Source organism: Paenibacillus sp. BR1-192 (assembly GCF_029542445.1).
Lineage (GTDB): Bacteria > Bacillota > Bacilli > Paenibacillales > Paenibacillaceae > Paenibacillus_AQ > Paenibacillus_AQ lautus_A.
Map to the genome: position 1 here is coordinate 767,055 of NZ_CP120718.1, position 57,671 is coordinate 824,725.

49 protein-coding genes, 1 pseudogene and 1 riboswitch (2 of these 51 cut by a window edge) are annotated in these 57,671 nt (G+C 53.4%); of the genes and pseudogenes, 38 read left to right on the top strand and 12 right to left on the bottom strand.

What is annotated here, in order from left to right:
- A protein-coding gene (locus P0X86_RS03380) for a sensor histidine kinase (RefSeq protein WP_277747782.1) crosses the window boundary here: on the bottom strand, positions 1 to 1,571 show its 5' portion. 214 nt of this gene lie to the left of the window's left edge; only the first 1,571 of its 1,785 coding nucleotides appear in the window; it begins with the start codon at positions 1,569 to 1,571; its stop codon lies beyond the left edge, outside the window.
- Positions 1,572 to 1,724: 153 nt separating this feature from the next.
- Here P0X86_RS03380 and P0X86_RS03385 point away from each other — a divergent pair, with 153 nt between their 5' ends.
- The 3 genes from P0X86_RS03385 to P0X86_RS03395 all read left to right on the top strand — a co-directional run bounded on the left by P0X86_RS03385 (position 1,725) and on the right by P0X86_RS03395 (position 4,871).
- Positions 1,725 to 2,606 (top strand): carbohydrate ABC transporter permease, encoded by an 882-nt coding sequence (locus P0X86_RS03385; RefSeq protein ID WP_009593034.1) that lies wholly within the window; start codon positions 1,725 to 1,727, stop codon positions 2,604 to 2,606.
- A complete protein-coding gene (locus P0X86_RS03390) occupies positions 2,606 to 3,442 on the top strand; it encodes a carbohydrate ABC transporter permease (protein ID WP_012818896.1) in 837 nt (278 codons plus the stop codon). The genes P0X86_RS03385 and P0X86_RS03390 overlap by 1 nt, the downstream gene beginning before the upstream one ends.
- Before the next feature lie 139 nt (positions 3,443 to 3,581).
- Positions 3,582 to 4,871, top strand: a complete 1,290-nt coding sequence (locus P0X86_RS03395) for an ABC transporter substrate-binding protein (protein ID WP_145039895.1) — start codon at positions 3,582 to 3,584, stop codon at positions 4,869 to 4,871.
- A 91-nt stretch (positions 4,872 to 4,962) separates the two neighbouring features.
- Here the strand turns inward: P0X86_RS03395 and P0X86_RS03400 are convergent, their stop codons facing one another.
- Positions 4,963 to 5,175 (bottom strand): PLDc N-terminal domain-containing protein, encoded by a 213-nt coding sequence (locus tag P0X86_RS03400; protein ID WP_096777103.1) that lies wholly within the window; start codon positions 5,173 to 5,175, stop codon positions 4,963 to 4,965.
- A gap of 321 nt (positions 5,176 to 5,496) precedes the next feature.
- Between P0X86_RS03400 and P0X86_RS03405 the strand changes: the two genes are divergently transcribed.
- From P0X86_RS03405 to P0X86_RS03415, 3 genes are all read left to right on the top strand, one after another.
- Positions 5,497 to 8,598 carry a DEAD/DEAH box helicase gene (locus P0X86_RS03405; RefSeq protein ID WP_277747783.1) on the top strand — a complete coding sequence of 1,034 codons (3,102 nt, stop codon included), beginning with the start codon at positions 5,497 to 5,499 and terminating at the stop codon, positions 8,596 to 8,598.
- A gap of 79 nt (positions 8,599 to 8,677) precedes the next feature.
- Complete coding sequence (locus tag P0X86_RS03410; RefSeq protein WP_277747784.1) at positions 8,678 to 9,421, top strand: hypothetical protein; 744 nt, start codon at positions 8,678 to 8,680, stop codon at positions 9,419 to 9,421.
- Between the two features lie 186 nt (positions 9,422 to 9,607).
- Positions 9,608 to 10,486 carry a M15 family metallopeptidase gene (locus P0X86_RS03415; protein ID WP_096777100.1) on the top strand — a complete coding sequence of 293 codons (879 nt, stop codon included), beginning with the start codon at positions 9,608 to 9,610 and terminating at the stop codon, positions 10,484 to 10,486.
- A gap of 171 nt (positions 10,487 to 10,657) precedes the next feature.
- On the opposite strand, the gene P0X86_RS03420 is transcribed toward P0X86_RS03415, so the two are convergent.
- Positions 10,658 to 11,026 carry a hypothetical protein gene (locus P0X86_RS03420; RefSeq protein WP_012818902.1) on the bottom strand — a complete coding sequence of 123 codons (369 nt, stop codon included), beginning with the start codon at positions 11,024 to 11,026 and terminating at the stop codon, positions 10,658 to 10,660.
- Positions 11,027 to 11,402: 376 nt separating this feature from the next.
- Here P0X86_RS03420 and P0X86_RS03425 point away from each other — a divergent pair, with 376 nt between their 5' ends.
- The 7 genes from P0X86_RS03425 (at position 11,403) to P0X86_RS03455 (ending at position 21,379) form a co-directional block, all read left to right on the top strand.
- Positions 11,403 to 12,233, top strand: a complete 831-nt coding sequence (locus P0X86_RS03425; RefSeq protein WP_277747785.1) for a zinc ribbon domain-containing protein — start codon at positions 11,403 to 11,405, stop codon at positions 12,231 to 12,233.
- A 97-nt stretch (positions 12,234 to 12,330) separates the two neighbouring features.
- On the top strand, positions 12,331 to 13,263 hold the full coding sequence (locus P0X86_RS03430; protein WP_277747786.1) for a TrmB family transcriptional regulator: 933 nt from the start codon (positions 12,331 to 12,333) through the stop codon (positions 13,261 to 13,263).
- Between the two features lie 223 nt (positions 13,264 to 13,486).
- On the top strand, positions 13,487 to 13,798 hold the full coding sequence (locus tag P0X86_RS03435; RefSeq protein WP_009593441.1) for a hypothetical protein: 312 nt from the start codon (positions 13,487 to 13,489) through the stop codon (positions 13,796 to 13,798).
- 117 nt (positions 13,799 to 13,915) lie between these two features.
- Positions 13,916 to 15,013, top strand: coding sequence for a metallophosphoesterase (locus P0X86_RS03440; RefSeq protein ID WP_277747787.1), 1,098 nt, complete (start codon positions 13,916 to 13,918; stop codon positions 15,011 to 15,013).
- Positions 15,014 to 15,241: 228 nt separating this feature from the next.
- Positions 15,242 to 18,997, top strand: coding sequence for a stalk domain-containing protein (locus P0X86_RS03445; RefSeq protein ID WP_277747788.1), 3,756 nt, complete (start codon positions 15,242 to 15,244; stop codon positions 18,995 to 18,997).
- A 164-nt stretch (positions 18,998 to 19,161) separates the two neighbouring features.
- Positions 19,162 to 19,262: riboswitch (purine riboswitch) on the top strand.
- Between the two features lie 146 nt (positions 19,263 to 19,408).
- On the top strand, positions 19,409 to 19,978 hold the full coding sequence (locus P0X86_RS03450; RefSeq protein WP_009593434.1) for a xanthine phosphoribosyltransferase: 570 nt from the start codon (positions 19,409 to 19,411) through the stop codon (positions 19,976 to 19,978).
- Positions 19,979 to 20,017: 39 nt separating this feature from the next.
- Positions 20,018 to 21,379 carry a nucleobase:cation symporter-2 family protein gene (locus P0X86_RS03455; protein WP_277747789.1) on the top strand — a complete coding sequence of 454 codons (1,362 nt, stop codon included), beginning with the start codon at positions 20,018 to 20,020 and terminating at the stop codon, positions 21,377 to 21,379.
- A gap of 125 nt (positions 21,380 to 21,504) precedes the next feature.
- Here the strand turns inward: P0X86_RS03455 and P0X86_RS03460 are convergent, their stop codons facing one another.
- From P0X86_RS03460 to P0X86_RS03475, 4 genes are all read right to left on the bottom strand, one after another.
- Entirely contained in the window at positions 21,505 to 21,843 is a 339-nt protein-coding gene (locus tag P0X86_RS03460) for a DUF4870 domain-containing protein (RefSeq protein WP_009593435.1), read from the bottom strand.
- Positions 21,844 to 21,942: 99 nt separating this feature from the next.
- On the bottom strand, positions 21,943 to 23,907 hold the full coding sequence (locus P0X86_RS03465) for an electron transport protein (RefSeq protein WP_277747790.1): 1,965 nt from the start codon (positions 23,905 to 23,907) through the stop codon (positions 21,943 to 21,945).
- A gap of 63 nt (positions 23,908 to 23,970) precedes the next feature.
- A complete protein-coding gene (locus P0X86_RS03470) occupies positions 23,971 to 24,249 on the bottom strand; it encodes a hypothetical protein (RefSeq protein ID WP_009590511.1) in 279 nt (92 codons plus the stop codon).
- 165 nt (positions 24,250 to 24,414) lie between these two features.
- Positions 24,415 to 25,452, bottom strand: coding sequence for a serine hydrolase domain-containing protein (locus tag P0X86_RS03475; RefSeq protein WP_277747791.1), 1,038 nt, complete (start codon positions 25,450 to 25,452; stop codon positions 24,415 to 24,417).
- Between the two features lie 376 nt (positions 25,453 to 25,828).
- On the opposite strand from P0X86_RS03475, the gene P0X86_RS03480 reads away from it, so the two are divergent.
- From P0X86_RS03480 to P0X86_RS03545, 14 genes are all read left to right on the top strand, one after another.
- Positions 25,829 to 26,017, top strand: coding sequence for a hypothetical protein (locus P0X86_RS03480; protein WP_006208082.1), 189 nt, complete (start codon positions 25,829 to 25,831; stop codon positions 26,015 to 26,017).
- 268 nt (positions 26,018 to 26,285) lie between these two features.
- The gene (gene map / locus P0X86_RS03485) at positions 26,286 to 27,035 is read left to right on the top strand and encodes a type I methionyl aminopeptidase (RefSeq protein WP_192569797.1); all 750 of its coding nucleotides are present in this window, start codon (positions 26,286 to 26,288) and stop codon (positions 27,033 to 27,035) included.
- Between the two features lie 434 nt (positions 27,036 to 27,469).
- Positions 27,470 to 28,519 carry a cytochrome c oxidase subunit II gene (gene coxB / locus P0X86_RS03490; protein WP_009590534.1) on the top strand — a complete coding sequence of 350 codons (1,050 nt, stop codon included), beginning with the start codon at positions 27,470 to 27,472 and terminating at the stop codon, positions 28,517 to 28,519.
- An 83-nt stretch (positions 28,520 to 28,602) separates the two neighbouring features.
- Positions 28,603 to 30,450, top strand: a complete 1,848-nt coding sequence (gene ctaD / locus P0X86_RS03495; protein ID WP_374705894.1) for a cytochrome c oxidase subunit I — start codon at positions 28,603 to 28,605, stop codon at positions 30,448 to 30,450.
- Complete coding sequence (locus P0X86_RS03500; protein WP_009590523.1) at positions 30,447 to 31,067, top strand: cytochrome (ubi)quinol oxidase subunit III; 621 nt, start codon at positions 30,447 to 30,449, stop codon at positions 31,065 to 31,067. The genes ctaD and P0X86_RS03500 overlap by 4 nt, the downstream gene beginning before the upstream one ends.
- A gap of 3 nt (positions 31,068 to 31,070) precedes the next feature.
- A complete protein-coding gene (locus P0X86_RS03505; RefSeq protein ID WP_012818913.1) occupies positions 31,071 to 31,394 on the top strand; it encodes a cytochrome C oxidase subunit IV family protein in 324 nt (107 codons plus the stop codon).
- A 100-nt stretch (positions 31,395 to 31,494) separates the two neighbouring features.
- Positions 31,495 to 32,403, top strand: coding sequence for a cytochrome c oxidase assembly factor CtaG (gene ctaG, locus P0X86_RS03510; RefSeq protein WP_277747792.1), 909 nt, complete (start codon positions 31,495 to 31,497; stop codon positions 32,401 to 32,403).
- Positions 32,404 to 32,427: 24 nt separating this feature from the next.
- On the top strand, positions 32,428 to 32,892 hold the full coding sequence (locus P0X86_RS03515) for a DUF420 domain-containing protein (protein WP_096777089.1): 465 nt from the start codon (positions 32,428 to 32,430) through the stop codon (positions 32,890 to 32,892).
- Between the two features lie 1,095 nt (positions 32,893 to 33,987).
- Positions 33,988 to 34,713, top strand: a complete 726-nt coding sequence (locus P0X86_RS03520; protein ID WP_096777087.1) for a hypothetical protein — start codon at positions 33,988 to 33,990, stop codon at positions 34,711 to 34,713.
- 74 nt (positions 34,714 to 34,787) lie between these two features.
- Positions 34,788 to 35,189 (top strand): GntR family transcriptional regulator, encoded by a 402-nt coding sequence (locus P0X86_RS03525; RefSeq protein WP_036664513.1) that lies wholly within the window; start codon positions 34,788 to 34,790, stop codon positions 35,187 to 35,189.
- A gap of 6 nt (positions 35,190 to 35,195) precedes the next feature.
- Positions 35,196 to 36,098: an ABC transporter ATP-binding protein gene (locus P0X86_RS03530; protein ID WP_277747793.1), complete on the top strand. Its 903-nt coding sequence runs from the start codon at positions 35,196 to 35,198 to the stop codon at positions 36,096 to 36,098.
- A gap of 22 nt (positions 36,099 to 36,120) precedes the next feature.
- Complete coding sequence (locus P0X86_RS03535; RefSeq protein WP_041621923.1) at positions 36,121 to 37,023, top strand: ABC transporter ATP-binding protein; 903 nt, start codon at positions 36,121 to 36,123, stop codon at positions 37,021 to 37,023.
- Positions 37,016 to 38,320 (top strand): ABC transporter permease, encoded by a 1,305-nt coding sequence (locus P0X86_RS03540; RefSeq protein WP_096777086.1) that lies wholly within the window; start codon positions 37,016 to 37,018, stop codon positions 38,318 to 38,320. The genes P0X86_RS03535 and P0X86_RS03540 overlap by 8 nt, the downstream gene beginning before the upstream one ends.
- A gap of 162 nt (positions 38,321 to 38,482) precedes the next feature.
- Positions 38,483 to 39,697, top strand: a complete 1,215-nt coding sequence (locus P0X86_RS03545) for a TraB/GumN family protein (protein WP_213580164.1) — start codon at positions 38,483 to 38,485, stop codon at positions 39,695 to 39,697.
- A gap of 144 nt (positions 39,698 to 39,841) precedes the next feature.
- On the opposite strand, the gene P0X86_RS03550 is transcribed toward P0X86_RS03545, so the two are convergent.
- On the bottom strand, positions 39,842 to 40,609 hold the full coding sequence (locus tag P0X86_RS03550) for a sulfite exporter TauE/SafE family protein (RefSeq protein ID WP_277747794.1): 768 nt from the start codon (positions 40,607 to 40,609) through the stop codon (positions 39,842 to 39,844).
- Entirely contained in the window at positions 40,609 to 42,081 is a 1,473-nt protein-coding gene (locus P0X86_RS03555) for a carboxylesterase/lipase family protein (RefSeq protein ID WP_277748988.1), read from the bottom strand. Before P0X86_RS03555 ends, P0X86_RS03550 begins: the two co-directional genes overlap by 1 nt.
- A 130-nt stretch (positions 42,082 to 42,211) precedes the next feature.
- On the opposite strand from P0X86_RS03555, the gene P0X86_RS03560 reads away from it, so the two are divergent.
- From P0X86_RS03560 to P0X86_RS03575, 4 genes are all read left to right on the top strand, one after another.
- The gene (locus tag P0X86_RS03560) at positions 42,212 to 43,120 is read left to right on the top strand and encodes a LysR family transcriptional regulator (RefSeq protein ID WP_096777083.1); all 909 of its coding nucleotides are present in this window, start codon (positions 42,212 to 42,214) and stop codon (positions 43,118 to 43,120) included.
- Between the two features lie 68 nt (positions 43,121 to 43,188).
- The gene (locus P0X86_RS03565; protein ID WP_213580166.1) at positions 43,189 to 44,067 is read left to right on the top strand and encodes an AraC family transcriptional regulator; all 879 of its coding nucleotides are present in this window, start codon (positions 43,189 to 43,191) and stop codon (positions 44,065 to 44,067) included.
- Positions 44,068 to 44,144: 77 nt separating this feature from the next.
- Positions 44,145 to 44,891 (top strand): phytanoyl-CoA dioxygenase family protein, encoded by a 747-nt coding sequence (locus P0X86_RS03570; protein WP_012818926.1) that lies wholly within the window; start codon positions 44,145 to 44,147, stop codon positions 44,889 to 44,891.
- Between the two features lie 87 nt (positions 44,892 to 44,978).
- Entirely contained in the window at positions 44,979 to 45,716 is a 738-nt protein-coding gene (locus tag P0X86_RS03575) for a sugar phosphate isomerase/epimerase family protein (protein ID WP_277747795.1), read from the top strand.
- A gap of 226 nt (positions 45,717 to 45,942) precedes the next feature.
- On the opposite strand, the gene P0X86_RS03580 is transcribed toward P0X86_RS03575, so the two are convergent.
- From P0X86_RS03580 to P0X86_RS03590, 3 genes are read right to left on the bottom strand one after another with little or no spacing between them, the layout of a single operon-like run.
- A complete protein-coding gene (locus tag P0X86_RS03580; protein ID WP_096777081.1) occupies positions 45,943 to 46,473 on the bottom strand; it encodes a chromate transporter in 531 nt (176 codons plus the stop codon).
- A gap of 24 nt (positions 46,474 to 46,497) precedes the next feature.
- Positions 46,498 to 47,145 carry a chromate transporter gene (locus P0X86_RS03585; protein WP_277747796.1) on the bottom strand — a complete coding sequence of 216 codons (648 nt, stop codon included), beginning with the start codon at positions 47,143 to 47,145 and terminating at the stop codon, positions 46,498 to 46,500.
- Positions 47,145 to 48,683, bottom strand: coding sequence for a sulfatase family protein (locus P0X86_RS03590; protein WP_277747797.1), 1,539 nt, complete (start codon positions 48,681 to 48,683; stop codon positions 47,145 to 47,147). Before P0X86_RS03590 ends, P0X86_RS03585 begins: the two co-directional genes overlap by 1 nt.
- Positions 48,684 to 48,806: 123 nt before the next feature.
- Between P0X86_RS03590 and P0X86_RS03595 the strand changes: the two genes are divergently transcribed.
- The 7 genes and pseudogenes from P0X86_RS03595 to P0X86_RS03625 form a co-directional block, all read left to right on the top strand.
- Entirely contained in the window at positions 48,807 to 49,661 is an 855-nt protein-coding gene (locus P0X86_RS03595) for an AraC family transcriptional regulator (RefSeq protein ID WP_277747798.1), read from the top strand.
- A gap of 75 nt (positions 49,662 to 49,736) precedes the next feature.
- Positions 49,737 to 51,536, top strand: a complete 1,800-nt coding sequence (locus tag P0X86_RS03600) for a sensor histidine kinase (RefSeq protein ID WP_213580169.1) — start codon at positions 49,737 to 49,739, stop codon at positions 51,534 to 51,536.
- 4 nt (positions 51,537 to 51,540) lie between these two features.
- Positions 51,541 to 53,184 carry a response regulator gene (locus tag P0X86_RS03605; protein WP_277747799.1) on the top strand — a complete coding sequence of 548 codons (1,644 nt, stop codon included), beginning with the start codon at positions 51,541 to 51,543 and terminating at the stop codon, positions 53,182 to 53,184.
- A 197-nt stretch (positions 53,185 to 53,381) separates the two neighbouring features.
- Positions 53,382 to 54,952, top strand: a pseudogene (locus tag P0X86_RS03610) (extracellular solute-binding protein).
- Positions 54,953 to 54,985: 33 nt separating this feature from the next.
- Entirely contained in the window at positions 54,986 to 55,948 is a 963-nt protein-coding gene (locus tag P0X86_RS03615) for an ABC transporter permease (RefSeq protein ID WP_192569786.1), read from the top strand.
- A 13-nt stretch (positions 55,949 to 55,961) separates the two neighbouring features.
- Positions 55,962 to 56,855, top strand: a complete 894-nt coding sequence (locus P0X86_RS03620; RefSeq protein WP_096777073.1) for a carbohydrate ABC transporter permease — start codon at positions 55,962 to 55,964, stop codon at positions 56,853 to 56,855.
- 51 nt (positions 56,856 to 56,906) lie between these two features.
- Positions 56,907 to 57,671: the start of an alpha-L-arabinofuranosidase C-terminal domain-containing protein gene (locus tag P0X86_RS03625; RefSeq protein WP_277747800.1), read on the top strand. The gene runs 1,251 nt beyond the window's last position; only the first 765 of its 2,016 coding nucleotides appear in the window; the start codon lies at positions 56,907 to 56,909; the stop codon falls past the right edge of the window.

Below are 57,671 nucleotides of genomic sequence, written 5' to 3' on the forward strand. Positions count from 1 at the left end.
TCGATGGAAGCCCCGTTATTCTCAATGACAACGATCAAGCGGCCATCCTCCGCGATGCGGGTGGAGATGGAGATGCGGCCGACGCCGGCGTGCGTGTTCATGCCATGCTTGAAATAATTCTCAACGATCGGCTGCAGGATCATCTTCGGAACCGGGGTCGTGAGGCTTTCCGGATCCACATCCCAGATGATTTCCAGCTGATCGCGGAACCGCTGTTTCTGCAGCTCAAGGTACAGCCGCACATGGTTGATCTCATCCTGAAGCGTCACTTTGCCCTCGCTGTTGCGCATATTGTAGCGCATCATATTCGCCAGCGAAGAGAGCAGGGAATAGATCCTCGGCACGTTGTGCTGCAGGGCCAAGGTGCCGATGGACTGGAGCGTATTGTATAGAAAATGCGGATCGATCTGGGCCTGTAGCGCCTTCAGCTGGTTGGTTTTATTGGTGATTTCCAGCCGGTACTCGCGCAGGATCAGGTTGTTGATGGTATCCATCATCGTTCGGAAGCGTCGGGACAGAATTCCGATCTCATCCGGGCTTGTCACGTCAATATTCACGTCGAGCCGCCCGGTTTTCACCTGATTCATATAGGTTGTGAGCTGTTTAATGGGTTTTGTGATTCGAATCGATATCCATAATGTGCCGAATATAACAATGAATAGCGCTAAAATCGCAATAATCGCGTTAATGCTCGTTAATTCCGTCGAATGTTTGTACAGCGTTTGGTGCGGAATTTGCTTGACGAGCGTCCAGGGTGCGTAAGGCAAATCGAGCTTCTCATAGACAATCATCGCATCCTCGCCGTCATAATATCCTCTTTCCGCTTGAGCGATGACGTCCATAAGCTCAGGATCGTCCAGTGCTTGACCTCTCTGCTGCGGATCCGGACCGTATATGATGCTGCCGCTGCTATCAATCAAGTATAGCGCCTCTTCCCCTTTAGCATACAACTGATCGCATATGGCCAAGATACTGTCGAGTTTCACGTCAATGGCCATGAGGGCATATTGGTCCGGCGCAGGCACGTTGGTGATGGATCGGTAGAAAGTGATCACCTCAAAATCCAGGATGTCCGCGGGCCGCGGAGGGAACCCGTAACTATGCACCTGATGGACGGGCTCGATGGCTGTATTGCCTTCGCCGAACTCTTCTATTTTGCGGTACGGAGCCTGCCGGAATTCCCTTCTTGGCAGATTGCTGGATATCTGGGTGGATTGTCCCGTCAATTGATTGTGCAGATAAATCTGATGAACGTCCTGCGTGCCCGTTTGGATGGCCTGCAAGGTTGCATACAGCTCGGCTACGACCCGGTGGTTATCGGGATCCAGGGCAAGGTTGCGCAAAAAATGGGGATCCGAATAAACGGACAGCGACGCGCGGTCGATGCCGCGCAGATAGTTCATCAGATTGGTCGCTCCTTGATAGATCAGCCGCACATTTTCGTTCACCGTCTGCTCCTTCACGGACTCCCGCGTATGCGTAAACGTGATGATTAACGAGAGCAGGAGCGGGATGGTTGTGACGGCGAGCATGAACGTGATCAGCCGGGTCTGGATGCTGCGATATTTCATGAAGGATCACCTCGGAATTATCGAATGGGCATAAGCGCGCATGGTCAATATTTTACACCTAACGGTTCATGATTCTCCGTGTTTATTGTTTACAGGTTACCGCATAATAGCTGTACATCATACAACAACTTAACGAAAAGGGGAGATCAAGGGATGAATCGAAAAAAATCTTCGGCGCTGCTGCAGCAGTTTCTTTTCGTGGGGCCCTCCACCATATTTTTCATCCTCATCATGATCATTCCGTTCCTCCTGGGTCTTTATTATTCCTTCACGAACTGGAATGGCGTGTCAAGCAAAATCGATTTTGTCGGCTTTGATAATTTTGTTACCATCTTTACCAACGATGATAAATTCCGGGATGCTTTCTGGTTTACGACCCGGTTTACGGTGCTTGGCGTCATCCTTACGAATCTTCTAGGATTTATTCTGGCGTACTTTCTGACGAAGCCTTTGAAGACACGAAACGTGCTGCGGACGATCTTCTTCATGCCAAACGTCATCGGCGGCCTGCTGCTCGGTTTCATCTGGCAGTTTATCTTTGTCAAAGGGTTTGCGGCGATCGGCAATGCCACGAACCTCGGATTCTTTAACCTGCCTTGGCTCGGCACAAAGGGAACTGCCTTTTGGGCAATTGTAATCGTTTTCGTATGGCAGACGGCGGGGTACCTGATGGTCATCTATATCTCCTCGCTTAACAATGTGCCAAAGGATATTCTGGAGGCTGCCGAAATTGACGGGGCGAGCAGAGGACAGGTACTGCGGTCCATTATCATCCCGCTTGTGATGCCGGCGGTTACGGTTTGTTTGTTCCTGGCGATCTCCTGGTCATTCAAAATGTTCGACCTGAACCTATCCCTGACCAAAGGCGGTCCGTTCGGCTCGACCGAGTCGGTGGCCATGAATATTTACAACGAGGCCTATACGAATAACCGTCTCGGACTCGGAACGGCGAAGGCGGTCATATTCTTCATCGTGGTTGCCATCATAACAAGCCTGCAAGTCCGATTCACGAAGAGCAAGGAGGTTGAAGCCTAATGGAGACCACAAGAAAATACCGGCTGAACACCATGGCCACCGAGATCATCATGGTCATCGTGGCATTGCTCTTCCTAGTCCCGTTCTACTTCCTGTTCGTGAACTCCGTCAAAACCTTCGGCGAGCTGTTAACCGATTCGGCGGGGCTTCCGACCACGTTCGAATGGAGCAACTATTCACGGGCGTGGGACATCACGAACTTCCCGCAGGCGTTCTGGAATTCGCTGGTCGTTACGGTGGCGAGCAACCTGCTGCTGGCGATGTTAAGCGCCATGACCGCTTACCAGATGGTTCGCCGCAACACGCGTTTTAACCAGATCATGTTTGCGCTGTTTGTGGCGGCGATGGTCATTCCGTTCCAATCGATCATGATTCCGCTCGTGAAAGTGACGGCAACGCTCGGCATTAACAACAGCTTGTACGGACTGATTATCTGTTACCTGGGCTTCGGGGTTCCGCTGAGCGTATTCCTGTTCCATGGCTTCGTGAAATCGATCCCGATGGAGATCGAGGAAGCCGCGACCGTGGATGGCTCCAGCGGGTACGGCGTATTCTTCCGGGTGGTTTTCCCGCTGATGAAGCCGATGTTCGTGACGGTGATCATCCTGAACACCTTGTGGATATGGAATGACTACCTGCTGCCATCCCTGATTCTGCAGTCTGCCGAGCTTCGGACGATTCCAATTGCTACTTTTGCCTTTTTTGGGCAGTATACCAAGCAGTGGGATTTGGCCCTCCCGGCGCTGGTGCTGGGGATCATGCCGGTCATTCTGTTCTTCCTGGCCATGCAGAAGTACATCATTGAGGGAATTACGCAAGGAGCGGTGAAGGGATAACCGCCAAACGGTCAATTCCTTCCCCCTCAAAGATCAATATAATACCTGATTTAACGAAAATAGGTTGATTATACTGAAAAAGTAAACGCTATCAACGAATGCTGGACACGATGTTATAGAAAAAAAGGGAGGTTTTACAATGAAGAAATACGGTAAGCTGCTCCTGGTCATGGTTTTGGCTTTCTCCACGCTGCTTGCAGCCTGCGGCGGCAACAATGAGGACGGCCAAGGTGCTGAAGGCGGTGCCGAGGGCGGAACGAAAACGATTAAGATTTTTCAATTTAAAGTCGAAATCGCCGAGGCTTTGAACAAACTGAAGGCCGAGTACGAAAAAGAGCATCCCGGCATCAAGCTGGATATTCAAACGGTTGGCGGCGGCTCCGATTACGGTGCGGCGCTGAAGGCGAAATTCGCTTCCGGCGATGAGCCCGACATTTTCAACGTCGGCGGATACCGCGATCTGGAGACATGGTTTGAGAATGTCGAGGATCTCTCGGACCAGCCATGGGTGAAGGACGTTGTTGACGTTGCCAAAGTACCGATGACAAAAGACGGTAAACTGTACGGACAACCGATGACCATCGAAGGTTACGGATTCATTTATAACAAAGACTTGTTTGAGCAAGCGGGAATCACCGAACTCCCTAAGACGCTCACGGAGCTTGAGGAAGCTGCCAAAAAGCTGCAAGCGGCTGGGATTACGCCATTCGTGAACGGATACCAGGAAACCTGGATTTTGGCCAACCACTTGCTGAACATTCCGTTCGCCCATCAGGAAGATCCCGATGCATTCGTCAAAGGAATGAATGAAGGCACGGAGAAGCTGGTTGGCAACGCGAAGTTCGATGAATGGATGAGACTGTTCGACCTCACCGTCCAATACGGCCAGAAGAACCCGCTGACGACGGATTACAACACGGAAATCACGACCTTTGCCAGCGGTGAAGCGGCCATGACCCAGAACGGGAATTGGACGCAGGTGCAGATCGACGGGATCAACCCGGACCTGAACATCGGCCTTCTGCCGATGCCGATCAATGACAACGCCGAAGAGAACGACAAGCTTCCGGTCGGCGTGCCGAACAACTGGGTCGTGAACAACAAATCGAAGGTGAAGGACGAAGCCAAGGAATTCCTGAACTGGCTCGTCACTTCCGAGACCGGTAAACGCTACATTACGGAAGAGTTCAAATTCATCCCGGCACTGACCAGCATCGAGGCGAACAGCGAGACGCTTGGCGATCTGGGGAACGATGTCATGAAGTACAGCCAAGAGAACAAAGCGCTCAGCTGGGAATTCAACAAATTCCCGGACGGCGGCATGAATGAATTCGGCAGCCAGATGCAGGGTTATGTGGCTGGCAACGTGGACAAAACCCAATTGTTCGAAGGCATTCAGAAATCATGGGACAGCTTAAAGGCGAAGTAATCGCGAGGTCGGCACGAGTGCCATCCGAATGATTATGGACGTCAAAAAAGACGGTGCAGGACGAACCTGCACCGTCTTTTTGTTGTGGAGGCTAATAATTATTGCGAATCAGCAGGTAAATAATAAGACCTACCACAGGGAAGAACAATAAACCCAGCACAACAAGAATCGCGAACTCGGGACTGCGCCCTTTCCGCCGGGCATCGTTATAACCCCATACGCAGACGGCAATGTGAAGAAGAAAGAAGAACAATCCCAGCAATAAAGCCGCAATCCCGAAAATACCAAAGCCTATAAAACTCATAAATGCAAGACCTCCCGAACTCTTAATGTATGATCTACATACGCCGGATCAGCGGAAGGGTCGCATAAAAAATGCACGCTTCGAAAATTTGGGCGGCAAGAATCAACGGGAGACTGCATAAGAACAAGGATTTTTCATTACTCTATATAATAGAAGAATTCGCTATGCAATACATAGATCATAACGAAATAGTAAATACATGGTATGATAAAGGTTGACGTTATTTTGGCGATGGCCATAATCCGTATCGTTTTGAAATTAGGTTGCTATCGTATAAGATAGTAATAATATCTATAAAGCAGGAAAAGACGGGAGACAACGATGAATCAACCGCTCTATGGCGTATGGTTAGGTGACGTATTCTTTTGTTTTTCCGGTGAGGTTTCGGAGCCCCGAGTGGATGCATGGAGCAGAGTGGTCCGAACCTTTCGCAAACCGGATGGAACCCGTCCCTTCGCTAACGCTTCCCTCCGGCTTGCCGAGCTCAGATATCCGGCCAAAGTCCTCGGATCGAAAAGCGCGCGGCGTCCGGAACGGAAGACGCTTGGCGGACGGACGATGGAAGGGCTTGCGCTGACACCGGGAGACGCATTCTCCATGCTGGTTTCGCTGGATCCCGAGCATACCCAAGCTCAGGGTTTGGCCGTCGGCGAAGAAATGGAATATTGGGTGCAAGCGAGCAGATTCGCATTGGAGCTGTTATTGCAGGGGAGGTTTGCACCAGGGACGGCGGAGGTGCCTTCCGCCGGAAGGCGCAAAACGTCGATGCACACGATAAAAGCGGTATGGAAACCGCAGCTGAATACCGAGGATACGGCCCGTTTTCTGCAGCTGGCGGCGAATATTCCTCCTATTGCCATCGGGACGCCTGCAGCGCTTGCCGGAACCGATCCTTCCACGCGGGAGGAAGCGGGGGCGATCGTGCTGTATTCTTTCCTGTGCGGCGTGATCGACAGTCAAGCCAGGGCTGCCGTTCGCGAATCGGAGGACAAGCTGAGGGCCTATCTGGCGAACTACCGGAGGGGACAATCCCCGCTTACCGAGCTGTGGTGGAACAGTCTGTTGACGGTCAGTCGGGATATTCCCATTCAAGGAACGGCGGAGGAAGTGGGCGAGCTGGAGGAAGCCGTAGAACGGGTCGGGGGGACCGTGTTCCCTTACGCCGGCGGGGAGGATCAGCCTCCTGAGAACGGAACCCTTGCTCTTGGGCTGCGGCTCGAACCGCCGCTGGAAGAGAGCCGGAAGGACTGGAAGGTAACCTTCTGGGCACGAAGCCAGGAGGATGAAGGCTTATTGATGCCGGTCCGGAGCGTATGGGGAAGTCCGGAATCCGATCAGCTGCTGCGCGGACGGATGTATGCTGGGGCCCAGCTGCAGCTGCTCATGAGGCTGGGAGAAGCCGCGGTGCTGGCTCCCGAGCTGGCGGAAGGCTTGTACGGGCGCGCTCCGGAGAGCGTCACCCTGCCGCTGGAGCGGTTGTCGACGTTCATGAAGGAATCGGTTCCGAGATTAACGGCGAGCGGCGTTACGGTTCAAATGCCGTCCCGCTGGAGCAGGGAAGGACGCCGCCGCGTCGGCTTATCCCTCAAAATGATGCCGGATGCAAGATCGTCAGGCGAAGCACAGTCGACGCCGGTGCTCGGAATGGAGCATCTGGTCAGCTTCCAAATATCCGCCGCGATGGGCGGCCATACCCTGACGCGAGAGGAATTGAAATTTTTGGCCGAACAGAATCTGCCTTACGTCCAGTTCCGCGGGGAATGGGTTGAGGTGGATTTGAAGGAGATCAATCAGGTGCTGCGCTTCATGAAACGCCATGAGAAGGGCGAGATGGAGCTTGCCGAATGGATGCACCTGAGCGCCGAAATGGATGGAGAACGCTTGTGGAAGGGGCTCTTCATCGAAGAAGTGGAGACAACGGGCCTGCTGTCCTCCCTGCTGGACGGGGAAACGGTGCGCAAGCTTCCGTCCCGCCCGATCCCTTCCTCGCTTCACGGAGAGTTGAGGCCGTATCAGGAGCGGGGATATCAGTGGCTAAGCGTGATGCGCGATTTGGGTTTTGGCGTTTGCCTTGCCGACGATATGGGGCTTGGAAAAACGGTGCAGGTCATCACTTGCCTGCTGGAGCGCCTCAATACCGAAGCCGCGGGAGACCCGGTGCTGATCATTTGCCCGACCTCGCTTCTGGGTAACTGGCAGCGGGAGATTCAGCGATTTGCGCCGGATCTGACCTTGCATGTGCACCACGGCGTCCGCCGTCTGCGCGGAGACGATTTCCTGCAGGAGGCTGCCGATCATGATATCGTGCTGACGACGTATCACTTGGCCGGAAGAGACGGCGGGGACTTATCCGCGATCCAGTGGTCGAGCGTGGTGCTCGATGAAGCCCAGTATATTAAAAATTATCGTACGAAGCAGGCGCAGAGCGTCATGAAATTATCCGCGCCGCACCGCATTGCGATGACGGGGACGCCGGTGGAGAACCGTCTGGCGGAGCTGTGGTCGATCTTCCATTTTCTCAATCCGGGATATCTCGGATCGTTTAACAGCTTCCGTCAGCGCTATGCGCCGGGCGAAGGGCAGCAGGAGAGATTCCGGGAGCTTCACAAGCTGGTTTCTCCATTCATGCTGCGCAGACTCAAGAGCGATCCGGACATCCGCAAGGATCTGCCGGAGAAGCTGGAACTGAAATCGTATTGTCCGCTCACCGAGGTTCAAGGCGCGATGTATCAAGCCGTCGTCGACGAGATGATGGGACAGATCGAGAGCCGGACGGGCATGGCGCGCAAGGGGCTTGTGCTTTCATCCCTCACCAAGCTGAAGCAGATATGCGATCATCCGCAGCTGCTTCGACGCGACGATGGACGCGCTGTACGTCCCGAGTCCTCCGGCAAGATGGAGCGCATGCTCGAAATTCTGGACAGCATCGCGGACGTGGGAGAATCGGCGCTGATCTTTACCCAGTATGTGGGCATGGGCGAGCTGTTGGTGAGCATGCTTGGACGTAAATACGGAAAACAGCCGTATTTCCTTCATGGAGGGGTGCAAAAACGCGAACGGGATGAGATGGTACGGGCGTTCCAGGCAGGCGAGGGGACGGAGTTCTTTGTCCTGTCGTTGAAAGCCGGTGGCGTAGGCCTGAATTTGACCCGTGCGAACCATGTGCTCCACTATGACCGATGGTGGAACCCGGCGGTCGAGAATCAGGCGACGGACCGCGTATTCCGGATCGGGCAGAACCGCAACGTTCAGGTGCACAAGCTGATTTCCCAAGGAACGCTGGAGGAGAGGATCGACGAGCTGATCGAACAGAAGAAGGCGTTGTCCGAGCAGGTGGTCGGGTCGGGCGAAACCTGGCTGACGGAGATGTCGGACGGCGAGCTCCGCCAGCTGATCGAGCTTCAGGAGCAGGATTGGATGTAACCGAAAATGCCGGTCCGCGGATGGCATCATGCCTACCAGGCGGACCGGTAAGCGAATGGAATGTAAGGAGGTGCAGGCTATGGAAACTGCGGGATTAGCCGAAGGGCTCAGACTCGAGATCGAACCGGGATGGTTGAAGGGAAAAGCGGATGGAGACATCGAATCTTCGGAGACTTATGAGGTCAGCGTTCAGGTGGAGAAACTGGATCCTGCCGCCCGCGAGGCGGTTCTGGCTTATCTGGAGGAAGACCCGCAGGCGCTGTACCGCCTGCTTGCAGGTCAGGACGCCCCTTGGCTGGATGAACTGGCGCCATCCCCCCTGCGGGGCGGAGAGCTTGCCGCCGAAGCGCGCTGCACATGCGGCCGAGCGGCTTGCGGGCATGCCGCAGCCTTGCTGGCTGCCGCAGCCCGGCGCCTAGCGGCAGAGCCGCTCCAGCAGCTGACGCTGCTGGGGCTGCCGCGGGAAGCGCTGCTGGCCGGTGTCTTCGACGCCTGGGCCAAAGCAGCCCCGCTGCCGGCAGGCGGCTCTGCCGCGGAGTCGGCCGCCCGCGCGAAGGAGAAGGGACCGTCCGGTCCTTCTCCGGGCGAATGGGTGGCCGAAGCGGCGGCCGAGGGCCGCTTGCACCGGCCCGGCCCGCAGCTTAGCGAGCTGGCGGTGCAGCTGTCGCCGCCGCCTCCGGCGGATCAGCTCGGCCCGGCGGGCGACTGGACAGGCTTGCTGCCGGGCGTTCGCGGCGCGTCCAAAGCGCTTGCCCTGATCGCTCGCGGGGCGGCCAAGCAAGCGGACCAGAAGCGCCGCAGCTTGGAGCCGCCTTCGCCATAGCTTGGACATCCATTGCAGAATGGTATGGAATTCGATAAGAGCGGCGCCGTAAATCGAGGCAAGCTGCCGAATACCTGACGTAAACGGTGTAAATCCGTCATGATTCGTCAGCGGCTCGTTTGTCCTGTTTATTCCGAATAAGGTACAATGGGGGCAGGACAAACTGTGGGAAAGGAAGTAGCAGAGATGAATGCATTTTCGGGAAGAGGAATCCGGTTTACAAGCGTAATGCTGTCATCCCTGCTGTTAGCAGGGGCCATTCTGGCGGGATGCCAATCCGACGATGCCGGCTCCGGCAAGGAACAGGGGCAGGAATTGCAGTCGCCGGCCGAGGGCCAGGAAGGCAGCACGCTTCCTGAAGGCGGATCGGAGAATGGGGAAACGGGGGCTGAGAATCAGCCGGCGGATCCGGTCATGGCAAAGCGCAGCGAGAATGCACTCCAGGCCACCATCCAGGAGAGCGGCGGCAAGCAGGTCGTGACCAATGCGGAGGCCGTGACGGTAGTCGTGAACAAGCAGCGGAGTTTGCCGGACGGCTATGAACCGAGTGATCTTGTGGAGCCGGCCGTTCCGTTTTCTTTTGACGAGCCGCACGAGAAACGGCACCTGAGACAAGAAGCGGCGGATGCGCTCGAGGAATTGTTCGATGCGGCCAAAGCGGACGGCATCGAGCTTCGGGCCGTATCGGGATACCGTTCTTATGCCCGTCAAAAAACCATATATGAGAACAATGTTCGTACCAAGGGGGAAGCCGAGGCTAACCGCGTAAGCGCTGTGCCGGGTACGAGCGAGCATCAAACCGGCCTGACCATCGACGTATCCAGCCCTAGCGCGGGCAATGCGCTGGAGGAAACGTTCGGCCATACGGAGGAAGGGCAGTGGCTGGCGAGCCGCGCGCCGGAATTCGGCTTTATCATTCGTTATCCGGAAGGGGCCGAGGATATTACCGGCTATGTATACGAGCCTTGGCATATCCGTTACGTAGGAAAGGATTTGGCACCGGATATCGCCGACAGCGGCCTGACGCTGGAGGAGTATTTCGACGAAGCGAACATTAAACTGTAAGCTGTGCTAATAGTCGTAGGATAAACGGGACTTTTTATCCTTGTACCGCGGCTTGCGAATCTATAAAGTAGAACAGGACCTGTGCAAGACCGGGCGATGTTCTAGTTATACAAAGGAATCCCGGAGCGGCTCGCTCCGGGATTCCTTTATTTTTGGACTGAAGCATTCGGATTACTTATTCAGTGGCGAGTCTTCATAACCGGGATCATCGTAGCCGGTATCGTTCAGCTTGCCGATGATGTTCATATCCTCGATGGTTTTGCGGGTGCGTTCATCCCCATGTTCGTGGAGAAAGGTGTAAAGATTAATCGTCCGTTCATCGTATTCCTCGGCGGCATCGTCATGATCTGCCGATTTATATGGGACGAACGTCCGTTTAAATGCATACCGGTCGCTGCTGCTGACCTCATGGAGCAGCCCCCTCAGCTTCGAGACCTCTTCATCATCCATATATACGACATATTCGTTCGTATCGTTCGGTACATCCTGGATCAGGTTGTGATTGACTGAAACATAATACGTCTTTTTATCGTTTGTCATGATAAATCCCTCCAGACTTCGGCAGCTCAAGGCTGCACGGAATAGGATACGGGGTTTAAACCGGCCGCCGCCCCTTGCTATGCATTTTTCTAATCATATACACGTTCGGGGGCCGGATGAATCAGAAGCGAAGCTGGAAGGGGCTTCCTTTTTCACATGGGGCAAGGAATTTGGTATGATAGAATCACCATGACGGCAGTATACTGGACGATGAGGATCATATCATGACACATGAGCAAATCTGCGAACTGCAAAGAAACATGGGGCAGCCGGTTTATGGCTGGCTATAAATCGTTTATAACCTTGATGAAGAGATATGACAATGTGCCGGCGTACCGCCGGTGAATCGGGATATGAGAAAGAGGAGGATTCATAAATGAAGATTTTACAGAAACTCAAGGATGGAGCTAACCGCGCAACGGAAAAGGCGCAGCACGTGGTCGAAGTGAATAAGCTCAACAGCCAAATTTCCGAAATCGAACAGCAGAAGAACTCGTATTACTTGCAGATGGGTAAAGTATTCTATGAGGGCTACCGTCAGCAGGATATGACGATTGCGGAAAAGGAGATGGTCGAGCTCGCGCAAACCTGCGATGGATTGCAGGAGAAAATCGAAGCGATACGGAACCGCATCGCGGTGCTCAAGAATGAACGGGTCTGCGAATGCGGACGCGTGGTCGCGCTGGACGCGAATTTCTGCCCGTATTGCGGAAACAAGCTTGCCAATTTGATTGACCCTGAGGAGTCAGCGCCGGAAGAGTCGCGGGAGCCCGAGCGCAAGAGCATGTTCGATAAACGCGAATATGCGGCGGCTGAAGAAATCCAGGAGGAACAGGACGATGTCCAGACCTATGATTATCGTCCGAATCCGGATCCCTACGAGCCCGACCTCTATGATCCTGAGCCGGAACGCCAGCGCGAGGAGATCATCGAGCGATCGTCTGAACCGGAGGTTGATCCTGAACGGCTGCGCCTCGAGCAGGAGGAGCAGGAGAGGGAACGCCGCCATTGGGAAGAGCTTGAGCGCGAGCGGGAGAGACAGCTGGAGCTGGACCGCCGCATTCGTTTCTGGCAGGAAAATAATCAAAGTCAAGACTACGTCGGAGACGATGAAGCGACCCGCGACATGGTGAAGTGCCAAATTTGCAGCGTCGACCTGCCGAAAGGCTCGAAATGGTGTCCGCGCTGCGGAGCTGAACAGATTTAAGAGATAGGGATTCGGACGATCATGCCCTTGCGCGATGAATAAAGGACAGTGTGAATGATAGAGCAAGCGTTCGAGCATCTATGGGAGGACTAATATTATGGAACAATTGCTGCATCATTTGCGCAATTTGGGATTTACGGAAATTGAGTCGAAGATTATGGTGGACCTTGCCGAGCATGGGCCTGCAGGCGGGTATGAGGTAGCTAAACGTTTGGGCGCTTCGCGTTCCAACGTCTATGCGGCCATGCAGCGTCTGGAGCGGCAGGGAGCGCTTGAGCGAATGGACGGGGAACCTGTCCGTTACCGCTCGCTGAAGCCGGAGGAATTGACGCGGATGATATCCGGGCGCGTGGAGGCATCCCTCGCTTTTGTGGAGAAGAGCCTGCCGCGGAGCAGCGGCACGGCCGCTCCCTTCCTTAGCATGGAGGGGGATCAGGCGGTGCTTGATGTGCTTGTACGGGAACTGAAGCGGGCGAAACGGGAGATCGTCGTTGACGTCTGGCGCGAGGAGGCGTCGCTGCTCCGTGAGCCGCTGGCGGAAGCGGAGGCCAGAGGGGTAAAGGTGCTGTGGGCTTGCGACGGTCCGGATCAGGGACTCTCAAGAACTTTGGCGTGGCCCGGGTGGAGCGACCTTGCGAATCGCAGGGCCGGCGGCCGGAAGTTCTCGTTTGTCGTCGATCGGCAATGGTGCATCTTAGGGATGCGCGGCGGGGACTATGATACGGGAGCGGTCATCACGGAGCATCCGGTCATGGCAGAGCTGCTCTTGCATCATTTTACCCAGGAGATGGTATTGTTCCAGTTGGAACAGGATATGGGCGAGCAGCTGGAAGCGCGTTACGGAGAACACTTTGGCCTGATTCAAAGCGAGTATCTTAATGCGGAGCCGGAGGCTGAAGAGCAGGAAGACCAGGAAGACCAGGAAGACCTGGAAGACCTGGCTGCGTCATCGATAACCAGCCCGCTGGCGGGGCGTGAAGGCGATCCCGAAGAAGAAGTGAACGGGGACTCCAATCGCAATACGGCCTAGGGGCACGTTGTAGATCAATACCTTTCTGGAAGTGACTTTTGTCACAGTTAAGCATCATGTTTCATCGTAGAATGGAATAGACATAATGATTAGGAACGCCGGGATTCATCTTGGCGTTTATTTGCTTAAGACCGGCAACAGGCTTGAATGAAGGCCGAGATGGCAGGAGAACATGAATGAGACGGGTGTGAACCGATAACATAACAACCAAGAAGGGAGATGGATGAGCATGGAATGCATCGTTCATTTTACAGTCGGACATAAAGAAGGCCCCAAGAAGCTGCGGGGATTGATTTTTGTTGATAAGGGAGAAACTCCTACAGGTGAGCAGCTGCTCGATATGTTTCATGAAATGGAGTACCGGGTGGTGCCTGACCCGCATGATGAACTTCTCTTTAAACCGGAGAACGGCGCGGAAAGTTATACGTATATACGCGTGAATGAATTGGATATGGGGCAGGAGCGATATACGGAAGACCGTAATTTGAAGGCGCTGCTGAACGAGCTGCTGCCGAAACAACGCACGGGTTTGTAACGGCTTCTTGATGCTATTTAGAACCATGCGAAGATCATAAGCCCTCCGCCTTCCGCCAACGTCCGCTGGGATTTGTAAAATCCGCTTGCTATAATGGATGTACGGAAGGGGATGGCGATGTTTATTATTGCAGGAATCGTGGCGCTTTTGATATACGGCTTGCTGGTTTATTATATTGGCCGAAGCGTATGGAGCTGGTTGAGGCCGGGACCGTCCATGGCGCTCAAATGGGTATACATAGTCGTGCTGACCGTGGTATCGACATCGTTTATATCAGGACGGTTTTTCGGTAATCCAACCGTGCTGAATATTATAGGATCGTATTGGATGACTATTTTTTATGTGCTGATTATCCTTCTCCCGTTGATGCACATCGTGTTATGGCTGCTGAGGATGACGGCATTGCGAAGAGATGGACTGGAGAAGGCGGCGGTATCCGTCGTGCTGGTGCTGATGGTGATCGCGATCGGTTTCGGCTCCTTTAACGCTTATAGTCCAACCGTACGTGCTTACGATATTCAGGTGGACAAGGATGCGGGTACCATGGAGAAGCTGAATATCGTCATGGCGTCCGATATGCATTTCGGCGTCCTGTCTGGCAAGGCGCACGCTGAGCGCATGGTGAAGGAGATCAACGGCTTGAAGCCGGATCTGGTGCTGTTTCCAGGCGATATTATTGATGATGATCTGGATGCTTATTTAAGCCAGGGGATGGATCGGATTTTGACAGATATCCAGGCGACCTATGGCGTATATGCTTCGCTTGGCAATCATGACCGATTCGAAGGGGAGATTACGGAGCTGATATCGGCTCTCGAGGACAGCGGCATGACCGTGCTGTATGACGAGAAACTGACGGTGGAGGGCTTGACGCTGGTAGGCAGGCGGGATAAGCAGGATCAGGACCGCGCCGATTTGTCCGCGATCATGGAGGGGGCCGATTTATCCAAGCCGGTCTTTCTGCTCGATCATCAGCCGAATGCGCTGGACGAAGCACAGCAGCAGGGCGTTGATCTGATCGTGTCGGGGCATACGCACCGCGGCCAGGTATTCCCGGCGCATTTGATTACGAGGGCCATATTCGAGAACGATTGGGGATATCTGCAAAAAGGCCGGATGCACTCCATCGTGTCCTCGGGCTACGGCTTCTGGGGACCGCCGATTCGGCTGGGCTCCCGTTCCGAGATCGTGCAGATCCACGTTACGTTTCAATAGATGAAATTGTCGGAGAAAGCTACCGTTGAGGTGGCTTTTTTTTTTGATGTCAGATATATTGGGAAAATTATGTATCCAGATAGGACCGGATTATTGTATGATTTTTGCTAGAAATATCACTTAGGAATAGGGGGGAAGGGTTTGGTTTCGATTAGGTTTAGAAAGATGGGCATGATCGCATTAGCCGCTGTACTTGCGGGGAGTGTATTTGGGGGAGCAAGCGACGCCATGGCAGCATCAATTGCGCCTCTTCCGAGCAAAGAGAGGCTCGTCGCCGGCAACGGATTACCTTTAGGTCAATCGACTACGATTGCAGGGGGGCCGGGGCATGCAGCCGGTCTATCCTCGTCACTGGCTTCGGAAGGATTGCGACAACCGGGCAGTGTGGCTTGGCTGCCTGACGGCTCCGTTATCGTATCCGATACGGAGAACCATGTGATTCGCAAAATAAAAGACGGGAAGAGCAGCATTCTCGCAGGTGCCTCCTTGTCCTACAAGCGGGACGGCGGGGGACTTCCGATCGGCGGGCTCCTGGATGGCCAGGGCGAGCTTGCGTTTTTGAACCGGCCGTCCGGGATTGCCGTTGACGGAAAAGGTCAGGTGTACATAGCCGATTCAGGCAATCATGCGATTCGTAAAATCGATCAAGCGGGCAGGGTAACCACCATAGCGGGCAACGGACGGATGGGGCTGAAGGACGGGAAGGCTCAAGATGCCTTGTTCCACGAGCCGCAGGACGTTGCGGTTACCGAGGACGGCATTCTGTTTGTGGCGGATACCCTAAACCACGTCATTAGGCGGATCTCTCCGGATGGGGAAGTAACGACGATTGGCAGCCCGTCGACGCGTGCTGTCCAGGTTCGCGCCGGAGTCATCGCTTTGGCAGGGGACTACAAGAACGGATCGCTTGCTGAAGCGCAATTTAACGAGCCGGCAGGTCTTGCGTTTGACGGTAAAGGCAATTTGTATGTCAGCGATTCGGGCAACCACGCGATCCGCTATATCGATTTCGGGAAAGGGACCGTTTCGACGGCCGCCGGCAGCGGTCCGTCATCCGATGGCTACGCCAAGGACGCGTTATACGCAGATCCTGGCTATCTGGACGGAGCTGCGGATGCAGCCCGCTTCAACTCGCCTCGGGGATTGGCATGGAGCGCGGAGGATGGACTTCTCATTGCAGATTCCCATAATCATGCCGTGCGTCAACTGAAAGACGAACGCGTATCCACCATGGCCGGCGGAACCAGAGGTTACGCGGATGGAATTGAAAGCGAGGTCCGATTCAACGCGCCGGCGGATATTGCCGTCGCTTCGGATAGTGGGGAACTGTTCATCGCGGACCAACGCAATGGGGCCGTCCGGGCATGGTCCGGCTATAAGACGCCCGATGCCTGGCAACCAGGCCAAGGGATCGCCGCAGCTTACGGAGATCAGGCGGCCCAACTGGGCGACTTGGCCGTTGTGAAAGAGGGCCAGATCGTGGTGCCTGTCAGAACGTTAGGCACGCTGCTCGGAACCCGTATGAGTTACGATGCCAAGAATAAGGAAATGACATTAACCCTTGGCGAGGATGTTATCACGCTGCAAGCCGGAGATCCCTATATGACCCGGGATCAGGCGGGCAAAGAAGTTTCCCGAGCGGCGACGGAAGTTGAGCCGTATATCGCCAACGGCCAGATGATGGCTCCGCTGCGAGCGGTGGCCGAACTGATGGGCAAGGATGTCCAATGGAACGAAAGCGGCAAGCTGGTTATCATCCGGGACTTGGCTGAACGGGAAACGAAGCCGGGGAATGTTAGCTTCAGCACTTCGAAATTTACGCCGCGACGCATGCAGATCGTGGAAATCACCGGTTCGGCCAAGATCCGTTACGGCGGGTATGCGCAGGTGGATGCCTACAAGGGGATGATGCTGGGCGAAGACGATGAAATTGTTACCGGCTCCGGCACGGGAGGCGCCAAGCTTCGGATCCTGGATACGGAAGATGTCATCACGTTAGGCAACGACACGACGTTGGTGGCCGAGCAGCTTCGCAAGATTGGCATCTCCAACGTAACTCGGCTGAATCTGGAGGCTGGGCAGGCTTATTATGATGTTACCGACCTGGCCCGGTCGACGGATCGATTCGACGTGCGGACCGGTTATGCGGACAATAGCGTACAAGGCACGCATTTTATAATCACCGTCAATCCCTTAACAGGAATGACAAACGTAGTGACGGCTAGCGGGAAAGTCAGCTCTTCGCTGGTGCCGGCAGGCACAGAAGGTTCCTTGCTGCCATCCGGCCCGGTCATGATTAGTCCCGCGCAACAAATATCGCTAGGCGGTTCACAGGAGGAACGCCCCCCTGTACAATTCATCGATATTGAGGATTTGATTGGGAACGCTACGCCGGGAATCATTGCTCAGATAATTAAGAATAAGAACGACATCGACCGGGAGAACGAGGAATTTCTCGAGAAGACGCGGCAAGAACTACAGTCCGGACAAAGCGGAACCGGCACTCAGGACTTGATTATGAAATCGCCGGACGATTTGGCAAAAGTCGCGAATAATTTGAATAACCTCATCGGAAATATCGCGAAAGAGGCGCTTGATAAGAAAAAAGCCAGCCAAGAAGAATTAGATAAACTGATTAAAGAAGCAAACCCGGATTCGGGGAAGATATTTGATCTTGGCCAAGTGAAAGATTTGGATAAACAAGCAGGCCTCGACCCCGCTCTGGAGCAGGCGCGCTTGGAAGCACTGAAGCGCAAGCAGGAAGAGGTACAGAAGAAGCAAGATCAGCAGCAGAATCAGTTGGATCAGCTGCAGGAGAAACTCGGCGATATGCTGGCAAAGATCGAGCAGCAGAAGAAGCAGCAGGAGGAAGCGAACAGGAAAGCACAGGAGGAAATGAAAAAGAAGGCCGAAGAGCAGCTTCTTCAATCCTTAAGCGCAGAGGAGAAGGCACGCTTTCTCCAGGGCAAGAAAGAGGCGGAGCAGGAGAAAGGCGCTCGGCTGCCGACGCCGGTTAGTCCTGGCGGCGGCTCGGGATCAGGAGGCAGCGTATCGCCGCCTGTAACCGGTCCGCCTGTGACCGAGCCCCCAGTGACTGAGCCTCCGGTAACGGAACCTCCTACGACGGAGCCGCCTGTGACCGACCCTTTCGTGAAGGTTATATATAGCGATGATATGAGCAGTGAACTGTCGGCCCGCCCAGACAATTATTTTGGATCCATTCATTTCGAGACGAAAGGCTATGCCGATGACATGGAAGTTCAAGTCAGGGTGACGCTGACAAGGGATGGAAGTCCGGTCGTGGGTCTGCCTGTCCGTCATGGCGAGCAGACGGTGGAATCCAACGCAGAGGGAAGCTTTACGCTGCAGTCTGTTGATGGTAACGGCTTTAAGTTAAGCGAGGTCGCTTCGCCGGATATTCCGCTGGAGTTCTACGCCGATCTGCTGGAGCCGGGCAGCTATACGGAGAAGATTGAGCTGCTTGAGATCAAGGAAGGACAATTGACTGTGCTTGGAGAAGGCGTCCGTTCCATCCAGGTCAGTCCCTTCTCGCAGTTCGAATTCATTGGCGAAGGGCCGTTTCCGGCAGCCCTTGATATGTATTGGGGGTTTTCTTCCAAAGCGTACGGACTGAGCGAGGATACCCGGGTTGGCTACGAATTGACGATTCTCGATGACCATGGTCAGCCGGTAAGTCTGGGCGTACTCGGATTCCGGATGAAGCCGCATGAGCCGGGAACGGTTCCGACGGAGGGGTATGAGATCGCAACTCCGGATCGTGAAGGGGTATACCGAGTGAATGCAGGTTTAACGGCTGGGGATATGGATCTGGGAGGGAATGGGAGCGATATCCTGTTCCGCTGGCAGCAAGCTCATGTCGGGACTTATACGCTCCGTATCCAGCTGGTTGATATAAACAGCGATATGTCGGTGCCCATCGGTGAGCCCCTGGAATGGATAATCGAAGTGACACCTACAAGTTGATGCAAGGGAAGGCTGTCCCATTAATCGTATGGGGCAGCCTTTTTTTTCTTTAATTGACCAGTAGTTTATTATTTCCGTAAATTTTCACTTTATTTTTTCATAGGGAATGCGTTATACTTCATTCATTCGGAAATATAACATTTATACGTAAGCATTCTAAGGAATTCGGATATCATACATTTTCTCGTATAGGTGCAGGAATCGGCCTGCATGTCTCTACCCGATCACCGGAAATGATTGGACTACGGGTTATAGCAGCAGCGGACAAGCCAGGTCAATTCCGTTTGATCGGACGGCTAACGGTGCGTTTTTGCTGCTTATGCCCACTTGTTTCTTTCCCGGCGATTCGGTGAAGGGAGGAAGTGGGCTTTTTTGCTTGGAATGCGGACAACAAATTTAAGGGGGAGCATCATGCAATTACTGCAGAACAAAGTGAAAGAGGAAGGCATTGTATTAAGCGGACAGGTACTGAAGGTGGATTCGTTCCTGAATCACCAGATGGATCCGGTATTGATGAAAGAGGTGGGAAAGGAATTTACGCGATTGTTCAAGGAAGCGAACGTGACTCGCGTATTGACCATCGAATCCTCCGGCATCGCACCGGGCATCATGACCGCGCTTGAGATGGAAGTGCCTCTCATCTTTGCACGGAAGCAGAAATCGCTGACGCTCCGTGAGGATATATTCGTGGAGAAGGTGTACTCCTTCACGAAGCAGGAGACCAACGAAATTACGGTCGCTAAGAAATTCATCAAGCCGGGCGATAAAGTACTGATCGTGGATGACTTCCTTGCCAACGGCGAGGCGGCATTCGGGCTTGCCCGAATCGTCGAGCAGGCGGGTGCCGAAGTGGTGGGCATCGGGATCGTCATTGAAAAGGCGTTTCAACCGGGAGGACGCCTGCTGGCCGAAGCGGGCTACCGGGTAGAATCGCTCGTACGGATTGCATCACTTGAAGACGGCGTTGTGACATTCGCATAGAACGAAAGCTAACAAATTAACGGGGGGAATCAAAAAGCCATGGAACAACAGAATCAAGCGGTGCAAGAACCGATTTTCGATAAAAATCGGAGTCCGGGCAAAACCTTTTCGCTGGGTTTGCAGCATGTATTGGCAATGTACGCAGGGGCAATCATCGTACCGCTTATCGTTGGCGGGCAGCTCGGTTTAACGACGGAGCAGCTGACGTATCTCATCGCCATCGACCTGCTGGCATGCGGGGTCGCTACTTTGCTGCAGGTATTCGGGAACAAGTACTTCGGTATCGGCCTTCCGGTCATGCTCGGCTGCGCGTTCCAAGCCGTAGGTCCGATGATCATTATCGGACAGCAGCATGGCATGTCGGCTATTTATGGAGCGATTATCGCTTCCGGTTTATTTGTCATTCTGTTCTCCGGTTTATTCGGTAAGCTGATTAAGGTATTCCCGCCTGTCGTTACAGGCTCTGTTGTTACGATTATCGGTCTGACGCTGATCCCCGTAGCCTTGAACGACCTTGGGGGCGGCCAAGGCAGCGAGGATTTTGGCAGCGCACTGAACATTTCCCTTGGCTTCGGCGTTCTTGCCTTCATTATTATCATGAACCGTTTTGCCAAAGGCTTCTTGCGTTCGATCTCCGTTCTTTTGGGTCTCATTCTCGGCACCCTGGTTGCCGCGTTATACGGCGGGGTCGATCTCACCCCATTGCGCGAAGCCGGCTGGTTCCGCGCGCCGCAGCCTTTCTTTTTTGGCACGCCGGAGTTTAAAATCGTTCCGATCATGACGATGATTCTGGTAGCGATCGTCAGCGTTGCCGAATCGACGGGCGTATTTATGGCCCTTGGCAAAATCGTGGATCGCGATATCACCTCCAAGGACTTGTCCCGAGGTTACCGCGCGGAGGGTCTTGCGATTGTGGTAGGCGGTATTTTCAACTCGTTCCCGTATACCACGTACTCCCAAAACGTTGGCTTGATTCAGATGAGCCGCGTGAAGACGCGCGACGTCATCGTAGTGGCAGGCGGTTTGCTTGTATTGATCGGATTCGTGCCGAAGATTGCCGCCATGACGCAGCTTGTGCCGACGTCGGTTCTGGGCGGGGCGATGGTTGCCCTGTTCGGCATGGTGGTGTCTTCCGGCATTCGGATGTTAGGGGATCAAGTAGACCTTAACCGTCATGAGAATCTGTTCATTATCGCGTGTTCCGTCGGCATGGGTCTTGGCGTCACAACCGTGCCGGGCCTGTTCGCCAGCCTGCCCGACAACCTGCGCATTCTTGCCGATAACGGCATCGTGGCCGGCAGCTTGACCGCGATTGTGCTGAATCTGATCTTTAACGGCTTGAAATATACGAAGCCGACCCGCACTGAGCGAGGCGAGACGACAGAAGGGCACGCAGCTTAAGATGATCTTCGAAAGCAGCCGGATCCGTTCCGGCTGCTTTTTTGATCCTGATCGGTCTAGGGCTAAAGCCCAAAAAAACGGCTTCCTCCCAATCATGGGAGGAAGCCGTTTTTGCATGACCTAGCTTAGATGCGCTGCATTTGTTTCTCCGCGAAATTGCCGATCCATGGCAGCTTGAACCATTTTCCTTGAATGGCGTTAAACATAAGCACCAGCCACATCAGCACGCCGACCAGCGCCAGGAGGGCGGAGGCCAGAAGGCCGATGATGGGCACCGCGCTCGACAGCAGGTGGGCGACGGCCAGAAGGCCGAAGGCCAGCAAGGACTGCAGCGCATGGAATATGACATATCGGCTTCTCTTTTCTAATGAAAGAAACAGAATTCCTCCGACCATCGGAAGAAGATAGCACAGCGTCGCGGCCAGATTCTCGGGAAGTCCTGTGGACGATTTGAAAGGGGACATCTCATCAACTCCTTGTCTTAGACCGGTTCTGGGGTAGGGCAAGCTATATACCTTACCTTATGAGCCGATGGGACAAAGTATGATGGATATATCCCGGACTTATTTCATTTTCAATTGGAGCAGATATTTCACGAGCGCATCCTGCTGCTCCTGCGTGAACCCGCTGCTTTCGTCGACCCAATACTCATGTCCCTGACCGGTGACGTGGGTGTCCCTGAGTCTCGAATCCTTGCGGTTCGCCTCAACGACCCGCAGTCTCAGCTTGCGGTCGATCAGGGCTTTCAGGCTGTTGTAGGGATCCGGGTGAATGCCCTTCATAAGCGTTGCCGGCACTCCGGCTTGCGACAGCTCCGGCCCGACCGCGACGCCCCCGTCGTGCAAATACGGTGCCGACCAGCGGAGGCCGATCAATCCTTTGACCTTATAACCGCCGCCCGATTTATGGCCGAAGCCCAGCTGAATCTGTTCCGGATCTATTCCATCCAGCGGGACTTTAGTCGCCTTGGCGTCCGGAGGAATCGGGACAGGCGTGTCGGGCGGGTAGAACTCCGCCTCGCCAAAAGCGTTCTGCGTAAAATGGAAGGCCTTCGCCCTTGCAGGCTCGGTGCCGATTTCTGCCGCACGCAGAATGCGGTTGTTGGTAAAATAGTCGCCTGCGTGGCAAGTGATGCACTGCGCTTTTTTGAAAACTTCCGCCCCGAGGCTGTGGGTCTTGGCATCGGAGGTTTCAGCCTTATCGGTTTCAGGCGGATGGACGGTATTCTGATAAGCGGACATGGCATTAACCTGCTCCCCGGCCTTAAAACCCGGCGAACTGATATACAGCCCGTTCGGCGCTATGGCCGAAACCTTGGGGAAGTTCGGAATCTTGATGACCTCATTAACGCCGGGGGTTCCGGGATTCGGGTCCAGGCGGTCGAAGAATTCGGTCGGCTTCAGCCCGCTGCTTGGATCATAGCGAAACTTGCGATGGGCCGCATTTTGCAGGATGGTGCCCACATAAATCTCTTTGTCGATCCCCATTAGCGGCTCGCTGACCTCGGTTTGGCTCAAGGTATCCGTATTTTGGGCGTGAACATTGTTGCTGAAGGTGCTGAGTCCTTTGAAGGGACCCGCGATGGCGAAGCCGCTCCAGCTGTACGGATGGTCGCCCTTTGTAAACATATCGGGAATTTGGGTCACGTCGCTGACCTTATCGACGGTGGTATCGAAATTGCCGGGCGCCCATTTGATCAGATTGTCGTCAACGGCTTTTTCCAGCAGGGCGGGATCCGGGAGGGCTTCGGCTTGCCCTTTGGAATTTATGACGGTACGCTGCCCGTTCTTGACATAATCCACGAGGTTCGCAACGTCCGTGTGGGTGAAATACGCTGCGCTATTCGGGGCCAACGCCAGCATTAAACCGAGGTTCAGATCGGAATTGGGCGCGCCTTCCACGACCCTTCCCGTATCACGGTTCACGGTGGCATGGCAGGCCATGCAGCTAACGCCGATGCGGGTTTTGCCTTCGGCATATTTGAACGTTACGCCAATGGGGGAATAAGCTCCTTTGGCTACGTCAAAGCCGGTATCGATTTTATCCCCCTTGCGGAAGGTTTTGCCGCCGATGGTCACATCCTGATCAAGCTCGACGCGCAAATTGGTGGTTCCCCGTCCTTTCAGCTCGGCAAGGGCTTTAGCAACGTTTTTGAGCTTCATCGGACCGTCGACGATTCCCAAAATATCGGTCAAGAACACCTCATTGCCAAAGGATTCCTCATACATCGTGCGGCGCCCCAGGGCAAGCAGCTCTTTGTTTACCTCAACTGCGCCATTGGCCGCTGTCAAACGGGGGTGCTGATCCTGCAAAGCGGTTCCCGGGACCGTAAGCGTCTTGCCCCACAGGTCATACTGGCGAATGACATCGGTTTGCCGGACTTGGATTTGCGTGGAATTGGAATTTTCCAATTTATGCGCAGGCGGTACATAGGCATACTCCGGTTCCACGACATTAGCTATGAGCCATAAGGCTGCCGCGATGGCGATCGGGATCAGCCACAGCAGAAGCCGCTTCGATTTTCGCATATCAAATCACCCTTTTATTAGCAGGTCTGATGAATCATCTCTTCGCTGCCGTATGCAAGGGCTTTAATCTACTTCCACGTCATGGCGGAGCGGAGATTCGGCATTCACCTGTTTATCCGGACCTTTTTCTTTCGGAACCAGACGCTCGTCTGTTCTGCCTTGATGGTGGTTGTCGAAGTCATACTCCGCCAGCCGCCACTCCGTGGAGCCCATCTGCGGATCGAACGGGAATTCCTCTCCTCGCTTCAGGTATTCCTCCCGTCCCCATTCATTCGTGTACGTTCCGTCCACGTCAACCCCTTCTCTCGAAATCGGGTGAAGATTCTTGTCTTTACCGGACATGTCGCATGCTCCTCTCAGCTTGATTTTAAGAAATGATTCATATGGCATAAAGTAACCAGAAAGAGGGGGGACTATCCGCCGAAATTTGCATGTTAGCCAGTGAATAGGCTTGGAAAAGGCACAAACGCTTCTTGCGAAGAAAGAACGAGGTTTGCGATTTGCCAGCTATTCGGCGGAAGCCGCTGCGGATTTCAGGGTCTCGAGGATATGGCGTTCCAGCAGTACCCGCGGGTTCTTCCAGCGGCTGACCTTACTGTCTGCCGTAAATACGATGACCGCATCCAACTGGGGAAAAAGGTAGATTTGCTGTCCTCCATGGCCGTGGGCGAGCGCATAAACCGATCCGTTCTGAATGCCGGTCCACCATTGGAACCCGTAATCGCCGAAAGCCGGATAGCCTTTCACCTGCGGAGTGAGCGCCTGCTTAAGCCAGGTTTCAGGAATGACGGGCGTGCCTTGCCACTGTCCCCCGTCCAGGCAGCATTGACCGAATTTGGCCATGTCGCGGGAGGTAAGATACAGGCCGATATGACCCATGCTGTGTCCCTCGGGGCTCGGGGACCAGGCGGCATGGCGAATGCCGAGCGGCTCGAACAGATATTTCCGGGCATAGGTGTAGGCGTCCATTCCCGTGGCCTCGCTAATCGCAACGGAGAGCAGGTGGGAATCGGTGCTCCGGTATTGGAATCGGCCCATTTCCTGTTCGACGACAGGGAGGGATAGGGCGAAGCTCGTCCATTTCCGGTTGCGGTGGAAACGGTGGATGAGCGGTTCCCCGAGCTTTTTACCGGTTTGCCACGCAAAGCCCGAGGTCATCGTCAGCAGATGATGAAGGGACACGTTGCGCAATAACGGATGAGCTCGCTGGGGAACGTATCGCTGAAAGATATCGGTCACGGAGGCTTTCAGTTCAGGCAGTTCGCCGCGTGAGAGGGCGATGCCGCAAAGCGCAGACGTAAAGCTCTTTGTGGCCGACCTTAAATCATTCAGCGAGGATATGCCGTGGCCGCCGTAGTAGCGTTCGTAGATAAGTTTGCCGGCATGAAGGAGGAGAAAGCTCCGCATTTTCGGATATTGCTTCTGTATGATCAGGTCTACCCGATCGAGCGCGTCGCGCCGAAGGCCTGCGTCTTCAGGCTCCGCAACGGGAATAGGCGGGCTTGAGGCAACGGGGGAATGCAGGATAGTCTGTGACTTCACCATGATATAACGGCCTCCTTGTATCATCTTCTCAAATCTTTGATTCCGGTGACGGCATTCGCCGCTTGCAGCCGGCAGGATCGCTTAAAAGTATCTTAACCAATTCTGTGCGCAACCGATGACGCGGCGAAAAAACATAGTACAGAAAAACAATTTTTGGGAAAGATGAAACAAACAGAGGAATATGATATAATATATTAATGATTCAGTTGCATGCTGTTAGGGTATGTATAGTGTCAGGTGCATTGGTAAGTTGCTGAATATCAACCTAATGGTCACCGTAAGAACTGCAATATGGCTTCAACTTAATGAGGTAGATCTTTTCGGCATTCTCTTTAAACGGAGTAATTTATTCCACACGTTTTGGGAGGGATCCATCATGGCAACGAAAGGTCACAATGAGGTTAAGGAAAGTCTGCGGGAAATGACACGAATTTTCCGGCCTAAAGATCCGAAAAAATTTGTAAAGGAGTATGTCCGGAAGTACCATATTATGGGGGGCTACGAAGAAGAGCTTACTCTTGTTGTTGAGCATGAACTTGGCAAGCTGAATTCCTCCGTTTCGTAACCTGTAACAGCACCTGGTCTATAGAAATATCACAGACACGCATCGCATCTTCACCTTGTTAACGACTAATGACATGAACCATTTTAGAGCCTATGGTTAAACCGTTTTTGGGACAAATGTCCCGAAAGCGGTTTTTTTGCGTTTAGCCATTTTTCAATCATGGTGTCTTCGTGTTACACGGAAAGTCTGCTTCTCGGGGCATTTTGCATCGGTCCCTACATATATTGTTAGCAATCGATCCGATAAGGATATAAGGGAGTGGGCAGATGTGAGGATACAGCTTAGACGGAAGGAAGAGATCGGACATATCCGCGAGGCCGGGCGCATATTGGCCGCCTGTCACCGTGAAATAGCGAAAGTCATCAAACCGGGGATCACGACCGGCGAGATCGATGCCAGGGTCGAGAAGTTTCTGGAGAAGAACGGGGCCTTCCCCGAGCAAAAAGGATACAAAGGTTTTCCTTACGCGACTTGCGCATCGGTCAACGAGGTGGTGTGCCATGGATTTCCGGACCAGCGGCCGCTGCAATCCGGGGATGTCGTCACCATTGATATGGTGGTCAACAAGAACGGCTGGCTGGCCGACTCGGGCTGGACTTATGCGGTGGATCAGGTTTCCCCGGAAGTAAGGCAGCTGATGAAGCATACGCACGAAGCTCTGTTTAAAGGGATCGAGGCCGCGCGGCACGGCGCAACCTTGGGTGACGTCGGCCATGCGATCGAAAGGGTTGCCGAGAGGGAAGGCTACGGGATCGTCAAACCGCTTGTCGGTCATGGCATCGGCCGCGCCATCCACGAGCCGCCCGATGTGCCGAACTATGGAAATCCCGGAAGGGGCCTCAAACTCAAAGCAGGCATGGTCATTACCATCGAACCGGTATTTACCCTGGGCCGTTCAGGGGCGGTGTTCTGGGGGGATGACGGCTGGACCATCTCCAGCGCGGATGGATCGGTGGGCGTCCAGTATGAGCATACGATTGCCATTACGCGTGGAGATGCTGTTATTCTGACGGATTAAGATGCCGAAAATATACCATAATAATAGGAGGCGTTCTTTGCAGGGCCGGTTGCGGCTTTCGAGGAACACCTCCTTCATCATGTTTTTTAGGATCGAAAGGGGGAGGGCTGCATACAGATTCAAAAAGGCGGAAATGACTGTATATATAGCTATGAAGGCTGTCGTTGACGGGATGTGAAGAATGTCGAATGAGGGGCGCGGGGTGGAAGGTGTGCTTTGAAAGCGATTGCAAAATCAGTAACGGCGCGACTTTGACGACTTTTCGAACAATTTGTGAACTCCCTGTGAATGATTGACAAAAGCAACCCATGAACTTATATTTAATAAGTGATTGCTTTAATTGACAGGATTACTTCATCCGTGATTGTGCAGGTAGATTACCGCTGTTTGCGCCGGATGGTAGTCTACGAAAATCGGAAAAGTGGGGTAGATCAATGATGAAACGGTGGCAGGCTGTAAAGCGTCTTCTTCCTTTGATGGCCATGTTTGCTTTGGTGTTATCCGGCTGCGGCCGAGAGGATTTGTCGGTCTTAAGACCACAAGGTCCGGTAGCACAAGGTCAACTGGATTTAATTAAGCTCTCCATTTCGATTATGATCGTCGTAATGGTTGTGGTATTTGGAATTGCCGCATACGTGCTTGTTAAATTCCGTAGAAAAAAGGGACAAGATGAAATTCCTGAGCAAGTGGAAGGTAACCATAAGCTTGAGATCATTTGGACGGCGATTCCGCTGCTCTTGGTGCTCGTGCTTGCAGTTCCTACTATTCAAAAGGTATTTGCTTACGGAGAGAACGACTGGAACAATCCAGATGCAGTTAAGGTGGAAGTTACTTCTCACCAGTTCTGGTGGGAGTTCAATTATCCAGACTACGGCGTAAGAACGGCTCAAGAGCTGGTTGTTCCCGTAGGCAAGAAGATTGCATTCCAATTAAAAACGAATGATGTGCTTCACTCCTTCTGGGTACCATCGCTCGGCGGCAAGATGGATACAAACACGGAAGGCAGCGTTAACTACATGACTCTGGTTGCTGACAAAGCGGATACATACATTGGTAAATGCGCGGAGTTGTGCGGTCCTTCCCACGGTTTCATGGAATTCCGGGTGAAAGCGGTTGACGATGCGGCATTTGACAAATGGGTGGCGGCATTCAAAGAGCCAGCCGTGCTTCCTGCGGATGCGGCACTCGCCGAGAAATTCAAGACCAACTGTCTTTCCTGCCACGCTGTGGGCGACCAAGGCGGAGCGATGGGTCCTAACCTGACCGGCATTGGATCCCGTGAGACGATTGCGAGTATCTTGCTGAACGACATAAGCGGCAAACCAGGCACTAAGCCGACGAAAGACAACCTGGTGGAATGGCTGATGGAGCCTCAGGCTGTAAAACCTGGCAACACGATGCCTAATCCGAAGGATCTCGGCTTCAGTGACGAAGAAATCGAGCAGATTGCCGATTACTTGGCCAATTATAAGTTGGATTATTAATACAGCAAGAACTTTAAAAGGGGGTACAAACCTTGGCTCACGCTCATGCTTCTAGCCATAGCGTCAAACGCTACACGGGAATCATGGATTGGCTGACAACCGTCGACCACAAGAAAATCGGTATATTATACCTGATCGCGGGTGGTTTCTTCTTCGGGATAGGCGGTATCGAAGCGATTCTGATTCGCTTGCAGCTGATCAAGCCGATGAACGATCTGGTATCGGCTCAAGTATTTAACGAATTGATTACAATGCACGGAACGACGATGATCTTCCTTGGCGTAATGCCAGTTATCTTCGCCTTGATGAACGCGGTCATCCCGCTTCAGATCGGCGCGCGCGACGTCGCGTTTCCGTTTCTGAACTCGCTCGGATTTTGGACGTTCTTGTTCGGTGGACTTTTGCTTAACCTGAGCTGGATTATGGGCGGCGCGCCTGATGCGGGCTGGACGTCCTATACGCCGCTCTCCACCAACGACTATTCGTCCACGCACGGCGTAGACTTTTACACGATAGGACTTCAGATTGCAGGTCTCGGTACGTTGATCGGTGGTATCAACTTCCTGGCTACCATCATTACGATGCGTGCGCCTGGCATGTCCTTCATGAGAATGCCGATGTTTACATGGACGGCGTTCATCACTTCGGCCATGATTCTGTTCGCATTCCCTGCCATTACGGTAGGTCTCGTATTGCTCAGCTTTGACCGTTTGCTCGGTGCCAATTTCTTTGATGTTGCGGCAGGCGGAAGCCCTGTATTGTGGCAGCATATTTTCTGGATTTTCGGTCACCCTGAAGTTTACATTCTGATTTTGCCGGCGTTCGGTATTATCTCAGAAGTTATCCCTACATTCTCCCGTAAACGTTTGTTCGGATACAGCTCCATGGTATTTGCAACCATCCTGATCGCCTTCTTGGGCTTCATGGTTTGGGCTCACCATATGTTTACGACAGGTCTTGGACCTGTAGCGAATGCGCTCTTCTCCATCGCAACGATGCTGATCGCCGTTCCTACCGGTATCAAAATCTTTAACTGGCTCTTCACGATGTGGGGCGGCCAAATCCGCTTCACCAGCGCAAACCTGTTTGCGATCGGTTTCGTACCGACCTTCGTAATGGGTGGGGTTACCGGCGTCATGCTGGCTTCTGCTCCTGCAGACTTCCAGTTCCATGACACGTACTTCGTTGTAGCTCACTTCCACTACGTTATCGTTGGTGGTCTGGTATTCGGTCTGTTTGCCGGCCTTCACTACTGGTGGCCAAAAATGTTCGGCCGTATGCTGAACGAAACGTTGGGCAAATGGACGTTCTGGTTGTTTGCCATCGGCTTCCACATGACATTCTTCGTACAGCATTTCCTTGGATTGCTAGGTATGCAGCGGCGGATTGTCTCGTACTTGCCGAACCAGAATTTCGACGAACTTAACTTCATCAGTACCATCGGTGCAATCTTGATGGGGATCGGCGTATTGCTCTTCTTGGCTAACATTGCCGTCACTACAAGAAAACCGGTTGGCGTAGCAGCGGATCCATGGGAAGATGGACGCACGCTCGAGTGGAGCATTCCTTCTCCACCGCCAGAGTACAACTTTAAGCAAATTCCGCTCGTTCGCGGCATTGACGCTTACTGGAAAGAAAAGATGGCAGGCAATAAAGAGATGACACCATCCGAGCCGGTTGGTCCGATCCATATGCCTTCGCCAAGCATCCTTCCGTTTGTGATGTCACTGGGTCTGTTTATCGCGGGTCTTGGTTTCATGTTTAGCACGGAAGACTTCTCGAATTCGTTCATGAGCTTAATCTTCAATAAATATATCGTTCTGATTGTTGGTCTTCTGATTACGTTCGCGGCAATGATCGCTCGTTCCCTGTACGATGATCATGGATATCACATCGAAGTTGAAGAACTGGAAGGGGAGGGTAAAGCATGAGTCACGCTGAACATGTAAACGGCGAACTTCCTCACGAGCCCGAGAAGGCAACACTCGAAGGCCGTAATAAGGTTCTTGGTTTCTGGCTCTTCCTCGGTGGAGAGGCCGTGCTCTTCGGTACGTTGTTTGCAACGTTCCTGGCGCTTCGCGGCCAGAACAACGAAGGTCCAACTGCTGCTGAGCTGTTCTCACTGCCGATCACGGCAGCAGCAACTCTGATATTGCTTGTCAGTTCCTTGACCAGCGTGTTCGCCATTCAGGCGCTGCACCGTCATAATATCGAGAAGCTGAAGCTGTGGCTGATCGTGACCGTTGTCCTGGGTCTTGGATTCCTTGGCCTTGAGATTTATGAATTCTATGAATATGTTGTGCATGAATCGTTTAACATGAAGACGAGTGCATTCTCGTCTGCATTCTATACGCTGGTTGGCTTCCACGGCGCCCACGTTGCTTTCGGGGTCGTGTGGATCAGCCTGTTGATTGCTCAGCTGTACAGAAAAGGGTTAACCGTGGTTACAGCACCTAAGGTTTATGTGTCTGCTATGTACTGGCACTTTATCGACGTTGTATGGGTATTCATCTTCTCGGTCGTATACCTTCTTGGAAAGGTGGGCTAAGGAATGACTGCGAATCAACAATCCAATGAGGGGCCTACTGTGAAACACCGCCATCGTGTGGAAGGTCCTGAGAAACACATTGTCGTCTTTATTTTCTCCATCGTCTTGACTGCGATTGCTTTTGCGGCTGTCGCAGCCGGAGGCATCAACACAGCATTTACGATCATCCTTTTGCTGGTTATGGCTGTGTTGCAGGTGTTCGTGCAAATGGGTTACTGGATGCACTTGAAGGACAAAGGGCATCTGATGCCAATCCTGTTCATGATTGGCGGCTTCTTCGTAGCTAGTACCTGTATTGTCATGGCACTGTTCTGGGTTTGGTGGTAAAATGAAAAAGAGGTGGGCTACTTCAGCCCCCTCTTTTTTTAAGTCGTAGGAAGGTGTCACAATTTCGACAGAATTTAACCCGTTTAGGGGAGGTTTTTGCATGCTGGGCTTAGAATATTTTAGTTTTGCAGATAAATGGAGTCCCTTGTTCCTGGCATTTATGCTGCTCGTTACGGCAGGCTACTTCCTGTTGACCGGGCCGCTAAGCAGTCGCTTTGAAGGGAGTGCTTCGGTTTCCGCAGGAAGGAAAACACTGTTTGTAGGCGGTATGCTAACGTTCTATCTCGCACAAGGTGGACCTATTGAACTGCTCGGGCATACAATGTTCTCGTTTCATATGGTCAGTATGGCCATGTCCTATCTAATGGCAGTGCCGCTCTTGATTCTGGGTATTCCTGTTTGGATGTGGCGCGCCTTCGACAAGGTCAATCCGTTTAAGAAGCTCGGTTTCCTTGCGCGTCCGATTGTTGCCGCGGTTCTGTTTAACGGCTTGTTTTCGTTTTATCACATCCCGGTCATCCATGACTTTGTCATGTTAAACTTCTGGGTGCACCGTCTGTATTACTTGATCCTGTTTATCGCCTCGCTGCTGATGTGGTGGGCCATCATTAAACCGATTCCGGAGAAGGACAAGTCGTCAGGGCTTATGAAGATGGGATACATCTTTCTGAACATGGTCTTGCTGACACCGGCATGCGGGCTCATTATTTTCTCAAGCGAACCGATGTACGCAACTTATAGCGATCCAGTGGTATGGGCGAAGGCGATGGGCTATTGCGTTGCCGGCGATACCTCCGCGTTGCTCAGCCAGTTCGGCGGGCCGGAGTTCTTCGGCTACCTGGAGCCCGCGATTGACCAGCGAGTGGGCGGGATCATCATGAAGTTTTTCCAGGAAATCATTTTTGCCTCGATGCTGGCCTATGTGTTCTTTCACTGGTACAAACGAGAAAATCAGGAAGACGATCCTTTGCCTGGCGAGATTCCTCCAGGTAAACTCAATCAGGCGTAACAGGATTATTGAAGGGGGATCCATATGGATTGGTTTTTTATATTTCCCACGGTCAGTACAACGTTCATCGTCATCAGCGCCGTGCTGGTGGCGATTGGCTGGGGACTTATCATTAAAGGGAAGCGCGAGGCCCACAAGAAAGTGATGATCTGGGCGGCCATCGCAGCCGTCATCTTCTTTATCATCTATTCCTCGCGCACCGTATTCATCGGCAACACGTCATGGGGCGGACCTGATGACCTGAAGCCGTATTACCAGGTATTCCTGATCTTCCACATTGTACTGGCTACCGTAGCCGCTGTGTTCGGGATCACGACGCTGGTCCTCGGCTTCAAGGAGAAGTTCTCCAAACACCGCAAGTGGGGCAAGGTTACGTCGATCATCTGGTTCTTTACGGCCATCACCGGCGTTGCCGTGTATACCTTGTTGTACCTGTTGTACCCGGGCGGGCATACCCAGCCTGTATGGAAAGTCATATTTGGAATGTAATTGGAGGAGAACACCCGTCAGAGAAATCTGGCGGGTGTTTTTTTGTTTTGGCGGCTCAATTGTGGGCAGAGGAGGGGGAGTGTATCCGTTCCGGCCGCTGTTGAAACCAGGAAACTGGGATGAGATGAAGTGGTTGTTTCCCGGTTTCAAAGGCGAACGCCAGGTCTCCTCCACGGCTGCACTCCCCTGGTGCAGGGATGTCCTTGAGAGAGCCGCAGCAGGGAAGGGAACACCCGATGGTTATCACAGCCGGGTGTATTGTGTGGGCAGATGGGGGAGTGTATCCGTTCCGGCCGCTGTTGAAACCAGGAAACTTAGGATGAGATGAAAAGGTGGTTTCCCGGTTTCAAAGGCGAACGCCAGGTCTCCTCCACGGCTGCACTCCCCTTGAGCAGGGAAGCTGTTGATTGAGCCGCCAGCACAGGGATGGTGACACCCGGCAGAAAACCTCTGACGGCTGTTTAGAGAGTGTGAGGGCGGGGATGGTGGAGTGTATCCGTTCCGGTCGCTGTTGAAACCAGGAAACTGGGATGAGATGAAAAGGTGGTTTCCCGGTTTCAAAGGCGAACGCCAGGTCTCCTCCACGGCTGCACTCCCCTGGTGCAGGGAAGTCCTTGATTGAGCCGCAGCAGGGAAGGGAACACCCGATGGTTATCTCAGCCGGGTGTATTGTGTGGGCAGATGGGGGAGTGTATCCATTCCGGTCGCTGTTGAAACCAGGAAACTAGGATGAGATGTAAGGGGAGTTTCCCGGTTTCAAAGGCGAACGCCAGGTCTCCTCCACGGCTGAACTCCCCTTGAGCAGGGAAGCTGTTGATTGAGCCGCCAGCACAGGGATGGTGACACCCGGCAGAAAACCTCTGACGGCTGTTTAGAGAGTGTGTGGGCAGATGGGGGAGTGTATCCGTTCCGGTCGCTGTTGATACCAGGATAATCATAAAATTTTACAAATTCTATTGACACTGTTTATATACACACTATATACTGTGTATAAAGATATACACAGTGAGCACAGTAATCACACTAAGCACAGTGAGATCAGACTGCGATAATAAAACGAAATGAATACATGAAGGAATGAAAGGGTGAGACGCATTGCAACAGGTTATCCATAATGCGATGAAGATCGTAAAGAAAGACTTCGCAAGCGATAAGCTCCAAATCATATGGAACATACTGTTCATGCTGTACATGGGGTTCGCCACGAGCGTCGTCATAAACGTTCAGTTCGAGCATCTAGACGAATACAATAACCCGTTTGTCGATTTTATCATGGTGCTTTTTGCTCCTTTTGTAGGATTTTTATTTAACCGGAAGTCCTTCAAATATTTGAACGAGGATTCATACACCCGAATGCTGTACTTCTACCGGAGCATACCGGTGCCGGCTTCCGCGATTTTTGTTAGTCGGATCATTAATTCCCTGATCGCTTTTGCCATCAACAGCATCGTGTTTTACGGAATCATCTATGCTATCGGGAATCACCTTAGAGGCGTGATGGATATTCCAAGCTATATCGCCTTTATGCTGACATGGGTCGGGGTTGGATTTTTATTAACGGGACCTTATATCTACTGGGAAAATATGTGCAGCGGCAAGGTGTATCTAAGGAATACCGTTCTTATGAGTCTGCTCCTTTCGGGATTGATCGCTGTACTGAGCCTGCTGGGTTACAGCATTTTCGAATTCGCAGCGAACGCCGCCATGAAATGGAGCCTGTTATCTCCGGTGATGTGGGGTTCGCTGATTGCGGGATTGGCGTCCATGCTGCTTATGAGCAAGTTAACCTACACGCGGCAGCAGACCAGGGATTTATCATGAAGGACCTAAAGATGAATCCGTACGGCATGCAATGGCACGGGCTTATGCACAAAAGAAAAGCGAGGTGGTAAAAGGTGCGACTTCTGATACAGATCAATGAAAATAGCGCAGAGCCTTTATATCACCAGATTGAAACACAGCTGCGCTCGCTCATTATTAGCGGTCAAATCGAGGAGGGAACGTTATTGCCATCCATTAGGGAATTTGCCGGAGATCTGAAGTGTAGCGTCATTACGGTGCGCAGGGTGTATCAGGATCTTGAGAATGAAGGATTGCTGCGAACGAGGCAAGGCACGGGAACCTTTGTTGCCGGCGTCGGCGACCAAGCCCGAGAACAATATAAACGCGATGCGGTCATTGAGGCATTAAGGGATGCCGTAGATAAAGGGCTTGCCGTTCAATTCAATGAAGATGAGATGAAAGAGATGTTCATGGAAGTTGTCCGGGAAAAATATGACGCCAAAGGAGGTCGCTAACATTCCATGGAACCGCATGTTATTGAGTTTCGTAATGTCATTAAACGGCGAAGAACGAAAACCATCGGCCCGATCCAATTATCGATTCCTCAAGGATATATCGTTGCCCTGGTGGGACCTAACGGCTCGGGAAAAAGCACGCTGCTGAACATGATGATGCAGACCGTGTTTCCGGACGAAGGCGAAATCACCTGGTTCGGCGAGTCTTACCGGGGAGAGCTTCCGGTCTCGATCCGTAAACAGATGGGCTTCGTTCCTGAACAGCTAAGCATAGAAGAACAGCATATGACGGTGGATGAAGCGGCCAGCTTCCGCGCATCCTGGTATGACGATTGGGACGGTTATTTTTTCGATGAGCTTTTATCCAGGTTCGATGTCCCGCGGGGCGTCAAACTGCGCAAGATGTCCAAGGGGGAACGCCGCAAGTTCGAGATCGCCGCTGCGCTGGCGCCAAGGCCCAAGTTCCTGCTGCTGGATGAACCTTCCTCGGGCCTGGATCCATTCGCTTGGAAGCTGATGATCGATCAGCTGCACAAAGTGATGAAGTCCATGGATACGACCATCGTGCTCTCCACCCATGTGGTGGATGAAATCCGGCGTCTGGCGGACTATGTCATTCTCATCCATCACGGGAAGATGCTCGGCATGGTGGAGAAGGATTCGCTGCTGGACAACTGGAGGGAATGCTGGATTCAGGGAGATGCCTCCATTGTAAAGGAGCTGCCGGGTATTCTGAGCATCAAGCAAGAGACAGCGAGCACGATATCTTTTATAACGACGGAATGCTTGGAAGTGGAGAAGATCCTGCAGTCTGCAGGCATCCCGTTTATTCAGACCCGTTCCTTGGAGCTGGATGAAGTGCTTCGATTATGGATTGACGGAAACATGCCTGCCAATGTGCAGAACTAGGATAGAGAGGGGTTTTTAGGAGATGCAACGATTGCAATTAGACAATGTAGTTAAGATTTATGCAGACAAAACGGCAGTAAACCGGATTTCGCTTCAGGTTGAGGAAGGTGAAATCTACGGGCTGCTCGGGGCGAACGGCGCCGGCAAAACAACCACCATGCGGATGGTGCTTGGACTGATCTACCCGGATGACGGAACGATCCTGTACAACGGAAAGCCGTACAACAAGGAACTGCGTCACATTATGGGTTACTTGCCGGAAGAGCGCGGGTTATACCCGAAAGTGAAGGTCAGCGAGCAAATTTCCTACTTGGCTCAGCTGCGGGGCATGTCCGCGAAAGACGCGGATAAGAGTTTGAAATACTGGCTGGAACGGTTTGAAGTTCCCGACTATTACGACAAGAAGATCGAAGAGCTGTCCAAGGGCAATCAGCAAAAAATGGGCTTTATCGCAGCGGTTGTCCATGACCCGCAGATTCTCATTCTCGACGAAGCCTTCAGCGGACTGGATCCGGTTAACGTCGAACTTCTGAAATCAACGGTAAAAGAACTCCGAGACAAAGGAACGAGCATTCTGTTCTCCACTCACCGGATGGAACACGTTGAGGAACTGTGCAAAAACATTACGATTCTCCATCGCTCCAATACGGTGGTAAAAGGGAATTTGAAGGATATCAAATCCAAGTATCCTCGTGAAGAGGTGGTGCTCGGTACGTCCGGTGAAGTTCGGGGTCTTGAAGCCCTGCCTGGCGTAACGGCGGTGGAGCGGACAGAGGACGGTTACTCCATCCGAATCAGTCAGGTTGATGCAGCGCAGAACATTTTGAATACGGCCATGTCGCAAAGCACGATCCATCGGTTTGAAGTGAAGGAACCGACACTCAATCAAATCTTCATAAAGGCGGTAGGTGAATCCAATGAATAATATGTGGACCGTTATCCGATTTACGTTCATGAATAAAGTAAGAACGAAGTCGTTTCTCGTTTCTACCTTGATATTTGCACTCATTATTACGATCGGGATCAATCTTCCTTTTCTGATCCAAATGTTTACGGGGGATAAGGCTGGATCCGACGAGACCACCCGCATCGGGCTGGTATATGGACAAGAACAAACGCTTGCCGAACAATTGGAGACCACTTGGAGCAGCTTACCCGCCAATTCCTACGAATTCGTCAAATACGAAACGGCAGATGAAGCTGCCCTGAATCAAGACATTAAAGACGGCGTAATCGAAGGCTATTTGAAATTTGAAGCACAAGATGGCAATACGTTCCCAACCGTGGTCTACAGCTCCGAAGACGAGGCCATGAGCCCGGAACTGCAATCCAATCTGCAAGCAGCGCTGCAGGTGGCGAAGACGCGCAGCATCGTAGAAGGACTCAATTTGTCCGATGCCCAGATCAATGAACTGAATATGCCGGTTCAGATTGACGCACGCAGCATAAGCACGAATCCGTCTGGCAATGCAGACGGGGCTTCGGATGAGAAGGAAGGGGCTTCCGAAGTTATTAACTACATTGTGGTGTACGCTCTGATTATTCTGTTCTTCTTCACCTTGATGGGTACGGGGAACATGATCGCCTCCGAAGTGACGACAGAGAAGAGCTCCCGTATTATGGAGATCTTGATTACAAGCGTATCTCCGCTGAGCCAAATGTTTGGCAAGGTCATCGGCATGTTCCTGTTGGGTCTGTCGCAGATCGCCGCATTCGGCATCGTGGCCGCCGTGAACCTGATGCTTCCGCACAACCTGGATACATTGAAGGACATGAATCTCGACCTGAGCGCGATTGACCCGATGCTGCTGGTGTTCGGTTTAATCTTCTACATCCTTGGCTATTTCTTGTATGCGATGCTTTATGCGGCCATTGGTTCGATCGTCAGCCGTACCGAGGATTTAGGGCAGGCGGTCATGCCGATTACGATGCTGTCGCTGGTGGCGTTCTATATCGCGATTTTTAGCCTGAGCGCTCCAAACTCGATGCTGATGAAGGTGTCCTCGTACATTCCGTTCATCTCGCCGACCACGATTCTGGTACGGATCGGACTAGGCGACATTACCGTATGGGAGATTCTTCTCTCGCTGGCGATCCTGATCGCGGCCATTCTCGTCTTCGGCTGGCTGGCTGCGAAAATCTATCGCACCGGTGTCCTGATGTATGGTAAACGCCCTACGTTCAAAGAGCTCAGAAAAGCAATGAAGGCTTATAAGATGTAAAGCGGTGGAAGTAGTGTTAGGGCTGCCGGAACAAAAAGTAGAGTTAAAGGGGGGCGCCATACCGACATCGGTATGGCGGACATAACCCCATAAAATAAGTAGAGTACAGCACGGTTATTCTTTGCCGCATAAGACCACACCAACATAAAGGAGCTTACATACATGAAAAATTGGAAACGCATGCTCTTGTCTCTCACGATTTCGGCGGGAATGCTCGCCACGTCAGTGCCTGCCATGGCAGCGCCGCAGCAGCCGGCTGTGAAAGTGAATAACCAAGTTGTCGAATATTCGCTTGGCACACCGGTTATAGAAAAAGGCACGACGCTTGTTCCGCTTAGAAGCACGCTCCAGGCTTTGGACGTGAAGCTGACGGGAGCTGCAGATGACACCATTACTGCGGTGGTGGACGGTAAGACCATTACCCTGAAAGGCAAACTGAAACGAATCAATGGCGTAACCTATGCACCCATTCGGGTTGTCGGGGACGCAGCCGGCTATGAGGTCAAATGGAATGCAGCAACCCGTACCGTTCTGCTGGTTTCCAAGGCGACGGAAACCGCACAGACCGGCGGCCGCGGGTTTATGTGGGAAGTAGAGAGCAATGGGAATACTGTGTATCTGGTGGGCTCCATGCATATCGCGGATGACAGCTTCTACCCGCTGCGTCCGGAATTTGAGGAAGCCTTCGCCGAAGCAGATTATCTCGGCGTCGAGGTTGATGTCAGCAAAGCAGCTGACGAAGCGCAGCAGCAGCTGATCATGGATATGGGCATGTATAAGGATGGAACAGCGCTCAAGGATCATGTGTCCGGCGAGACGTACGCCAAGCTAGGCAAAATCTTGACGGAGAGCGGCATGAAGCCGAATGCCTTGGATGCATTCAAGCCATGGGTAGTGGAAACCACGATCAGCAGCTTGAAAGCGGTGAAGGCTGGCTACGAAGCCGCTGCTGGAATCGATCTGTATTTCGTCCAGAAAGCGATCGAGCGCAAAATTCCGGTAATCGAGCTAGAATCCTATGAATTGCAGCTCGGCATGTTTAATGGCTTCTCCAAAGAGCTGCAAGAAAAGAATCTCAACATCGCCTTGGATAATTTCGACGTGCTGGATGACGGTGTGGAGCAATTGGCTGAAATGTGGAAGACGGGTAATGATGAGGCGCTGCTGGAGTTCACCAACAGCATGGCCGTTGATGAGGAATACAACAAAGCGATGCTGATTGACCGCAACATCGGCATGGCCGAGAAAATCGACGGATACCTGAAGAACGGCAAAAAAGAAGAGTACTTCATCGTGGTTGGCGCAGCCCACTATCTGGGTGAGCATGGCATCGTGAAACTGCTTGAGGATAAAGGCTATACCGTCGTTCGTAAATAGATAAAAGCCATCGCTTGCGAATTATGACTCGATTCTAACATTCAAAAAGCGAAAACCTTCCAATGATCGAATGACGATCATTGGAAGGTTTTTTGTTGTTTCCGTATTTTATTATTAAATAACTAGAAGCTGTTCGAACAGCCCTTACAGCAGCAATATGGCAGCGCCGATCATTGGGGTAAGGACCATGCAGGTTTTCAGCCAGACAACGGGTACGCGCTTCGTAAATTTTGCTCCGACGTACGAGCCGGACATCGTCCCGACCACAACGGCGGCGAGCAGTTGAACATCCAGGTATCCGATCGAGAAGTATCCGGCGCCTCCGGCCAGCGCAATCGGCATGATGACCAGCATGGTCGTGCCGGCGGCAAAGCGCATCGACATGCCGAGGACAAGCATGAGCCCGATCTGGATGAACGGGGTGGAGCCGATTCCGAACAAACCCGATAAGGCACCGGTGATCAGTCCGATGAGCAGCGCCTGCAGCCAGTATCGGAAACCCTGGACAACCGGTGGAGCCGAGACCTCGGAAGCCTTGGACCGCCGGGAGACGTACATCATCCTGAACCATAAGGCCAGTCCGGAGGCGAAGAGCATCCCGGATGTCATAAAGCCCAGTTGATCCTCGGGAATCAGCGAGGACCAGCCTGAGCTGACCCACGCCCCCGCCGCACCGGCTAAGCCGACGACGGCACCCGTTCTCAGCACCATATTCCCTTCCCGATAATGGCTGACCGAACCGGAAAGCGACGAGAAGAACATCGCCGCCAGTGCGGTACCCAGCGCGGTATGGATGGGATAACCGAATACAACCGTCAGGATGGAGATGATAAAACCCGATCCGCCTGCGCCCACGAAACCGAGGAGTAGTCCGAGCAGCACCATAACGAGGGCGATCTTGATCAACAACATCAGGCCATCCTCCAAACCTGATGGGGCACGCCGATTCCGGCGGGAACCGGCAGGTCCTCTCGAACGCAGCTGTTTTGGTCCAGTACCATGGTGGGGTGCCCGCTCCCATAGACGGGCCAAGCCGGCAACGCACGAATATTCGGCTCTCCGCTTTGTACGAATGCGACCCATGCTTCCCGCATGGCGCGTGCCAGCGCATAGCTCTCGGCGGCTACGGAATAGGGATCCTCATTGGAGTGCCATTCAGCGGGCATCACATTTCGGTTGAATGCTGCGCCGATGAGACTGCCTTCATACCCGTGTATCGCGCCGAGCGAGCCGCCGCATTGGAGCCGATACATCCATACAGGAGTTCCTGACGATGCCACGGCTTCTGCAAACTGCATCGCTCCGATCGTATAGAGATGTTCGGTCAATGTTTTGCTCCACGCTTCACCCGAAGCCATCGATTGCTCATAACAAGCATAAGCATTCCACGCCACAGCGGCATTCTCTCCGAAGAAACGTTCGAGCGTCTCGAAAGCCGGGCACTGAAGCGCCGGATCGTTATGGATAAAAATAGCCGCTTCATTCTCATTCGTGCCGATCAGCAGCGGCGGGAGGCCGGCGTTCCCGGCCAGACTCGCCAGTGGATCCAACGGAATGACATGGCCGTCGGCAACCGGGCCGAACATATGCAGGCTGCGCGAGGTGTCGCAGCCGATCGCCGACTGCGCTTCGATGATTCTCTCGGCAGGAAGTTCAAGCAGCTGATGCGCCTGTGCTTGCGGTAACCCCAGCTCTTCAAGCAGCCTAAGAGTCGTGACATTGGCGGTTTGGCAATCCCGTATCGACTGCGTTGCGCCGCTTTGGGCAATGGCCCGGTGAAATAAGCCCTGTGCCGCTTCCATCACGTAGAGGGTGGCGGTACATTTGGCCCCGGCAGAATTGCCGATGACGGTTACCCGCGACGGGTCGCCGCCAAAAGCGGCAATATTCAACCGAACCCACCGGAGGGCAGCCGCGATATCAAGCATGCCATGGTTTCCGGAGGTTTCATACCCGTTGCCGAGCAGGTCTCCCAAATACAAAAAACCTAACGCGCCCAGCCGATAATTGATCGATACGTAGACGATCCCATCCTCTGCTGCGTAACGGGATCCATCGCACTCCGCTCCGTTCCCCGACACGAACCCGCCGCCATGGATATAAACCATGACCGGTTTTAATTTCTCACTGACGCCCGTTGTCCACACATTTAAGTTTAGGCAATCCTCGGACTGTGCAAGTCCGGGCACGTTCCCGTTCGGCTGATGCTGCTGGGGGGCGATCGGCCCGAATTGCTTGCACGGCCTTACGCCCGTCCAAGCGAGCGGAGGGGCCGGAGGCTTGAATCTGCGATTGCCTACAGGTGCGGCAGCATAGGGGATGCCCCGGAATACATGCACGCCGTTTAAATCGGCGCCTTCCACTGTGCCTGATAATGTTTGCACGATCAAGTTGACCGTCTCCTATCCTTACAAGATGAGATTATTATATCTTGTTTCTATGATGAGCCCTAATATATATTAGATTATATAAATGATAACTGATGAGTTATGTATCAGAGAAAGTTGGAATGAGATGGAACTGTTGCAATTAAAATATTTTCAGACTGCTGCCCGAATGCAGCACATGACGAAAGCAGCCCATAGCCTTCATATATCGCAGCCGGCATTAAGCAAAATGATCGCATCGCTAGAAACCGAGCTGGGAACCAAGCTGTTCGAGCGGGAACGCAAATCCATACGTCTGAACGAGCATGGCAAGCTGTTTCTCCATCAAGTGGATATTGCGCTGCAGGCGCTGGAGGACGGAAAGCTGCAGCTGCAGGATGCCAGCGGCAGCACCTCCGCCGCCATCACGCTCGATGTGCGAGTCTCCTCGCATTTGCTGCCGGATCTATTGGCCGATTTTCGCAAAGAATGCCCGAATGCCGAGTTCCAATTGCAGCAGCACGTTTTGTCATCCGTAGGGATGCCGAGCTTCGATTTATGCCTGTCCGATGGCGCAGAGCCGCCGAAGGGAACGACCTCGGTGTGCTTGCTCGAAGAGGAGATCGTGGTTGCGGTACCCGCCGACCATCCGCTTGCGGATCGAGATCGGGTCAGCTTGCGGGAGCTTAAGGAAGAGAGCTTCATTACGCTGCCTCCGGGCAAATCGCTGCGCGAAACGACCGATGCGTTCTGCCGTCTTGCCGGCTTTACCCCCCGCATCCGATTCGAGAGCGACGACCCCGCCACCGTCCGCGGTCTCATTCGAGCGGGTCAGGGCGTCGCCTTCCTGCCGGTCGTGACATGGGGCGGATCAACCGGGCCCGATGTCGTCCAGCTGAGGCTCGAAGAAAGCTGGTGCAAGCGCTCGATTTCCTTGTCTTGGCCCAAGGACCGATACCTTATGCAGACGGCGGTACTGTTCCGGGATTTCGCCATTCGGTACTTTGCTCGGCTGGCTGAATCGCACCGGCAGAACATGGCTCGGGGAGAGCTCTAGCCGGTACCGACCTGACCGTCTCCGGCGTGAGATTTTAGTGAATTCGAAAGCGAAAAGGAGCGTCACAAGTGGAAACCAAACAGCCTCCCAGGCTAACCAATGAGGATTACCGATTGCAGCCTCGCGCGCCTGTTCAAGTATTTCACGGCATTCATCCGGGGACGATTCCGCTGCATTGGCATGAATTTTACGAGCTGAGTTATGTAGTTGGGGGAGAAGGGGAGCATAGGCTCAACGGCTCCGCGTATCCGCTGTCTTCCGGAACCCTCTTCCTGCTGACGCCGGCCGACTTCCATGAACTGGTGTCCGTGGAAGACAAGCCTCTTGAAATATACAATGTCATTTTTACCGAGGCCATGATGGAGGATAACCTGTATCACTGGTTGTTCGGAGGCAAGCTGGTGCTGCATGCACAGCTCGAGGAGATGCAGCACCGGCAGATATTCGCCGATTATGAACGGATGAGGGAAGAAACCGGAGCTTGGCGCGAAGGCAGCGAGATCGCGATTCGGGCTACGCTTCAGCGGCTGTTGGTGGATCTGCATCGGGGCAGTACCGCAAACCGCGCTTTGCCCACGAACGGGCCCGGGAATCGGCAGCTCAACGTAAACCTGCAAAGGGCCTTGATCTACATTCACCACCACTTCCGGGAAGATTTGAGATTGGAAGATGCCGCCGCACAGGCCCAATACTCGGCAACGTATTTCAGCGAGTGTTTCTCGAAGTCCGTGGGACAGTCCTTTCAGCGTTACCTGCAAAATGTCAGAATGCAATTTGCCGAATCGCTGCTTCGGGCTTCCTCGCTGCCCGTCACCGAAATTTGTTACGCCTCCGGCTTCAATACGTTAGGGCATTTTGAGAGGGTGTTTCGTCAGCGAAAAGGGATGTCCCCCAGGCAGTACCGCCATCATGCAGGGATAGCCGAAGATATGCAGTATTTTTCCTAACGAATGCGCAGTATGGTGTCACCGTCCGGGATATAATGGCCTCAGTTCGTGAAATCCTTACTTGACTGGAGGTTATGATGATGACAACGCAAGCGCTTTCGAAGCAGGAAGTCGAGTTTTATAAGGAGAACGGGTATTACCTATACCGGAAACCGCTCTTTAGCGCCGAAAAAATGCAGGTACTGACCTCAATCTTTGAAGAACAGCTGGAGGAGAAGGGCAGCAAGCTATCGGACGAACTGGATACGCCGCATTTCCGTGACGAAAGGCTGCTGGATTTCCTATTGGCCGATGAGGTGCTTGATCTGGTCGAACCGATCATCGGGCCGAATATCGGGCTGTGGTCGAGCCATTTTATCTGCAAAGATCCGCATGTCGGACGCGCTACGCCTTGGCATGAGGATTCGGCGTACTGGAACGGAAGATTAAGCAGCTTCGATAAGATTATCACCGTATGGCTGGCGATCGACCGCAGCTGGAAGGAGAATGGATGCATGCGCGTCATTCCGGGCACGCATCATAGCGGGTTCTCGGACTATGAGGAGGTGGACGGGACAAAGAATTTGTTCGACACCCAAATCAAGAGCGGCTCGGTTGATGAGTCCCGGGCGGTTTATTTCGAACTAGAGCCAGGGGAATGCTCGCTTCACGATTCGCGCATCATTCATGGCGCGGCGCCGAATACAAGCCCGTACCGGCGCTGCGGGTACACCATGCGGTATTTCTCGACGGACGCGCTGGTTTATCCGGATAAGAATCCCGGTTTTAAGGTGTGGCTGGCCCGTGGAAAGAACATCGCCGGAACGAAATTCGTCAACGAATAACCCGGAGGGGATAAAGGAGCGTGCATGAATTGAACATTCAGCTGTATAAGGCTCTGTGGGGCATGGAGGGAAGCTGCAAGGGACCAATTGACGAGGGCTGCACAAGCCGGTTACGCCGGGATTGAAGCTCCGCTGCCGCCAGCGAATCGGGAAGCCGAATTTAAGGATTTGCTGGAGGAATTTCAGCTCCATTACATTGCCCAAGTGACTACATCCGTCCCCCATCAAGAAACCTTTGCCGAGCAGGCGCGCCGGGCCGCAGCCTTCGGTCCGAAGCTGATCGTGTCCCATAGCGCCCGGGATGGCATGAAGATCGAGGAGCAATTGCGTTTTTTCGAGGCAGCGCTGATGATCGAGCAGGAGGTCGGCATCACCATCGGGCACGAAACCCACCGGTCGCGGGCGATGTTCACGCCGTGGACGACGCGCACCTTGCTGGAGGAGTTCCCGGAGCTGAGCATTACGGCCGATTTCAGCCACTGGTGCTGCGTGACCGAGTCCTTGCTGGAGGACTATGCGGAAGACATGGAAGCCGCCATACGGCGGACCGTCCATATTCACGCGCGCGTAGGCTACGCTCAGGGCCCGCAGGTTCCCCATCCCGGAGCGCCTGAATACAGCCGGGAGCTGACAGTCTTTGAAGCCTGGTGGTCACGCATTGTCCAATACCGAAGAGAGCAAGGGCTCGGTCACACCAGCATAACGCCTGAATTTGGTCCGCCCGGGTACATGCACACCCTCCCTTTCACAGGGGCTCCCGTCGCGGATCTCTGGGACGTAAACGAGTGGATGGCCAAACGCATTTCGGAACGGTTGGCGCCATAAATAAGAAACGAGAACAAGCCGGACCATATAAAGGTTCCGGCTTGTTGTTCGTTTCTTTGGGAAAGCCATCCCTGTCGAATCACTCATACACCCGCAGCCAGCCATCCAAGCATGCCCCAGCACGCACCAGGCCCGAAGGGAGGGACCCGTGCGCACGATGCACAAGAGAACCATACTGGGATGCCGTTGGAGCACCATCTGAAGCTTCCCGCTTCACCGTCAAGCGTTAGAATAAAACGATGCCGGCAGCGCCGGCCACAAGGAGAATCAGCAACGGGTGGAGTTTGTATTTGAGCAGGAGAAATAAACAAGCTCCGCAAATCAGCAGCGTGGGAATGAGTCCTCTTAAAGCCCCGTCGCCCTCATCGGGATAACCAAAATGAATGGCCGCATAGACGATGAGTCCGGTCGTAACCGGACGCAAGCCGTATAACGAAGATTTCACCCATGGATTCCCCCGCATGCGGTAGAAGAAGGCAGAGAGCATCACGATGACGACCAGCGACGGCAGGATGATGCCGACGGTCGAGACGACGGCCCCGGCATAGCCGGCGGTCTGATAGCCGATCAGCGTGGCGGCATTGGTGGCGATCGACCCGGGCGCCATGCCGGCCAGCGCCACGGTTTGCTGGAATTCCGCTGCGGTCAGCAGCCCTTTTTCCGTGATCTCCTTCTGAATGACCGGGATCACCGCATATCCGCCGCCAAAAGACACAAGGCCTACACCAATGAATATCATGAACAAGTCCCAATACATTTCCTTCGCCCCGATTCGTTTCGCTCAAATGTAATATTCCAATTCCGGGCAGCTGTCGGCCGCAGCCTTCTTCTCTGTATCCGCTCGAAGTCCCAGCCGTATCTTGATCCGGATGACGGCCATGCCGCCGAGCAGGCTAAGCGCAATCAGATAGAGGGGATGGACGCCGGTGAACAGCATCACGGATACGGTGGCAAGGGCGGTGATCGTTGTGGTGGCATCAAAGACGGCATATTTGGCCATCCGGTAAGCAGCCACCGCGATCAGCGCGATGATGGCGCCGTGCATCCCCTTTAAAGCCGCTTCAACCTTGGGCTGATCCCGGAAAAACACCGCAGCCGTGCTGATCAGGAGCACGATGATAAATGTGGGACATGTCACGCCCAGCACGGCCGAAACAGCCCCGGCCATGCCGGCTTGGCGGTGGCCGATCATGGCGGCGGCATTCACGCCGACGCCGCCGGGAGCGGAACCGGCAAGCGAGATCAGCTCGCCGATTTCCTCCTCGTTCACCCATTTTTGCTTGCTCACCACTTCGCGCTCAATCATGGGCAGCATCGCGTATCCGCCTCCGAAGGTGGAAGGCCCGATGCGAAAGAAGGTCCAGAATAGCCGGGTAAGCAGCATGAACCGTTCCTTCGCCCGGCTCAAGAACGCGTTCAGCTTTTCCATTAGGCGTGATGGATTCTCGGCATCGGCATCGGCTCCTTGCCAAGCTCGGCCCAGATATATTTAAGCAGCAGCTCCGCCTTCAGCTGCTCATATCCCGGTTCGTCCCACAAATTGTGCAATTCTCCGGGATCTGCTTCAAGGTCAAACAATTCGCCGTAGGTTTGATTGTAATAAACGGTGATTTTATAACGCTGCTCGATGTACGTTTTTTGATGAATCGTTGAGGGCTCATGCCGAAATTCGCAGAGGGCGTGCTGCCTTGCGGTATCGACAGCCCCGAGCCACACGTCCATTTGGTCGATGCCCGTCATCGCGTGCGGGACGGGTATGCCGCAGAAGGATAGGAAGGTCGGGGCCAGATCGACCAGAGACTGTATCGCATTCGACCTTTTCCCGGCGGGCACCCGTCCCGGATAACGCACAATGAACGGAAGCTTGATCAAATCCTCGTAATGGAACCCGCCCTTGGCTTGAAGGCCGTGCTGGCCGAAGAAATGTCCGTGATCGGTGGTGAAGACAACGATCGTATCCTCCGACAGTCCCAGTTCGTCCAGTCTATCGAGTATTTTGCCGATATATTTATCCATCATGCTGATCATGCCGTAATACACGGCGACCAGCTTTTTCTTGTCGTATTCCGTTAACCTGGATTTCGAGCCGTATTCGTAATAGTGATGGGAACGGTAACCGTGAATGCCGAACCCGGTCTCAGCGAGATGCGAAAAATCGGGCTCCTCTTCCTGCGTCAATCCGAAATGCGGCGGATTGCGGTCATGCTCTCCGGGCGTCAGGGACGGGATCGTGAGTTTCTCCGGATCATACATCGAATCCCAAGGCTCGGGCACCAAATATTCCGGGTGCGGGTCGAAGAAGCTTGCCCACAAGAAGAATGGCTCTTCCGCCTTCTTGTATTGGTCCAAAAGCGAATGGGTCCGCTCGGCGATCCAGGTATTGTAGTGGTATTTTTCCGGGATGGGCCATGTGTACGTTTGGGTAGGGTCCATGGTTCCCGTAGGCGGCAGGAAGTAATCGCGCCAATTGGCGCATCCTTGCTCCTCCAGCCATAGGGCATAATGTTGTCCGACATGGGCCTCGTTCGTATGGTTGCGCGCCAGCTCGACGTGATCGAAGCCGTAAAAAGGACCGTGAAAATTTCGCCAATACGCCAAATCCTGAAGGATCGGGTAAGCTTCGACGGACGGGTAGTCTTCCGTGGATGTTAACGGCTGAAAATGTGCCTTTCCCACCAGCGCGGTCCGGTATCCGGCTTCTTGGAAGCTTTCGCCGACGGTATGGCGGTCTTCCAGCAGCTTGGTCCCCAAGGTCCAGGCTCCGTGCTGACTCGGATACTGCCCCGTAATGATGGAAGCCCGGCTCGGCGTGCAGGTCGGATTGGGACAGTATGCCCGATCGAACGTCGTCCCTTGGCGCGCGAGGCGGTCCAGGTTCGGCGTAGAGATTTCAGGCTGAAACGCGCCGATCGTATTCCAATGCTGCTGATCGCTAGTGATTAGCAAAATGTTAGGTCTTCTCGACAAGTGTAATCCCCTCCTAGTATGATGATATTGAAAAATAGAGGTTATCAAAATAGCACCGTGTTATATTTTTGTTGTCATTTTGTTATTCTTGATGAAAAAATGAAGGGAAGAGGGGAAGTCGAGTTGCAGGAGTACGAATACGAGTATGCCGAGTTTATCTACTATACGCCGGGATATTTGGATAAAGAGGCACAGATCTGGCCCGTCCGGGCGGGGCGAAGTTTAGCCAAGCCCAATTACAGGGTCGGGCCGAAACGGATCGAGTGTTACAGTCTGCACTTCGTGCATGAGGGAACGGTGCGGCTGGAGTTCGACGGCAAACGAGTGGATCTGCAGAAGAATGATCTGTTCTGCCTGTTTCCGGGCCGGACTTATTACTATCACCTGATTCCCTCGGATGCACCGCTTCGGATGAGCTGGCTGGCATTGGACGGAAACAGGGTAAGGCCGCTGCTCGAGCTGGCCGGCTTGGTGCCGGAAAGCCCGTTCGGCAGACAAATGATCTCCTCCCGGGTCGAAAAGTCCGCCGAATGCGTGATTGATGCCTTGGCCGGCGTCGAGCGCTGGAAGCCGTCGGTATCGCTCGAGCTGCACGGTTTGGTTTATGGTCTGCTCGCCGGCATGGTTCCCGACACGGCTTCCGCAGAGCCGACGGAGCTTGCGGGATGGATTCACGAGTGTTTGGATTACATGGAATTGCATGCTACCGAGGGGATATCCGTTCAGCAGGTTGCCGAATTCGCGGGTGTGCACCGCTCGTACTTCTCCAATATGTTCACGAGCCAGGTAGGAATGCCCCCGCTGAAATACCTTCAGCGCATCCGAATGGACAAGGCCAAACGGTTACTAACGGAAACGGACGCCACGATTACCGAGATTGCCCTGTCCCTGGGTTATCCCAATTTGTATTCATTCACCCGGGCGTTCAAGATTTATTTCAAGGTGCCTCCCATAACGATGCGTGAAAATCCATGCTGATTCCAGGAAGCATTATATACTTTTGAAAACGGTTACGGGCCGGTTCTACTGAACCTAAAAAAGGAGACACTCGCCATGAAGCTCTCTACGATTCAAAGATGGCTATCGCCCAGACGAAGCATTCAAGGGAAAATATTCATTGCGTTCAGTGCGGTGACGCTCCTGTCCATCGTCTCCATTACGGTCATCGTGTATATGAGCATGCGCGAGACGATCATGCAAAATGCCGTCACCTCGGTTTCGGACAGCATCCGGCAGGCGGATGAATCGCTGAATATGATGCTGGAGGAAATCGACCGGCTGAACACCGTCGTGGTGACCAACAAAAACACGGTGATCGACACGCTGCTGAGCCCCCATGAAGAGATTAGTTATGAATGGTTTCAGGAACAGAAGCGGATCGACGAGTTTCTCTCCGTCCTGATCGATTACAAGCCCTATATTTCGCGGATTGCGGTGGTCGGTTTGAACGGGAAGGTGTATTTCTCGGGCGGTCCGTGGCTGGACAAGACGGTCTTGGGCAGCCCCATGATGGATTACATGCTCCACAACGGATCGCGCCATGCGTATTTCAAGCAGTCGGGCGTATCGGATGCCATCACGATCGGCCGTGAGATTCGATATAACCGCGAAACGATCGGAGTGGTCATGGTGGATTTGAATTATGATTTTATCCAAAAAACATACGGCGTGAAGCCGACCACCGACAGCATGATTTATGTGCTGGACAAGCAGGGCGGTTTCGTCTATGAAGCCGAATCGGCGCCGGCCTTTGCCCCTTCGTTCGATAAGATTCTCCGCATCCATCAGGACCTTGCAGGAAATGGGGATGCCATCAAGCAAAGCATAGACGGCAGAGATTATATCGTCGTGAGCCGTCAATCCGGGTATACGGGATGGAGCACCCTGGCTCTGATACCAATGGACTCGCTGTTGAGCGAATCGGCAAGGCTCCGCAAACTGTTGGCGGAGGTATCCATCATCGTGTTTATCGTTGTCCTGATCGCTTCGCTGCAGGTATCTTCCCGAATCACCCTCAACATCCGGCGATTGAAATCCCTGATGATGTTCGTGAAGGAAGGGAATCTGACGTTCCCGAAAAAGGAAATCAAAAGCGAGGACGAGACCGGACAGCTGTACCGTGTCTTCATCAGCATGGTGGAGGATTTGAAGCGGCTGCTGGAAGGGATCCGGGTCAGCGAGAAAGAGAAGCGGGAGGCCGAATTAACGGCGCTTCAGGCGCAGATTCATCCTCATTTTTTATACAATTCGCTGAATACCATCAAGTATTTGGCCAAGATGAACGGCGTGCCGAATATCGAAGAGGTGTCCGGATCGTTGATCGAGCTCATGCGCGGCGTTTTGGGCAATTCGAGCGAATTTTTGACGGTGCGGGAGGAACTGGATTATGTGGAACGCTATATCTCCATCGTGAAGTACAGGTATATGGAGCCGATCCGGATGGTCACCCAGGTGGAGGACGAAACTTTGCTGGAATGCCGGGTCCTGAAGCTGATGCTGCAACCCCTTGTGGAAAATGCCATCATTCACGGCATCGGACCGCTGGAGCAGGAGGGACTCGTGCTGATCCGCGTATGTGAAGAGGGAGGCGACCTCAAGATTGAAGTGATCGACAATGGAAAGGGGATGACGGCGGGGCAGCAGGCGCAGCTTCTGGGGGAGACGGGCAAGAACGGAAATACATCCCGTTTCAGCGGCATGGGGGTACGCAATGTGCATGAGCGGATCGTTCACATGTACGGAGATGGCTACGGCGTCAAATTGTACAGTGAGCCGGGTTTATACACGAAGGCCGAGATCCGGCTTCCGAACATAGTGGAGAATAAGGATAAATCCCGACAAGAGGTGATATAAAGCCATGTTTCAAGTGCTGCTTGTTGACGACGAACCGCTGGTGCGGCATGATCTGCGAACGCTATTGGACTGGAATGAGCACGGATTCGAATTATGCGGCCAAGCCCATAACGGTATCATGGCGCTCGCGATGATCGAGCAGTCTCCTCCGCATATCGCGATTATTGACGTGAATATGCCGGAAATGAACGGCGTGGAGCTCAATCGGGCGATTAAGGCGCGGTTTCCGTCCATTCAGACGATCATGCTCAGCAGCTTTGATGATTATGACTACGTGCGGGAGTGCCTGAAGAACGGCTCCATCGATTATTTATTGAAGCATCGGCTGGACGGTGCGACGCTTGCTGCCTTGCTTAACAAAGCGGTCCTTGAATTGCGCCGGGCGGATCGGCTGCTGGAAGAGAGCGAGGCCCGCAAGGTTAAGACCGAGCGGATAAATCCCGTGCACATCCGCGACCATATCGCGCATCTGGTCAGGGGACGGAAGGAGGCAACCCTGGAGGTTGAGGCATTTTCGCGAGAAAACAGCCTGTACAGCGGTGCGTCAAGCTATGCGGCCGCGGCCCTGCAGATTGTTCCATTCCTGCTGTTGACGGAGTCATACAGCGACGTGCAGACGAATCGGCTGGTTCAGCAGGTGGTCGATATGATGCAGCAGAGCCTTGGCGATATCCGGGAGCGGACGGCAGCTTATGTGGAGGATGGACGGTTCATGATCGTGTTTGCGTTTAAGGAACGGAGCGAGCATGCCATAAAGAGCGAAATCGACGGACAGATGAGGAAGCTTCAGCATGCGCTTGAGCTGTTCCTCAATTTAAAATGCGTAAGCGCCGTCGGACATGTGTGCACCAGCCTGACCCAACTCGGAACAAGCTACGGCTCCGCCGAACGGTTACTCGATGCTTCCCGCTCGGAGCCGTCCGGCAGCAGCGCTGCCCCCAGGATGCCGGGCCGGGCCGGCGGGCTTGCCGATGAATACCACCAACGCGTGTCTCTAACGATCGAGGAACACAAACAGCTGCTGCTTTCGATTGAACGACTGGACATCGAAGGCGTGCACGGTTTAATCGACTCTGTTTTTGCTTCCATCCACCACCTGCCGATCCATTCGCATACGGTCCAGATGATGGTCAGCGAGCTCATGCAAACCGGGGACAAGGCACTGAAAACCTGGCTGCCAGGGACGGAAGACGCCAAGGAAAAGCTCCCTTCCCGAAGCGAGCTCGGAAGGATCGGCAGCGTCGGGGAGCTGGTGCAGTGGCTGCAATCCTTCTATGCAGGCTTGCTCGGACTGCTGAAGCAGCACCGGGCGGGAGGGCCGTATTCCCGGCATGTCACGCAGGCCATACACTTTATTCTGGAGCGGTACCCGGGTTACGTGACGCTGGAGCTTGCCGCGGGCGCCATCGGCCTGAACTCCTCCTATTTGAGCCGAATATTCAAGGAAGAGACGCAGCGGACGTTCTCGGAGTATCTGAATCGGGTTCGGATCGATGCGGGGCGCAAGCTGCTGGAAAGCGGCAAATACTCGATCAAGGAAATCAGCGGGCAAGTGGGGTTTACGACCCATAATTATTTTTTCAAAGTATTCAAGGAAATGACGGGCCTGACCCCGCAGGAGTATTTGAACCGCCTGGGAAGAGGATAAGGATAAAACCGAGTATTCGGATCGGCAGGGAAACGAACTCGAAAGCCGCCTTGTTATAAACCGTAAAATATGTGGAGTAAATGGTCAAATTTTTGTAACGGGCCGTCAAGGCGGCTGAATTATAATAATCACACACACCAACGGTAAACGCTTACAAATAAGGTTGGTGAATAAGAAAATATGGGGGTAGCTGATACATGCGTAGACGCTGGGGAAGAAACGCGGTCATCTCCATGATCGTTTCCAGCTTGATGCTGGCCGGATGCAGTTCCGATGGAGGATCGAAGAAGGAAGCCGCACCCGAAGGTGCGGAGAATGTCGTACATACCACGGGGTTTCCGATCGTGGATCAAGCGGTGGAACTGAAAATGTTCACCCGGATTGCACCCGTGAACGGTCCGTTCAAGGAGATGCCGGTATTCCAGGATTACGAGAAATTGAGCAATGTGAAGGTTGAATTCATCGAGGCGCCGACGGACGGCTTCCAGGAGAAGAAAAACCTGCTGTTCGCTTCCAACGAGCTGCCTGACGCCTTGTTCCGTTCCGGGCTCTCGCCGCTTGAAGCCGTTCGCTACGGATCGGCAGGCCAATTGATTCCGCTGGAAGGCCTTATCGACGAATACGCGCCGAACCTGAAGAAATTGATGGAGGAATATCCCGAAATCCGTTCGGGCATCACGACGCCGGAGGGGCACATCTATGCGATTCCCGGCATTGTGACGCTGGGCGCGGCGCGTACGGATAAGAAATGGATCAACCAGATGTGGCTGGAGAAGCTGAATCTGAAGGTGCCGGAGACGACGGACGAACTGTATGAGGTGCTGCTGGCCTTCCGCGACGGAGACCCGAACGGCAACGGGAAGCAGGATGAGCTTCCGATGACGGCACGTGTCGGATTGTCGATCGTGGCCGCGATGAGCGGATCATTCGGACTGGATACGCAGCTCGGGTATAACATCAATATCGAAAATGACAAAGTGAGCATCTGGATGGGCAGCGACAAAAATAAAGAGATGTTGATGTATTTAAACAAGCTATACAAGGAAAAGCTTTTGGACCCTGAGATATTCTCCCACACGGAAGCTCAGTATTTGGCCAAGCAAGGGTCGGGAAATACGGGATTCTTCTTTGACCAGACCAACAATAACTTCTTGTCGATCCAGGATCAGTATACCGGAATCGCGCCGCCGGCAGGCCCGAACGGAGACCGGATGCAAAGCCAGGCCTTGCCGATTGCGCGGGACTTTGGAGCCTTTGCCATTACGTCCATCAACAAGTACCCGGAAGTCACGATGCGCTGGATCGATTATTTTTACAGCGATGAAGGATCTACTCTTCTGCGGTTCGGCAGAGAAGGAGAGCATTACGAACTCAAGGATGGGATCCCGTACTATACAGAGGATTTCCTGAAGGATATTACCAATCAGGCCAAAATCACGCCTTATGCGGGAGGAGGGGCCCCTCACATCATCAGCGAACAGGTTGCTTCGTTCATCAACCCGCCGCAGGTGCAGGAGGCGCAGCAGCAGCTGGATCCGTTCATGCCGAAGGTTCGTTACGCCGCCCCGATGTTTGACGAGCAAACCGCGCAGCAGGTCAACATTCTGCGCAACGACATCGACAAATACTACGAAGAGCAAAGCACGAAATTCATTGCGGGCGCGCTTAGCTTCGACAAGTGGGGGAATTCCAATCCACGCTCCAAAAGATGAAGATCGGCGAACTGGAGAAATTGTATCAGGATGCTTATGACAAGATGGAGAAATAAAGCTGCCACATCATCGTGAAGGAGTGGATGCCCATGAAGAGCGCCAACGCCGATAAAGCGATGGTTCTGCCTCGAAGCGATTCGAGGCGGGGCCCCCGCCTCTTAAAGCAAATGGCCAAGCGGTATGATCTGTATCTCATGCTGCTACTGCCCATCGTCTGGTATTTGGTGTTTCACTACGGTCCGTTGTACGGGCTGCAGATTGCCTTTAAAAATTTCAATCCGGCCAAAGGCATTCTCGGCAGCAGCTGGGAGGGCTTCGGACACTTCGAACGCTTCTTCGACTCGTATTATTTCTGGCGGCTGCTGTGGAATACGCTGTCCATCAATTTGTTCTCGCTCTTGATTGCCTTTCCGATTCCGATCCTGCTGGCCTTAATCATCAGCGAAATACGAAGCAAGACCTTCAGCAAATGGCTGCAGAACATTACGTACATACCGCATTTTATATCGGTAGTTGTAATCGTCGGCATCCTGAATGTGTTCCTGTCGCCGACCAGCGGTCCCATCAATCTGTTGATCGAGGCACTCGGCGGCACGCCGATCCGCTTTCTGGAGGAAGCGGGCTGGTTCAAGACCATCTTTATCGGTTCTAACATATGGCAGAGCATGGGGTGGCAGTCCATTATCTACATTGCGGCGCTGAGCGGGGTGAACCCGCAGCTGTACGAGGCGGCGAAGATGGACGGGGCTTCAAGGCTGCGGCGCATTTGGCATATTTCCTTGCCGGGCATCGCGCCAGTCATCATTATTTTGCTTATTTTGGATATCGGCCATTTCATGAACGTGGGCTTCGAGAAAATATTATTGATGCAGAACAACTTGAATTTGGAATCAAGCGACGTCATCTCCACGTTTGTCTACACGACAGGCATTTTAAAAGGGGAATACAGTTATACGGCCGCGATCGGGCTGTTTAATTCCGTCATCAATCTGGTGCTGCTCCTGCTTGTGAACCGCATTGCGCGCAAGACGTCGGAGACGAGCTTATGGTAAAGGGGGGACCGACATGTCCAAGCCATCGACAGTAAAGGAAGCCTCGAGTGAACGGCTATTCGACATCCTGATCTACGCGATCGCCGCTATCATTATCGTCATCGTGCTGTACCCGCTGTTGTTTATCGTCAGCGCATCGTTCAGCGATCCGGCACGGGTATTGAACGGCGAAGTTTGGCTGCTGCCGAAGGGCGTGACGCTGGATGCCTATGAGAATATTTTGCACAACGACAAGATTTGGACGGGATATCGCAATACCATCCTTTATACGACCGTCGGCACGGCAATCAATATCATCATGACGATTTTGGCAGCATATCCGCTGTCGAGACCCGATCTTCCCGGACGCAACGGGATCATGGTACTGATCACGCTGACCATGTTCTTCAACGGCGGGCTGATTCCGACATATCTGTTGGTCAAGGATCTGGGGATGGTCGACACGATGTGGGCGCTGATCATTCCCGGCGCAATCGCGACGTACAATCTGATCGTAATGAGGACGTATTTCCAATCGAGCATTCCCTGGGAGCTGCAGGAGGCGGCCCATATCGACGGGTGCTCCAATTGGAGGCTGCTGTTTAGCATCATCCTGCCCTTATCGAAGCCGATCCTGGCGGTCATGGTGTTGTTTTATGCGGTCGGCCACTGGAATTCGTTCTTTAACGCACTCATATACATCCGAAACGAAGATCTGCACCCGCTTCAGCTGGTGCTGCGCGAAATTTTGCTGATCAGCCAATCGGATGCCGTGGACGGCAGCGTGGGACTGGAAAAAAGCATCCTGCTGGCCGAGAGCATCAAATACGCGGTCATTATCGTATCCAGTTTGCCTGTACTGCTGATGTATCCTTTGGTGCAGCGGCATTTCGTGAAAGGCGTGATGATCGGCTCGATCAAGGGGTAATGCCGGTATGATCGCACGGCTCATCCTAAAATTCCATTGGAGGTTATATTCTTGAATACGAACGCAACGATTACCATTGATTGCAGCCGCAAGAGCGAGCATGAGATTAATCCGTATCTGTTCGGTCATTTTGTGGAGGATATCCGGGACCATATGGAGGCGATGCTCGCGTTTCCGCTGAAGGACATGGATTTTGAGAGCGATGCCGAAACGAAGACGCCGGTATCGGGAAGCTGGCGCGCGTATACGAACGGACGCAACACCCGGTACGCGATGGAAGCGCCGGCGCCCCGGCATTCGGGGAGAGCCCAGCGCATCCGCATCCTGAGCGATGATGAAGCTTATGCCGGCATAACGCAGAAGGCGGCATTAAAAGGGCCGATGAACTATACGGTCCGTCTTGTCGCCCGGGCCTCCGTCGAGCTTCAATACGTGACGGTGGAAGCCGTTGACCGGCGCACGGAGGAGACGCTTGGACGGCTTCGCATGGAGCTTGGCAGCCATAACTGGCAGCACTGCGAGGCGCAGCTGTCGATATCGCGCGCTTGCAGCGATGCCGAAATCCGGGTATATGTTCCGGCTGAGCATCCAAGGTGGATCGATCACGTGTCCACCGGCATGCTCTGGATCGATCACGTCTCTTTGCTGCCCGTCGACAGCATCGCCATGGTCAAACGCGAAGTGGTCGAGATGACTAAAGATTTGAATGCGGGCATGATGAGACTCGCAGGCAATTACATCAGCGCTTACCATTGGGAGCATGGCGTCGGTCCGGTCCTGGAAAGGCCGGTCATGTACAATGAGGCCTGGGGAGGG

Excerpts from the sequence above, each read along its gene's own strand:
- P0X86_RS03500 (WP_009590523.1), top strand. The coding sequence starts at position 30,447 with ATGAGTCACGCTGAACATGTAAACGGCGAACTTCCTCACGAGCCCGAG.
- P0X86_RS03385 (WP_009593034.1), top strand. The coding sequence starts at position 1,725 with ATGAATCGAAAAAAATCTTCGGCGCTGCTGCAGCAGTTTCTTTTCGTG.
- P0X86_RS03550 (WP_277747794.1), bottom strand. The coding sequence starts at position 40,609 with ATGTTGTTGATCAAGATCGCCCTCGTTATGGTGCTGCTCGGACTACTC.
- P0X86_RS03470 (WP_009590511.1), bottom strand. The coding sequence starts at position 24,249 with ATGTCCGGTAAAGACAAGAATCTTCACCCGATTTCGAGAGAAGGGGTT.
- P0X86_RS03560 (WP_096777083.1), top strand. The coding sequence starts at position 42,212 with ATGGAACTGTTGCAATTAAAATATTTTCAGACTGCTGCCCGAATGCAG.
- P0X86_RS03460 (WP_009593435.1), bottom strand. The coding sequence starts at position 21,843 with ATGTCCCCTTTCAAATCGTCCACAGGACTTCCCGAGAATCTGGCCGCG.
- P0X86_RS03620 (WP_096777073.1), top strand. The coding sequence starts at position 55,962 with ATGTCCAAGCCATCGACAGTAAAGGAAGCCTCGAGTGAACGGCTATTC.
- P0X86_RS03445 (WP_277747788.1), top strand. The coding sequence starts at position 15,242 with ATGGCAGCATCAATTGCGCCTCTTCCGAGCAAAGAGAGGCTCGTCGCC.
- P0X86_RS03405 (WP_277747783.1), top strand. The coding sequence starts at position 5,497 with ATGAATCAACCGCTCTATGGCGTATGGTTAGGTGACGTATTCTTTTGT.
- P0X86_RS03480 (WP_006208082.1), top strand. The coding sequence starts at position 25,829 with ATGGCAACGAAAGGTCACAATGAGGTTAAGGAAAGTCTGCGGGAAATG.
- P0X86_RS03415 (WP_096777100.1), top strand. The coding sequence starts at position 9,608 with ATGAATGCATTTTCGGGAAGAGGAATCCGGTTTACAAGCGTAATGCTG.
- P0X86_RS03455 (WP_277747789.1), top strand. The coding sequence starts at position 20,018 with ATGGAACAACAGAATCAAGCGGTGCAAGAACCGATTTTCGATAAAAAT.
- P0X86_RS03540 (WP_096777086.1), top strand. The coding sequence starts at position 37,016 with ATGAATAATATGTGGACCGTTATCCGATTTACGTTCATGAATAAAGTA.
- P0X86_RS03440 (WP_277747787.1), top strand. The coding sequence starts at position 13,916 with ATGTTTATTATTGCAGGAATCGTGGCGCTTTTGATATACGGCTTGCTG.
- P0X86_RS03515 (WP_096777089.1), top strand. The coding sequence starts at position 32,428 with ATGGATTGGTTTTTTATATTTCCCACGGTCAGTACAACGTTCATCGTC.
- P0X86_RS03605 (WP_277747799.1), top strand. The coding sequence starts at position 51,541 with ATGTTTCAAGTGCTGCTTGTTGACGACGAACCGCTGGTGCGGCATGAT.
- P0X86_RS03600 (WP_213580169.1), top strand. The coding sequence starts at position 49,737 with ATGAAGCTCTCTACGATTCAAAGATGGCTATCGCCCAGACGAAGCATT.
- ctaG (WP_277747792.1), top strand. The coding sequence starts at position 31,495 with ATGCTGGGCTTAGAATATTTTAGTTTTGCAGATAAATGGAGTCCCTTG.
- P0X86_RS03450 (WP_009593434.1), top strand. The coding sequence starts at position 19,409 with ATGCAATTACTGCAGAACAAAGTGAAAGAGGAAGGCATTGTATTAAGC.
- ctaD (WP_374705894.1), top strand. The coding sequence starts at position 28,603 with ATGGATTGGCTGACAACCGTCGACCACAAGAAAATCGGTATATTATAC.
- P0X86_RS03390 (WP_012818896.1), top strand. The coding sequence starts at position 2,606 with ATGGAGACCACAAGAAAATACCGGCTGAACACCATGGCCACCGAGATC.
- P0X86_RS03505 (WP_012818913.1), top strand. The coding sequence starts at position 31,071 with ATGACTGCGAATCAACAATCCAATGAGGGGCCTACTGTGAAACACCGC.
- P0X86_RS03425 (WP_277747785.1), top strand. The coding sequence starts at position 11,403 with ATGAAGATTTTACAGAAACTCAAGGATGGAGCTAACCGCGCAACGGAA.
- P0X86_RS03430 (WP_277747786.1), top strand. The coding sequence starts at position 12,331 with ATGGAACAATTGCTGCATCATTTGCGCAATTTGGGATTTACGGAAATT.
- P0X86_RS03585 (WP_277747796.1), bottom strand. The coding sequence starts at position 47,145 with ATGGAAAAGCTGAACGCGTTCTTGAGCCGGGCGAAGGAACGGTTCATG.
- P0X86_RS03420 (WP_012818902.1), bottom strand. The coding sequence starts at position 11,026 with ATGACAAACGATAAAAAGACGTATTATGTTTCAGTCAATCACAACCTG.
- P0X86_RS03400 (WP_096777103.1), bottom strand. The coding sequence starts at position 5,175 with ATGAGTTTTATAGGCTTTGGTATTTTCGGGATTGCGGCTTTATTGCTG.
- P0X86_RS03465 (WP_277747790.1), bottom strand. The coding sequence starts at position 23,907 with ATGCGAAAATCGAAGCGGCTTCTGCTGTGGCTGATCCCGATCGCCATC.
- P0X86_RS03530 (WP_277747793.1), top strand. The coding sequence starts at position 35,196 with ATGGAACCGCATGTTATTGAGTTTCGTAATGTCATTAAACGGCGAAGA.
- P0X86_RS03410 (WP_277747784.1), top strand. The coding sequence starts at position 8,678 with ATGGAAACTGCGGGATTAGCCGAAGGGCTCAGACTCGAGATCGAACCG.
- P0X86_RS03535 (WP_041621923.1), top strand. The coding sequence starts at position 36,121 with ATGCAACGATTGCAATTAGACAATGTAGTTAAGATTTATGCAGACAAA.
- coxB (WP_009590534.1), top strand. The coding sequence starts at position 27,470 with ATGATGAAACGGTGGCAGGCTGTAAAGCGTCTTCTTCCTTTGATGGCC.
- P0X86_RS03435 (WP_009593441.1), top strand. The coding sequence starts at position 13,487 with ATGAGCATGGAATGCATCGTTCATTTTACAGTCGGACATAAAGAAGGC.
- P0X86_RS03580 (WP_096777081.1), bottom strand. The coding sequence starts at position 46,473 with ATGTATTGGGACTTGTTCATGATATTCATTGGTGTAGGCCTTGTGTCT.
- P0X86_RS03545 (WP_213580164.1), top strand. The coding sequence starts at position 38,483 with ATGAAAAATTGGAAACGCATGCTCTTGTCTCTCACGATTTCGGCGGGA.
- P0X86_RS03570 (WP_012818926.1), top strand. The coding sequence starts at position 44,145 with ATGATGACAACGCAAGCGCTTTCGAAGCAGGAAGTCGAGTTTTATAAG.
- P0X86_RS03395 (WP_145039895.1), top strand. The coding sequence starts at position 3,582 with ATGAAGAAATACGGTAAGCTGCTCCTGGTCATGGTTTTGGCTTTCTCC.
- P0X86_RS03615 (WP_192569786.1), top strand. The coding sequence starts at position 54,986 with ATGAAGAGCGCCAACGCCGATAAAGCGATGGTTCTGCCTCGAAGCGAT.
- P0X86_RS03475 (WP_277747791.1), bottom strand. The coding sequence starts at position 25,452 with ATGGTGAAGTCACAGACTATCCTGCATTCCCCCGTTGCCTCAAGCCCG.